Source organism: uncultured Xylophilus sp. (genome assembly GCA_913776965.1).
GTDB lineage: Bacteria > Pseudomonadota > Gammaproteobacteria > Burkholderiales > Burkholderiaceae_C > Xylophilus.
The window spans coordinates 1-50,167 of the sequence record CAJYQL010000079.1 but is presented as its reverse complement, the minus strand read 5'-3'; the positions used below and the strand labels follow the sequence as shown (position 1 = coordinate 50,167).

The 50,167-nt window shown below is 67.9% G+C and carries 40 protein-coding genes and 1 tRNA gene; 20 read left to right on the top strand and 21 right to left on the bottom strand.

The genetic code is table 11. The annotated features are described in order from the left end of the window. Together QZ500_RS12095 and QZ500_RS12090 are read right to left on the bottom strand one after the other, a co-directional pair. On the bottom strand, positions 1-465 hold a 465-nt coding region (locus tag QZ500_RS12095; protein WP_295855634.1), incomplete at its 3' end, for a YhjD/YihY/BrkB family envelope integrity protein. After that, the gene (locus tag QZ500_RS12090) at positions 462-719 is read right to left on the bottom strand and encodes a hypothetical protein (protein ID WP_295855633.1); all 258 of its coding nucleotides are present in this window, start codon (positions 717-719) and stop codon (positions 462-464) included. The genes QZ500_RS12090 and QZ500_RS12095, both read right to left, overlap by 4 nt. Positions 720-821: 102 nt before the next feature. On the opposite strand from QZ500_RS12090, the gene QZ500_RS12085 reads away from it, so the two are divergent. Then, complete coding sequence (locus tag QZ500_RS12085) at positions 822-1,325, top strand: sterol desaturase family protein (protein WP_295855631.1); 504 nt, start codon at positions 822-824, stop codon at positions 1,323-1,325. A 27-nt stretch (positions 1,326-1,352) separates the two neighbouring features. Here the strand turns inward: QZ500_RS12085 and QZ500_RS12080 are convergent, their stop codons facing one another. From QZ500_RS12080 to QZ500_RS12065, 4 genes are read right to left on the bottom strand one after another with little or no spacing between them, the layout of a single operon-like run. Then, positions 1,353-2,300 (bottom strand): phytoene/squalene synthase family protein, encoded by a 948-nt coding sequence (locus tag QZ500_RS12080; protein WP_295855629.1) that lies wholly within the window; start codon positions 2,298-2,300, stop codon positions 1,353-1,355. Then, a complete protein-coding gene (locus tag QZ500_RS12075; protein WP_295855627.1) occupies positions 2,297-3,790 on the bottom strand; it encodes a phytoene desaturase in 1,494 nt (497 codons plus the stop codon). The genes QZ500_RS12080 and QZ500_RS12075 overlap by 4 nt, the downstream gene beginning before the upstream one ends. Beyond that, entirely contained in the window at positions 3,787-5,037 is a 1,251-nt protein-coding gene (gene crtY, locus QZ500_RS12070; RefSeq protein WP_295855625.1) for a lycopene beta-cyclase CrtY, read from the bottom strand. The genes QZ500_RS12075 and crtY overlap by 4 nt, the downstream gene beginning before the upstream one ends. Beyond that, positions 5,030-6,346 carry a glycosyltransferase gene (locus tag QZ500_RS12065; RefSeq protein ID WP_295855623.1) on the bottom strand — a complete coding sequence of 439 codons (1,317 nt, stop codon included), beginning with the start codon at positions 6,344-6,346 and terminating at the stop codon, positions 5,030-5,032. The genes crtY and QZ500_RS12065 overlap by 8 nt, the downstream gene beginning before the upstream one ends. Positions 6,347-6,499: 153 nt before the next feature. Between QZ500_RS12065 and QZ500_RS12060 the strand changes: the two genes are divergently transcribed. The 3 genes from QZ500_RS12060 to QZ500_RS12050 all read left to right on the top strand — a co-directional run bounded on the left by QZ500_RS12060 (position 6,500) and on the right by QZ500_RS12050 (position 10,036). Beyond that, positions 6,500-7,456 carry a polyprenyl synthetase family protein gene (locus QZ500_RS12060; RefSeq protein WP_295855621.1) on the top strand — a complete coding sequence of 319 codons (957 nt, stop codon included), beginning with the start codon at positions 6,500-6,502 and terminating at the stop codon, positions 7,454-7,456. 559 nt (positions 7,457-8,015) lie between these two features. Then, positions 8,016-8,624 carry a histidine kinase dimerization/phospho-acceptor domain-containing protein gene (locus QZ500_RS12055; RefSeq protein ID WP_295855619.1) on the top strand — a complete coding sequence of 203 codons (609 nt, stop codon included), beginning with the start codon at positions 8,016-8,018 and terminating at the stop codon, positions 8,622-8,624. Positions 8,625-8,662: 38 nt separating this feature from the next. Next, a complete protein-coding gene (locus tag QZ500_RS12050; RefSeq protein WP_295855618.1) occupies positions 8,663-10,036 on the top strand; it encodes a sigma-54 dependent transcriptional regulator in 1,374 nt (457 codons plus the stop codon). Between the two features lie 1,062 nt (positions 10,037-11,098). Here QZ500_RS12050 and QZ500_RS12045 read toward each other — a convergent pair. Continuing rightward, positions 11,099-11,935 carry an NAD-dependent protein deacetylase gene (locus QZ500_RS12045; RefSeq protein ID WP_295855616.1) on the bottom strand — a complete coding sequence of 279 codons (837 nt, stop codon included), beginning with the start codon at positions 11,933-11,935 and terminating at the stop codon, positions 11,099-11,101. Between the two features lie 225 nt (positions 11,936-12,160). Here QZ500_RS12045 and QZ500_RS12040 point away from each other — a divergent pair, with 225 nt between their 5' ends. After that, complete coding sequence (locus QZ500_RS12040) at positions 12,161-12,370, top strand: hypothetical protein (protein ID WP_295855614.1); 210 nt, start codon at positions 12,161-12,163, stop codon at positions 12,368-12,370. Between the two features lie 48 nt (positions 12,371-12,418). Here the strand turns inward: QZ500_RS12040 and QZ500_RS12035 are convergent, their stop codons facing one another. From QZ500_RS12035 to cls, 3 genes are all read right to left on the bottom strand, one after another. Continuing rightward, entirely contained in the window at positions 12,419-13,654 is a 1,236-nt protein-coding gene (locus tag QZ500_RS12035) for a cystathionine gamma-synthase family protein (RefSeq protein ID WP_295855612.1), read from the bottom strand. Between the two features lie 48 nt (positions 13,655-13,702). Further along, the gene (sbcB, locus tag QZ500_RS12030) at positions 13,703-15,142 is read right to left on the bottom strand and encodes an exodeoxyribonuclease I (RefSeq protein WP_295855610.1); all 1,440 of its coding nucleotides are present in this window, start codon (positions 15,140-15,142) and stop codon (positions 13,703-13,705) included. 69 nt (positions 15,143-15,211) lie between these two features. Then, positions 15,212-16,660 (bottom strand): cardiolipin synthase, encoded by a 1,449-nt coding sequence (gene cls / locus QZ500_RS12025; RefSeq protein WP_295855608.1) that lies wholly within the window; start codon positions 16,658-16,660, stop codon positions 15,212-15,214. Positions 16,661-16,769: 109 nt separating this feature from the next. Here cls and QZ500_RS12020 point away from each other — a divergent pair, with 109 nt between their 5' ends. After that, the gene (locus QZ500_RS12020) at positions 16,770-18,092 is read left to right on the top strand and encodes a lytic murein transglycosylase (protein ID WP_295855606.1); all 1,323 of its coding nucleotides are present in this window, start codon (positions 16,770-16,772) and stop codon (positions 18,090-18,092) included. Positions 18,093-18,208: 116 nt separating this feature from the next. Here the strand turns inward: QZ500_RS12020 and clpA are convergent, their stop codons facing one another. The 3 genes from clpA to dnaE all read right to left on the bottom strand — a co-directional run bounded on the left by clpA (position 18,209) and on the right by dnaE (position 24,586). Continuing rightward, positions 18,209-20,548 (bottom strand): ATP-dependent Clp protease ATP-binding subunit ClpA, encoded by a 2,340-nt coding sequence (gene clpA, locus QZ500_RS12015; RefSeq protein ID WP_295855605.1) that lies wholly within the window; start codon positions 20,546-20,548, stop codon positions 18,209-18,211. A 60-nt stretch (positions 20,549-20,608) separates the two neighbouring features. After that, positions 20,609-20,983: an ATP-dependent Clp protease adapter ClpS gene (gene clpS / locus QZ500_RS12010; protein ID WP_295855603.1), complete on the bottom strand. Its 375-nt coding sequence runs from the start codon at positions 20,981-20,983 to the stop codon at positions 20,609-20,611. Between the two features lie 87 nt (positions 20,984-21,070). Then, positions 21,071-24,586 carry a DNA polymerase III subunit alpha gene (dnaE, locus tag QZ500_RS12005; RefSeq protein ID WP_295855601.1) on the bottom strand — a complete coding sequence of 1,172 codons (3,516 nt, stop codon included), beginning with the start codon at positions 24,584-24,586 and terminating at the stop codon, positions 21,071-21,073. Positions 24,587-24,671: 85 nt separating this feature from the next. On the opposite strand from dnaE, the gene QZ500_RS12000 reads away from it, so the two are divergent. Next, positions 24,672-25,433: a sulfurtransferase gene (locus tag QZ500_RS12000; RefSeq protein WP_295855600.1), complete on the top strand. Its 762-nt coding sequence runs from the start codon at positions 24,672-24,674 to the stop codon at positions 25,431-25,433. Positions 25,434-25,482: 49 nt separating this feature from the next. Here the strand turns inward: QZ500_RS12000 and QZ500_RS11995 are convergent, their stop codons facing one another. The 3 genes from QZ500_RS11995 to QZ500_RS11985 are packed head-to-tail and all read right to left on the bottom strand — an operon-like array spanning position 25,483 to position 27,427. Continuing rightward, the gene (locus tag QZ500_RS11995; RefSeq protein WP_295855598.1) at positions 25,483-26,361 is read right to left on the bottom strand and encodes a pirin family protein; all 879 of its coding nucleotides are present in this window, start codon (positions 26,359-26,361) and stop codon (positions 25,483-25,485) included. 14 nt (positions 26,362-26,375) lie between these two features. Continuing rightward, positions 26,376-26,930 (bottom strand): flavodoxin family protein, encoded by a 555-nt coding sequence (locus QZ500_RS11990; protein WP_295855595.1) that lies wholly within the window; start codon positions 26,928-26,930, stop codon positions 26,376-26,378. Positions 26,931-26,986: 56 nt separating this feature from the next. Next, entirely contained in the window at positions 26,987-27,427 is a 441-nt protein-coding gene (locus QZ500_RS11985; protein ID WP_295855593.1) for a DoxX family protein, read from the bottom strand. A gap of 200 nt (positions 27,428-27,627) precedes the next feature. Here QZ500_RS11985 and QZ500_RS11980 point away from each other — a divergent pair, with 200 nt between their 5' ends. From QZ500_RS11980 to QZ500_RS11960, 5 genes are all read left to right on the top strand, one after another. Then, positions 27,628-28,596 (top strand): LysR family transcriptional regulator, encoded by a 969-nt coding sequence (locus QZ500_RS11980; protein WP_295855592.1) that lies wholly within the window; start codon positions 27,628-27,630, stop codon positions 28,594-28,596. A 37-nt stretch (positions 28,597-28,633) separates the two neighbouring features. Continuing rightward, positions 28,634-29,710 (top strand): FAD-dependent oxidoreductase, encoded by a 1,077-nt coding sequence (locus QZ500_RS11975; RefSeq protein WP_295855589.1) that lies wholly within the window; start codon positions 28,634-28,636, stop codon positions 29,708-29,710. Between the two features lie 2 nt (positions 29,711-29,712). Continuing rightward, the gene (gene gluQRS / locus QZ500_RS11970) at positions 29,713-30,678 is read left to right on the top strand and encodes a tRNA glutamyl-Q(34) synthetase GluQRS (protein WP_295855587.1); all 966 of its coding nucleotides are present in this window, start codon (positions 29,713-29,715) and stop codon (positions 30,676-30,678) included. Beyond that, positions 30,675-31,391: a tRNA (guanosine(46)-N7)-methyltransferase TrmB gene (gene trmB / locus QZ500_RS11965; RefSeq protein WP_295855585.1), complete on the top strand. Its 717-nt coding sequence runs from the start codon at positions 30,675-30,677 to the stop codon at positions 31,389-31,391. Before gluQRS ends, trmB begins: the two co-directional genes overlap by 4 nt. A gap of 129 nt (positions 31,392-31,520) precedes the next feature. Continuing rightward, complete coding sequence (locus QZ500_RS11960; protein ID WP_295855583.1) at positions 31,521-32,549, top strand: GGDEF domain-containing protein; 1,029 nt, start codon at positions 31,521-31,523, stop codon at positions 32,547-32,549. Here QZ500_RS11960 and QZ500_RS11955 read toward each other — a convergent pair. The 3 genes from QZ500_RS11955 to alaS all read right to left on the bottom strand — a co-directional run bounded on the left by QZ500_RS11955 (position 32,477) and on the right by alaS (position 38,319). Continuing rightward, positions 32,477-34,720: a hypothetical protein gene (locus tag QZ500_RS11955; protein ID WP_295855581.1), complete on the bottom strand. Its 2,244-nt coding sequence runs from the start codon at positions 34,718-34,720 to the stop codon at positions 32,477-32,479. The two genes, QZ500_RS11960 and QZ500_RS11955, sit on opposite strands and share 73 nt — an antisense overlap. A 48-nt stretch (positions 34,721-34,768) precedes the next feature. Further along, positions 34,769-35,617: a dienelactone hydrolase family protein gene (locus tag QZ500_RS11950; protein WP_295855579.1), complete on the bottom strand. Its 849-nt coding sequence runs from the start codon at positions 35,615-35,617 to the stop codon at positions 34,769-34,771. Between the two features lie 68 nt (positions 35,618-35,685). Continuing rightward, entirely contained in the window at positions 35,686-38,319 is a 2,634-nt protein-coding gene (gene alaS / locus QZ500_RS11945) for an alanine--tRNA ligase (protein ID WP_295855576.1), read from the bottom strand. 291 nt (positions 38,320-38,610) lie between these two features. Here alaS and QZ500_RS11940 point away from each other — a divergent pair, with 291 nt between their 5' ends. The 7 genes from QZ500_RS11940 (at position 38,611) to QZ500_RS11910 (ending at position 49,317) form a co-directional block, all read left to right on the top strand. Next, complete coding sequence (locus tag QZ500_RS11940) at positions 38,611-39,765, top strand: iron-containing alcohol dehydrogenase (protein ID WP_295855575.1); 1,155 nt, start codon at positions 38,611-38,613, stop codon at positions 39,763-39,765. Positions 39,766-39,956: 191 nt separating this feature from the next. Next, positions 39,957-40,688 (top strand): response regulator transcription factor, encoded by a 732-nt coding sequence (locus QZ500_RS11935; RefSeq protein ID WP_295855573.1) that lies wholly within the window; start codon positions 39,957-39,959, stop codon positions 40,686-40,688. Next, positions 40,685-42,106 (top strand): ATP-binding protein, encoded by a 1,422-nt coding sequence (locus QZ500_RS11930; RefSeq protein WP_295855571.1) that lies wholly within the window; start codon positions 40,685-40,687, stop codon positions 42,104-42,106. The genes QZ500_RS11935 and QZ500_RS11930 overlap by 4 nt, the downstream gene beginning before the upstream one ends. A gap of 136 nt (positions 42,107-42,242) precedes the next feature. Further along, complete coding sequence (locus QZ500_RS11925) at positions 42,243-43,394, top strand: efflux RND transporter periplasmic adaptor subunit (RefSeq protein WP_295855569.1); 1,152 nt, start codon at positions 42,243-42,245, stop codon at positions 43,392-43,394. 5 nt (positions 43,395-43,399) lie between these two features. Further along, complete coding sequence (locus tag QZ500_RS11920; protein ID WP_295855568.1) at positions 43,400-46,546, top strand: CusA/CzcA family heavy metal efflux RND transporter; 3,147 nt, start codon at positions 43,400-43,402, stop codon at positions 46,544-46,546. Next, positions 46,543-47,841: a TolC family protein gene (locus QZ500_RS11915; RefSeq protein WP_295855566.1), complete on the top strand. Its 1,299-nt coding sequence runs from the start codon at positions 46,543-46,545 to the stop codon at positions 47,839-47,841. The genes QZ500_RS11920 and QZ500_RS11915 overlap by 4 nt, the downstream gene beginning before the upstream one ends. A gap of 105 nt (positions 47,842-47,946) precedes the next feature. Next, positions 47,947-49,317 (top strand): carbohydrate porin, encoded by a 1,371-nt coding sequence (locus QZ500_RS11910; RefSeq protein ID WP_295855564.1) that lies wholly within the window; start codon positions 47,947-47,949, stop codon positions 49,315-49,317. An 11-nt stretch (positions 49,318-49,328) separates the two neighbouring features. On the opposite strand, the gene QZ500_RS11905 is transcribed toward QZ500_RS11910, so the two are convergent. Together QZ500_RS11905 and QZ500_RS11900 are read right to left on the bottom strand one after the other, a co-directional pair. Further along, positions 49,329-49,490, bottom strand: a complete 162-nt coding sequence (locus QZ500_RS11905) for a hypothetical protein (RefSeq protein ID WP_295855560.1) — start codon at positions 49,488-49,490, stop codon at positions 49,329-49,331. Positions 49,491-49,653: 163 nt separating this feature from the next. Further along, the gene (locus tag QZ500_RS11900; RefSeq protein ID WP_295855557.1) at positions 49,654-49,881 is read right to left on the bottom strand and encodes a hypothetical protein; all 228 of its coding nucleotides are present in this window, start codon (positions 49,879-49,881) and stop codon (positions 49,654-49,656) included. A 119-nt stretch (positions 49,882-50,000) separates the two neighbouring features. Here QZ500_RS11900 and QZ500_RS11895 point away from each other — a divergent pair. Next, positions 50,001-50,074 (top strand) — tRNA-Gly (locus QZ500_RS11895). The last annotated feature ends 93 nt before the right edge of the window (positions 50,075-50,167 follow it).

Here is a 50,167-nt window from a genome sequence, read left to right as displayed (position 1 = left end):
TCCTACGATCACGGTGAACAGCGTGACCTTGATCCGGGCTTTCCAGAAGGGCAAGCCGCGCTGGATACCGTAGGCCCGGTTGAGCGCCGACCGGATCGCCTGCATGCCGGAGGATGCCGTCCACAGCGTCACCACCAGGCCGACCGCCAGCAGCGCCTGGCTGCGCTGGGCGAGCACCTGCTCCACGACGGGCGCCATCGCGTCGCGTACCAAGAGGGGCGCATAGCCCAGCACCCGTCCGGCTAGGGCCGCTGCATCGCCGGGCTGGCCGATGAAGCCCGCCGCCGCGGACAGCAGCAGCAGCAGGGGAAACATGGCCAGCACCGAAGAGAAGGCCAGGCTGCCAGCCTGGTTGGCGCTCTGGTGAAAGATGTAGTTCTGCGCGGCCGTGACCAGAACGCCCAGGCCGGGAATCTTCCAGAGGACGCGCTTCACCCAGCGGACGAGAGCGGCCGGACGTGTCATGGGCGCGAGGCGAGCGCCGCCCGAAGCGCACGTTCCATGGCGGCCCAGCTTGGGAATACCGTCGCCCGGTCGGCGCGGTCGTAACGCCCGCCTGCGGCACGCAGCAGGGACGAAAAGCCGGCGGTCGATCCCAGCAGCGCGGGTTGGGCCCAGCCGAACGCGCTGCCGGACCCCGCCACACGGCACCCCAGTGCCTGAGCGAGCTCTTCAGCGGTGCGGTGACCCACGGGCGGTTCGACGATCATGCACAGCATGTGATCGCCTCCTGTCGATTTTTCAAGCGTGCGCCAGCGCTGGGCCCATGGGAAAATCGCCGGCTCCGGGCGTATCGCCCGCTTTTTCGCGAGCCCGCTGCCTTGACGCCTACTTCTCATACGCTCGCCTCGATCGGCGTGGTCCTCGCATCGGTCGCGGGCATGGAAATCGTCGCCTGGGCCACCCACCGTTGGATCATGCACGGCTGGGGCTGGGGCTGGCATCGGTCGCACCACGAGCCGGCGCGCGGCACGTTCGAACGCAACGACCTCTATGCCATCGTGTTCGCGGCCGTGGCCATCGTGCTGATCGCCCTCGGTACGGCAGGCCGGTGGCCGCTGCAGTGGGTGGGGGCCGGCATGACGCTGTACGGCTTGCTGTATGCGATCGTGCACGACGGGATGGTGCATCACCGCTGGCCCTGGCGCTGGGTGCCGAAATCCGGCTATCTCAAGCGGCTCTACCAGTCGCACCGGCTGCACCATGCGGTGCGTGGGCGAGATGGGGCCGTGTCCTTCGGTTTTCTGTGGGCGCCGTCGCCGCATCGGCTCCGGGAGCAGCTGCAGCGTGCCCAGCGCACCGAGGCGCGCCCGCCACGAACCTGATCCCATCAGACGACCCATGGCCGCTGGTCAGACCGGCCGCACGAACAGGGCCGGGTCCCGCGGTGTGGCGGTGCCAACGCGCGAAACCAGCGCCTGTGCGGCTGCAATCGCCGCCCACCCCGCCTTTTCCGCTTTCGTCGTGGCAGCGCGCCGGTCCCACGCGGCCGGCCCCCGCTGCATGACCTTGTGCCCGATCGCGCGGTAGACGCTGCGGGCGAGCGCGATCGACCAGGCGGAACGGAAGGGCAGGGCCGGAAGGCCGTCCATCGCCGAACGGTAATATGGTTCAGCGGTGTTGACGAGGCGCGCCGCGACGCAGGCGAGCGCCACCCGGTGTTCCGGCTGCGCAAGGCGACCGTCGGCCGGAATGCCTTCGGCCGCCAGCCACTCTGCCGGCAGGTAGATCCGGCCGATCTCGGCATCCTCTACAACGTCGCGGGCGATGTTGGTCAACTGGAACGCCATGCCGAGGTCGCAGGCACGGTCCAGTGTCGGCGGATCGATACGGCCCATCACATGCGACATCATCACGCCCACCACGCCTGCGACATGCCAGCAGTAGCGCAGGGTGTCGTTGAGCGTGGCGTACCGGTGCCGCTCGACGTCCATCGCGAATCCGTCGAGGTGCTGCTGCAGATACGCCGGTGGGATACGGAAGGTGCGCACCACCTCCGCGACCCCCGCGAAGACCGGATCGTCCGGCGGTTGACCGGCGCAGGCGCGGGCCGTGGCTTCGCGCAGCGATGCGAGCCGGGCCGCCGCATCGCTGCGGTCGCCTTCTGCTTGTCCGTGACCGAACTCCTGCCCGTCCACCACGTCGTCGCAATGGCGGCACCAGGCGTAGAGCATCACCGCACCTTCGCGGACCGCAGGGGCGAAGAGACGCGCCGCCGCCGCGAAACTGTGCGAGCCCTGCCGGATCGATTGCTCGCCGTGAGCGACCAGACGCGGGTCGGTGCCCGACACCGTATTCACGCCAGCGCTTCCAGCATCAGACCGGCCGTCGCCTTGGCCGAACCGACGACCCCGGGCACACCCGCGCCCGGATGGGTACCTGCTCCCACGATATACATGTTCGGGAGCACGGCGTCGCGGTTGTGGGGCCGGAACCAGGCGCTCTGGGTCAGGATCGGTTCGAGCGAGAAGGCCGATCCCAGATGCGCGTTCAACTCGCTGCGGAAATCCGCCGGTGTGAATATGCGGCAGGTGACCAGCGTGGCCCGCAGGTCCGGAATGTAGTGACGCTCCAGGTAGTCGAAGATGCGGTCGCGCAACTGCGGACCCTGCACCGACCAGTCGACCGGCGCGTTGCCGAGGTGCGGCACCGGCGCCAGCACGTAGTGGCTCGAGCATCCCGGGGGGGCCAGCGACGGATCGGTCGCGCAGGGCGCATGCAGGTAGAGCGAGAAATCTGCGGGCACTTCGGCGCCGTGGAAGATTTCCTGGATCAGCTCGCGATAGCGGTTGCCGAAGCACACGGTGTGGTGGCGCAACTGGGGCTGCGGCCGCGACAGACCGAAGTGCACCACGAACAGCGACATGCTGAAGCGCTTGCGGCGCAGCCGCCGGGATTCTTCGCGGCCCCGCGCCACATGGCCGAGCAGCGCTTCATAGGTGTGCAGCACATCGGCATTCGACGCGACCGCATCGGCCGGGTGGTGGACACCGCGTGCCGTCACGCCGGTCACGCGACCGTCTGCGACGTCGATGCGCTCGACCGGGGTGGACAGCTTCACCGTGCCGCCCATGTCCTCGAAGCAGCGGACCATACCCTGCACCAACGCGCCGGTGCCGCCCCGCGGGAACCATACGCCCCATTCGCGCTCCAGCGCATGGATCAGCGCGTAGATCGAGCTGGTCTCGAACGGATTGCCTCCGACCAGCAGCGAGTGGAAGGAGAACACCTGCCGCAGGCGTTCGTTCTGGATGAAGGACGACACGATGCTGTACACGCTGCGCCAGGCCTGCAGCCGCATCAGCGCCGGCCCGGCGCTCACCATGTTGCGGAACTGCAGGAACGGCACGGTACCGAGCTTGAGGTAGCCTTCCTCGAAGACCGCACGCGAATACGCGAGGAAGCGCTGGTAGCCATCCACGTCCGGAGGAGAGATCGCCCGGATCTGCGCATCCAGCGCCGCCTGGTCGTTCGCATAGTCCACATGCATGCCGTCCTCCCAGCACAGCCGGTAGAACGGCGCCACCGGCAGCAGTTCCACATAGTCGGACAGCCGCCGTCCCGAGAGCGCGAACAGCTCCTCCAGTGCGGACGGGTCGGTGATGACGGTCGGGCCGGCATCGAAGGTAAAGCCCTGGTCGCGGTACACATAGGCCCGGCCGCCGGCCTGGTCGCGGCTTTCGAACACCGTGGTCTGGATACCGGCGGCCTGAAGGCGCATCGCCAGCGCCAGACCGCCGAACCCGGAGCCGATCACCGCGGCCGATCGTGGGGAGGAAGGAGCATTCATTTTTTGGAGTCCGCTCGGGACGTGGGAAAGGGGGAGGGCGATGCGGCCCCGCCGGTCGGAGGTACGCGTTCCAGTATGGCGCGCAGCCCTTGGAGAAGCGGCACCGGCGGCCGACCGGTCACGATGCGCAGCTTGTCCTGCCAGAGCAGCTGGCCCGCATAGAAGCGCGCGATCAGCGCGTCCGGCAGTCGGTAGAAGCGCTCCATCACCGCGCGCCGGGCCGCAGGAGCGGCGGCCAGGAACAGCATGCGGTTGAGCATCCGGAAGTACGCGGTCGATTGCCAATGGGCACAGGCGTGCGACCTAATGGCTTCGCCCAGGGCCGCGGGATCGCAGAGCGTCGCCTGCGGTTGCATGCCCAGATGGTCCGCGAGCCGCACCGCCTGCGGCAGGGAATAGCCCGTGGTGGGATGGAACAGGGCGGCGGAGAGTCCGGCCTGCGGTACTGCGGTCGCATCTGCAGGCGCGCGAAAGGCGTCATGGTCGCCATCGAGCGCCAGCGGGAGCACGCCGTCTTCTTCACGCACCACGCGTCGCACCGTCCACCCACGGTTGCCGACGTATGTCGCTATGTGTTCGCGCAGACGTTCGCGCGGAAGCACGGCGCCGTCGGCATAGACCGTGTCTTCCACCAGCACCGTATCCGGCGTCAGCGGCAAGAGATAGACGAAGCGGTAGCCGTCTTCCTGGGCGACCGTCGCATCCATGAGGACTGGTATGGTCAGCCCGTGCGGTGTGTCGAGCTGCAGTTCCTGGCCCAGGAACTTCTGGAATCGAAGCGCGACGCGGCCGGCGGGCGATGTGCCACGCGCGTCGATCACCGACCGGGCGTGGAGAACGCGGCCATTGGCAAGCTGTACCCGGTCGCGCCCTACCGAGACGACCTGCACGTCCGTACGTACTGCCGTGCCGAGTTCCGCTCGGAGCCGAGCGTCGAAACATTCCGACGTCACGCAGCAGTAGACGCCGTCGACCCGGCGTTTGTAGCCCGGGAACAGCACCTCGTGCGCCGGCCACTTATGCACGACGAATGGAGCCATTTCCGCCTGCTGGGCGGCGGTGAGGTCGGTCGCATGGAAGCACCAGGTATGGTTGCCGCCGAGCGCCCGTCCGGCTTCCAGCACCAGCACGCGCAGCCCGGGGTGCGACTTCCGCAACTTTCGCGCGATCAGGCCGTTCGCCAAACCGCCGCCGACGAGAAGCACGTCGGCGTCCAGGAAACCTTCAGGGGCGAATTCTTCACTCACGAGGCGCGCCATCCTGCACCGGCGCGATAGCCGCCTGGCGCCGTGTGATCGGCCGACGCGTCGCAATTGCGGTCTCCACGATATCGGCTGCCCATGTGGCGCCGCCCGACGCAGCGATCTCTTCGCCCAGTGCGCGGCTGCGGATCGCAAACGGCGGCTCCTCGATCAGGCGGCGCATAGACCGCCGCAAGGTGATCGGCCGCGCGAGCAGCGGCAGAACGCTCAGGCCGCTCCCGGCCTGCACCACGCGGGCAGCGACCCCGGGCTGGTCGAACGCGATCGGCAACGCCAGCTGCGGCGTACCGGCTTCCATTGCATCCAGGACCGTATTCAATCCCGCGTGGGTGACGACAAGGTCCGCGCGGGCGAGGGCTGAGCGTTGCGGCGCGAATCCTGTGACGGCTGTCGCACCGCGCCGCCGCAACGCCGCTTCCTGGCGGCTGTCCAGGCGGTCGCAGTGCGCGATGAGAAGCTGGAAGTTTTCGAGGCGGCACGCATCGGCGATCCGCTCGAACAGGCCGATCCGCCATCCCTGCAGCGTACCCAGGGAGGCGAAGACGAAAGGGCGCTTAGCGTCGAGCGGCAGCTCGAGCGGAGGCTCCTCCGTACGTGCTCCACGCAACGGGCCGACATGGTGGAAGGTCGTCGGCAGGTCCTGCCGTGGAAAATCGAATCCTGCCGTGGTCTGGCTGATCTGTGCCAGCGGCGACAAACACTCGTGCATCGCCTGCCGCTCTTCCAATCCGAAGCGCACTGCGTGGTTGCGGATCACGTCGCCGTGGCGACGCATCAGCCAGTCGTAGACGCTTGTGCTGCCCTCGTTGAGCTGTAGCCCCTTCGGATCACGGGCATAGCCCCAAGGCATGACGGGCAGTGGGACATGGGGGTCCCGATTCACCGGCAGGGCGCAGGCGACCGAGACGAACGGAGCCCCGATGCCTTCGGCCACCAGCCCGCCCGCTGCTTCCATCTGGTCGGCCACCACACCATCGACCCCCAATCGGTTCAATAAGGCGGGCATCTCCCGGCATAGCATGTCGGTAGTCGAGGCGACATCCGCGATCACTCGCTTCAGCCCAAGCGGCCCGCCAGGGTGAGCCGCCCGGGTGACGATCGGGTCCAGAGAACCTGCGGGACGAATGTCGAGCCCTACCGCATGAAAAGCGATGCGTCTGTCCCGGATCAACGGCTTGACGTCGATCTGGTGTATCCAACTGACCTGGTGGCCGCGGTCGAGCAACACGCCGGCGAGCGACTCCATCGCGCGAACATGGCTGGTGAAGGGCGGCGCAATGAACGCGAGGTGCATGGATTAGGAAAGCGCGTTCACATATGGACGCAAGCGAATATTGTGGAGGCTCGTCCTGTAGGACGTAGCCGCGAGTTGCGCCCGTTTGAAAGCCGAAAGAACGTCGAGGGCCTAAGGTACGTTGTCCACGATCTTTCCAACGATAACCGTCCCATGCTCGCACCCTTGGAAGCCCTGTCCCCGTCTTCGTCGCGTGCAGTCCACCTTTCTGCCGACAGTGGCCCGATGGTGGAGGCAATGCGCGACCAGATCGACGCGCGGCTTGCGCAACTGCTGGGCGATGGCGGGCGTCCGTCGAGCCGCGTGGGCGAAGCCTTGCGTTATGGGGCTTTGGCACCCGGGAAGCGGGTTCGCCCTTTGCTGACCCTTTTGGTGGGACGAGCGCTCGGTATCGACAGTGGTCGCCTGATCGACGCAGCATGTGCGCTGGAAATGGTGCACGCGGCCTCGCTTTTTGTAGACGATCTGCCCTGTATGGATGACGCCGATCTTCGACGCGGCCAAGCCACCGTACATATGAAATTTGGCGAGGACGTTGCAGTCCTCGCTGCCATCGCACTGTTGACGTGCGCCTACCGCACGATCGCCACAGCGGCTTCGCTCACACCGTCGATGCGCATGCAGATGACCGAGGTGTTGTCCAACGCGGTCGGGCTGGACGGTTTGGTCGGAGGCCAATACCGCGACCTGCACACTGGCCCCAATCTGCAAGGTACGGCGTATACGGAACAGACCAACGAACAAAAGACGGGCGTCCTGCTGGCTGCATCGTTCGAGATAGCGTGTATTGCCGCGTCGGCCTCTCCGGCCACGCGACACCGGATGAGAGCCGTGGCAACCGAACTGGGACAAGCTTTTCAGTTGGCAGACGACCTCACCGACGCCGAATCTACGGATCTGCTGGCCGGGAAGAGCTGCGGCAAAGATGCGGGGAAGCCGACGCTGATGGCGCTGCTGGGCAGCATGGGGGCACGCGAACGGCTATTGCAGCATCTGGCCGACGCGCAGTCTCTGTGGCAACGAGCGGTGCCAGGCGAGCTCTTGGTAAGCACTTATTTTCAGTCACTATTTCGTCAAATTGGGCCTGCTGATTCCGGACGGCCGGTCTGACTCTTCGTGCTTCTACAGCTAGCAGTTCAAGTAATGCCTCTGGGTTACTTACGTATTCAGTAATGAGAAATTCTTTACGGATAAATAGCGTTGGCAATCAAGATAGCCGATAGCGCTTTGAAACAAGGTGCCAGAGGGACGACAGGTAGTCGATCATAAATCCTACACATCGGTCACAACTAACCTGTACGCTAACGATTTCACTTGAGGAATGCAATGCGCAAGATGATCTTCATGGCCCTAGCCAGCTTTCTTTGGAAAAAATTTCAGCGCACCCGAGGCGCTCGAATGCCTGCCGGACGCCGATATTGACCGAACGACAGTTTGATAGAAATATTCCTACAACGCAGATCCGTGTCATCGCTAAGATCCCACCAACGACCGGAGTTCGTGGGACAGCGTTTTACGCTGCTTATGGGGGCCCTTTCGAGGGCCCCCAATTTTTTGCATAAGTGCGAGCTGCTCGGATCGGCTGGTCATCACTGACTTCAATCCAAAAAATCTGACTCCACGAAAATATTTGTTCAAGATATCGTTTGACAGCCAGGGAAATTTAGCAGTGCCTTCGAAGCTCAAAGCTCTAGCGCATGCATTGCGGACACCTCTAAGCGGACTTGCTTCTGCCTTAGAGGTCGTTAAGTATCGCGAAGATCTTGGGCCCCACCAGTTAGAAGAGGCTCTAGAAGTTGCCAAGCGTCAGATTGATCGGATGAATATGCTTTTGCAGCTGCTCGATGCTTTTGCTGTTGAGCCGATGCCACGGCAGGATGTTCGGCTTGATATAGCGATACACCGGTCACTAATGCAATTTCATCAATCGTTACCGCATGGTATGAGAGTGCCTGCGTCACCAGTGATGGTTTATGCAAGTGAAGAACTATTAACTCATACACTCGTTACCGTCATAAGAGATCGGCAGTTGAAAGCGCGACCTTGCGTCCCATATTTGCGCATCGAAGAATATGAAGTTGCAGTCGTGTGGAGCGTTGACATTGGAAATAATGAAATACCGCAGTCGTTTCCGACTCATCTTAAGTTATTGCAAGATTTGACTTTTTCTTACGGTGGACGACTGGACGTTTTCGGCTCCAACGCAGAAATCGTGCAACTGGTGCTGCCACGTTACAACCCGGTGGTTGACTTGACGGGCAATACTTCAGCACACTGAGTTAGGCCGGAACTTTCCGGCCTTGTGGAGATTGCCGAATGGCTCATGCGCTAGTGGTAGAGGACGACGATGACTCCGCAAGGATGCTGGCAGCGATTGCGTCCATGAACGGTTTTAGCGTTACTACCGCAGGGACCTTGAAGGCAGCAAGGTTGTCCATTGCGCACAGGCAGCCTGATATCGTCCTCCTAGATATGCATCTGCCCGACGGCAATGGCTTGTCTTTGCTCGATCAGAAAAGTATTTCGCCTCAGTCCGAAATTGTATTGATGACGGGCTACGCCAGCTTGGACAGCTCTATCGAGGCGTTGCGAATGGGCGCTAGCGATTATTTTGTCAAACCAGTGGATGGTGATCGTTTGCGGCGGCTTCTGGCGCGTATTGCAAATCTCCAAACACCTTCAACGCGAGCAGGAACGTACGCCCCTGTGCAGTCCGGTCTGATCGGAAACTCCGTGGCTATGCGCGGGGTAGGGGAGCAGATTGAAAGGGTGGCACCCACTTCACTACCTGTGCTGATTTTGGGTGAAAGCGGCACTGGCAAGGAACTTGCTGCCCAAAGGCTGCACCAGCTCAGCGGTCGCACCGGTCCTTTTATTGCGGTGAACTGCAGCGCATTTTCGCCGCAACTGGTCGAGTCCGAACTGTTCGGGCATGAGCGGGGAAGTTTCACAGGTGCAGACCGTACTCATGTGGGTTTTTTCGAGAGGGCCGATCGCGGGACACTTTTCTTGGATGAAATATCCGAGATGCCTCTCGCCATGCAGGCAAAACTCCTTCGCGTGCTCGAAAACGGTGTTATTCGGCGGGTGGGATCTACCGATGAAAAGGTTGTTAACGTTCGAACTGTTGCTGCGAGCAATCGAAGCTCGGCAAGTAACACACTTGAGGGGTCACTTAGAGTCGACCTCTTCTATCGCATTGCATCGTTTGTATTGAAAATCCCCCCTTTAAGGGAGCGTCCGGAAGACGTTTGTCTTTTAGCAATGCATTTTCTGGATGGCATAAGCCGTCGCGAAGGAAAGAAAAAAACACTTTCTTCTGAAGGGATTAACAAGCTCGAATCTCACTTTTGGCCCGGTAACGTGCGCGAGTTGAAGAGCGTAATTCATAAGGCGTACGTCATGAGCATGGGGGAGATGCTGGAGCCCGCTTGGATTGATGTGGAAAAAGATTGGACGGCGTCCGCTCCAAAAAATATCGCCGACGCTGAGGAATTTATTCCTGGGCAGATAAGTCTAGAGGAAATGGAAAGGCGTCTGATCGTTGCCACACTAAACAAATTCAATGGACAACGCGAACGTACAGCGGCGAGCCTTGGAATCAGCCTTAAAACGCTATACAACAAGTTGAAAATTTACGACCGGCGGAATAATGCCGATGACGGACAGCGCTTTCCGCATTTTAACTAGCCGTAAGCCGCTTATTTATTAACGGCTACCCTAACTGTGTTCGGTGTCATTCTTCGCCGTCTCTGATTAAAGTTGACGGACATGGTTACCCAGTACCACGCGCAAGCCATGGCAAACTCTTCAATGGCAGGGCAGGTGATTTCACCGGGATGCCACAAGAACGCGCACCATGGCTTGGGAGGCGCCGTGTCTCCCACTACCGATTCATCCGTTAGAGCGCTCACCACACGCCATAGCGGACGTCCGTGATTGGCCCTTCGTGCCACTGCAAAGGTCAAAATAGGGTTATCCAGCGTTGGCCGATAAACCGTAAAGACCAGACCGCCCTCGAAATTAGCAACAGATGCCTCATAGGAATTCAGAGGTTTCGGCAAAGCCGATTTTTTGGGGCGCCAAAGTAAGTCCTGAATCCAATCCCCGATGTCAGCGGCTTGTTGATAGCTTTTCGAATTTTCAGAGATCACCTTCCGTGAACCTGTCGTCAAGCAAACTCTTATTACTTGCATAATCAATGTAATCTATCAATGCAGTATAATTGCAAACTTCATGCCATCATAAATTTGCGAATTTCACTGGCTACGAAATCAATTTCTCTAGAAATGACATCGTTTTCGAGTAAAAACTGCAGCAAACATTTCAACGACTTAGGGATGAGGTTCAACTACCTGTCGAGCGTCAGATCGAATATGCAGTCTGCCCTTGAAGCTGAACTTGTATTCGTCGTGCTGGTTAAGAAATATGGGGGGCGGGGGGACGCGTAACCGCATCACACACCCGTCATCCGGGAGATCGATTTTGCTATACATAATACAAATCGTATGAAGTTAAATCCAAGCATCGCGAGATATCGTTCGGCCATGGAAACCCGCTACACCCATGCCGAACAGTTCCGCTCCATGTGCTGCAGCGTCGGCCGTCATGCGACCGGCTGTGCACAGCTATCCATGACAGCGAGCACACGTTGCACAAATGGCTAGCCAATCACCATGGTGCCTTGGGCGTTTTGCATGCGTACCGCGAATAGCCGAACCAGTTCGCTCACGCTTTAGCCGCTCGGAGCGTCTACAGCACCGCAGTAAGCTGATCTGCCAACGCCGTCAGCGCCACACCACAGCCTTCTTGCACCTTCATCGCCATCAAATCATCCGCCCGCGTTCTCCCGCGATTCACTGCGACTATCGGGATCCCTTGGGCCACGGCTGCTTGGACAAAGCGGAACCCCGAATAGATCATCAACGACGACCCGGCGACCAAGACGGCATCGGCTTCTGCCAGCGCTTCGCGGGCGGCGGCGACCCGCTCCTTCGGCACGCTCTCACCGAAAAAGACGACGTCCGGTTTGAGCATACCGGTGCCACATGAAGGACAACCAGGTACGTCGAAGCCAGCGAAGTCGTGATGCTCCAAGTCCGCATCCCCATCTGGAGCGACTCCCGCTTCCAGCGTCCCCCAGACAGGGTTGCGGCGCAGCAGTTCGGCTTGCAGGTCGGCTCGGGGGATGCGGGTTTCGCATGCCAGACAGCGCACGGTGTCGATGCGGCCGTGCAGATCAATCACATTGCGGCTTCCCGCCGCCTGATGAAGCCCATCGACGTTCTGCGTCAGCAAGAAACGAACACGATCGACGGCTTCGAGGCGCGCCAGCGCGTAATGCGATGGACCTGGACGCGCCTGGCCCATGGTCCGCCAGCCGACCAAACTGCGCGCCCAGTACCGTCGCCGAACGGTCTCGTCCTCGGTGAACGCCTGGAACGTGACCGGCTGCGCGCGCTTCCACGCGCCGTTGTCGTCGCGATAGTCGGGAATGCCGGACTCTGTGCTGCAACCAGCCCCCGTCAGGACAAACCAGCGGCGGTACGGCGCCAGAAATGCGGCCAAGGCGTGCGGGTCAGAGGACATGGGTCAAGCCTACCGAGCCGGCCGCCCTGCCCTGCATCAACCCGTAAGCTATCGATTTCATAGCTGCGACCGTAAATACCGCCCACGCTCGAGGGTGAGCGGGCCGGCAAAACACAGACGTGGTCAGCAGGCGCCGTCCCACGCCCGAATGCCCTGACCGACTGACAGGCTGGGCATGCGGTCGTTCAAAAATCTGCGTCAAATCCCTAAAGGACGTCATCTACCATGAACTCAATCGCTACCCCCCCGGCCGTCGTGGAAGCACAGAAGGCCATCGGCGCAGTGCTTGCCGAGCTCGAAATCAAGACGGGCGCCGAGGTCCGTGACATCGGCTTGGAAGCCATGGTGGACACCGACGCGTCCGGCCGTCCAGTGCTGCAGAAAGCCGTCGAGATCACGCTCGACCGCAAGCCCGTCAAGCGCTGGGCGACCTGAGAAAAAGACTCTGGGACGTATCGAACGTCCTGCACCGCCATTGGAAGATCAACCGAGGGCCTGTCCGAGATCTGCGATCAGATCATCGAGGTCTTCCAATCCCACCGAATAGCGGACTAGGCCGTCCGCAATCCCCATGTCGGCCCGCACCGACGCTCCGGCTTCCCAGAAAATGGTGTGGGCAACCGGAATGACCAAACTCCGGGTATCCGCCAAACCGGTCGCTTTCACCGGCAACTTCAAGCGGTTAATGAAAGGCAGACAATCCTCCGCATGCTTCAACTCGAAGGACAGCAGCCAGGAACCTGCCTTGAACCACTCCGCAGCCCGTGCATGCTGATGATGCGACGGGAGCATCGGATAGTGCACCTTCGCCACCGCCGAGTGACCTTCCAGAAACTGCGCAATCGCCAATGCATTCCGGCTGGCGTAGTCGGTCCGAAGCGCCAGCGTCTCTGCGCCCACCGCGATGGCATGCGCGTGCTGCGCTGACAAGGTGGCGCCCAGGTCCCTCAGGCCTTTCTTGCGGAGTTGGGTCAGTCCCCACTGCCGTGGATCGCCCTTGCGATACGCCTCCGCGATATTGGGAAATGCCGACCAGTCGTACAAGCCCGTATCGATGATTGCACCGCCGAGTGCCTGGCCGTGACCGGCGATCGTCTTGGTCAACGAATGCATCACCAGACCTGCTTGTACCGCGGCCGGCTTGAACAGCGCCGGCGACATGACCGTGTTGTCCACCACGAACAAAATGCCGCGCTCCGCACAGAGCGCGCCGATCGCGGCTAGGTCGGGCACCTGGGTGCCCGGGTTGGCGACCGTCTCCACGAACACCATGCGTGTCTCCGGCCGCAGGGCTTCCGCCACGCGGTCGACGTCGGTCACATCGACCTTGCTGACCGCGATGCCCAGGCCGCCGATCGTGTCGAGCACGCTATTGGTATTGCCGAACACGAACCGGCTCGACACGAGATGGTCACCTGCGCGCAGCAGCGTGAAGAACAGAGCCGCGATCGCTGCCATGCCTGTGGCGAACGTGACGGTGCCGACGCCTCCCTCCATCCGGGTGAGCTGCGCTTCCAGCGCAGCCGTCGTCGGTGTGCCCTGCCGCGCGTAGTTGTAGGCGCCCTTCAGCGTGCCCTGGAACACGCCGATCAGGTCTTCGACTTTGTCGAAGCCGTACTGCGTGGAGGTATGCACCGGCTGGTGTACCCCGCCTTGTGCGCCGCCGAAGGCCCAGTCGGCGTGGACGATGTCGGTGGTGAATCCGCGGGAGGTCTTCATGGTGGAGACTCGTGAAGGTGAAGTGATGGAGAACGTGGCCGCAGCCGCTCAGCCGGCAGGCACGATCGCCTCGGCATAGTCGTAGAGCGCGCCCAGGATCGCCTCTCCGCGCTCGTCCGCCGTCTCGCCCAGCGTGTCGATCCGCGCGAAATAGCTGTCCACCGACAGGGCACCGCCCTCGCCTTCCAGCAAACGTGCGGCGCGATGCGCCTCCCAGCGCTCGGCTTCTTCTTCCGACAGGGTGCCGGGGAAATTGCGTGCGCGGTAGCGGAAGAGCAGTTCCTGCAGCCGCGGGTCGTCGAACCCGGTGCGGGCGGTGGCCAGGGCCTCGGGCACCATGGCGCGCAATCCTGCCATCCGGCGACGGTCGGCATCGCCGACGAACCCGCCGTAGAGATCCTCGTCCACGTCGCGCGCGCTGTCGGCCTCGGGCCGGCGGTATACCTCGGCCCACAGCGACGACAGGTCCGGTAGGGCGCGCGCCTTCTCGGCATGGCGCGCCGCCTGGTCCAGGTCGATCTTCCAGCGCTCGGCCATCGCCGGTGTCAGGGTGCGCAGGTTACCCACCACCATCGGCGACTTGTTGAGGTGAATGCCCTTGACCGGCAACCGGGCCACGCCTTCTGGCAGATCGGCGCTGCGGCTGAACAGCCGCGTGCGCACCTCGTCGGGCGACAGGTTGGCCAGTTCGGACGGGTCGTGCGCCAGGTCCCAGGCCAGGATCTCGTTGCGGTTGGTCGGATGTTGCGCCAGCGGCCACATGACTCCCAGGCAACCGCGGTCCGACGGGAACATGCCCGAGACATGCAGGAACGGCCGGGCGGTCTGCAGTGTGGCCGGCAGACCGAGTTCGGCCGCGACCCGGTCCTTCTTGCGCAACCCGAGCGCGAAGTCGAACAGGCGCGGCTGCCGATCGCGGATCAGCCGCGCCAGTGCGATGGTCGCCCGCACGTCCGACAGCGCATCGTGCGCCGCGTCGTGCAGCAATCCGTTGGCCCGCGCCAGGTCTTCCAGTTTCAGGCTCGGGCTGCCGTCCGCCTTGCGCGGCCACGCGATGCCGTCGGGCCGCAGTGCATAGGTGAGGCGCACCACGTCGAGCAGATCCCAGCGGCTGCAGTCGTTCTGCCATTCGCGGGCGTAGGGATCGATCAGGTTGCGCCAGAACAGGAAGCGGGTGACTTCGTCGTCGAAGCGGATCGTGTTGTAGCCCACGCCGATGGTGCCCGGTTCGGAGAAGGCCTGTTCGATGCGGGCCGCGAACACATGCTCGGGAACGCCGTGCTCCAGGCACACCTGCGGGGTGATGCCGGTCAGCAGGCAGGCCTCTGGCTCCGGCAGGAAGTCGGAGGCCGGCCGGCAGTACAGCATCATCGGCTCGCCGATCTCGTTCAATGCCTCGTCGGTCCGGATCGCGGCGAACTGCGCCGGCCGGTCGCGGCGCGGAACGGCACCGAAGGTTTCGTAGTCGTGCCAGAGAAAAGTACGCATGCGGCGGATCGCGGAGGAATCGAAAAGACGGTCGGGCCGGCAAGTATGCCGGCTGGCGCGGCGGGGTCTCTACAGCAGGGGCGAAAACAAGCGGCAGGTCGCATCCGCCAGGCGCTGCCAGGCGGGTAGCCGGCGGTTCGCCTCGACACGGACCGATTTGCGCAGGTCGCGCTCGAACTGCGCGCCCAGCGGTACGGTAAGCACCGGGCCGTAGGCAAATGCAGAGATCTCGTAGTTCAGCCGGAAACTGCGGTTGTCGAAGTTCGCGGTGCCGACCATCCCGACCGCGTCGTCCACGAGCATCGTCTTGGAATGCAGCATGCGCGCCCCGTACTCCCAGACCTTGACGCCCGCATCGATCAGGTCGTCGAAGTACGAACGGGCCGCGGCGCTGACGATCAGGGAGTCGCTGCGGCGCGGCACCAGGATGCGGACGTCCACGCCGCGCATCGCCGCATTCGTCAGCGCCATCAGCGTCGGCGGCCCCGGCACGAAATAGGGTGTGGTGATCCACACCCGCTCGGTCGAGAAATGGATGGCCGCGACGATCATCCGGTGGATGGCTTCGCGTTCGCTGTCGGGTCCGGAGGCCACGATCTGCACCGGATGGGTGCCCGGTGCGGGCGGCGGCAGCAGGCACGCGAAATCTTCCGCCGTGCGGTGCTTGCGCTCGCGGGTCGCATACGCCCAGTCCTCCAGAAATACGGTCTGCAGCCAGCGCACCACGTTGCCTTCGAGGCGCAGATGCACGTCGTGGTAGGCGTCCGGCCGGGTCCGCTCGTCCTCGTCGTCGGTGATGTTGAGTCCGCCGGTGAAGCCGACGCTGCCGTCGCACACCACGATCTTGCGGTGGGTACGGAAGTTGATGACCGGCCGCAGCCTGCGGCCGATCCGGGTGTTGTGGAACAGCCCCACCTCGGCGCCGGCCTCCTTCAGCGGCGCAAGAAAGCGGGCACCGAGCTGCTTGGACCCCAGCGCATCCACCAGCAGGCGGACCTCCACACCTTCCCCGCATTTGCGGATCAGCAGGTCGCGCAGCGCGGTGCCGATCTTGTCTGGCTCGAAGATGTAGTACTCCAGATGAACGTGGCGGCGCGCCGCACGGATCGCGTCGAAGATGGCATTGAAGGTCTGCCCGCCGCCGACCAGCAGCGACACATCCGAGGCCGTGGCGACCGGCAGGTCGCAGGCCGCCTGCCCGAGCTCTGCCAGCTGCCGCAGCTGTTCGGGTGCGTGCGAGAACTGGGCTTTCAGCCGGTCGAGGTCAGCCTTCGCGAACAGGCTGGCATGGCTGCGGATGCGCTTGAGCCGCTGACGGCGCATCCGCTGCGGGCCGAAGAAGTAGTAGATGACGAAGCCGAGGATCGGGAGCCAGGCGAGCGAGAGGAGCCAGCTGAGCGTCGACAGCGGCGAGCGCTTCTGCAGCACGATCCAGACGGTCAGCACCGCGATATAGCCGGTCCAGGCGAAGGAGATCGCGGTCTTGACGGCGTCGGGCAGGACGGGAAGGTCGGGCACATCCAGCTCGGTTGCGGGGGGACGGGCATTCTAGGGTCCGGCCCCGTCGTGGCGACCGGCGGTCACCGGACGTTGCCGATCGGCGGGCGGGCGCGCAGACAATGCCGCGATGCCCGCACGCTCCCTGCTCCACCACACATCCCTGCTGCCCGTTGCTGCTGCTGCCGCGCTACTCGTCGGCTGTGCCAACGCTCCGCCGCCGCGACCCTCCGCCACGCCACCGGCCGTCACCACCGTTCCGCAGCCTTCACTGCCCACCAGCAGCACGCCGGTCGCCGCAGAGCCGGAGCTATCGTCCGCCGATCCCACGCGCGGTTTCGCCGCCTGGCGCGACACGTTTCGTGCCGAGGCGCGCGCCCAGGGCATCCGCGAAGCGACGCTGCGCGATGCACTCGACTCTGCGCAGTATCTGCCGGTGGTGATCGAGCGCGACCGCAGCCAGCCGGAATTCACCCGTGCCGTCTGGACCTACCTCGACAGTGCCGTGTCGCCACAGCGCGTGGCAAACGGCCGCGAGAAGCTGCGCCAGGTGCGGCCCGAGGCCGACCGTGCCGCCGCCCGGTACGGGGTTCCGGCCTCAACCATCGCCGGGATCTGGGGCATGGAGAGCAACTACGGCAGCAATTTCGGCGACCTGCGGACGGTCGATGCGCTCGCGACGCTCGCCTACGACGGCCGGCGGCGCGACTGGGCGCGCGGCGAACTGCTGGCCGCCCTGAAGATCATCGACAACGGTGACATCGACCGCGAGCACATGCGCGGTTCGTGGGCCGGCGCGATGGGCCACACGCAGTTCCTGCCGTCGAGTTTCCTGGCCTACGCGGTCGATGCCGACGGCGACGGACGCCGCGACATCTGGGGCAGCATGCCCGACGTGCTCGCGTCCACCGCAAACTACCTGGCGCGCGCCGGCTGGCAGTCGGTGCAGCCCTGGGGCGTCGAAGTGCAGCTGCCTACGTCCTTCGACTACGGGCGGGCCGACATGGCGATCCGGCAGCCCGCCGCGGCCTGGTCGGCAGAGGGCGTGCGGCGCATCGACGGCAGCGCCCTGCCCCCATCGCTGACCGATGCTGCCGTCCTGCTGCCGGCCGGTGCACGCGGGCCGGCGTTCCTCGTCGGGCCGAACTTCCGCGCGATCCTGCGCTACAACAATTCGACCAGCTATGCGCTGGCGGTCGGCGTGCTGTCCGACCGCATCGACGGGGGCGAGGGCGTGCGCGGGGCATGGCCGCGGGACAGTGGCACCCTGTCGCGCAGCCAGGTGCGCGAGATGCAGGCGTTGCTGGCCGAACGCGGCCATCCGGCCGGCACGCCCGACGGCCTCATCGGACCCGCCACGCGCGATGCCGTGCGCCAGTACCAGCGCGCGGCAGGGTTGCCCGCCGATGGCTACCCGAGCAGCGAGCTGCTGGAGCGCTTACGAGCCCAATAGCCCTCTCGCGCCCGTACTGCCTGCATTTCTTGCTATAGAAAAAATAGTGAAACAAAAGAAAAAGCCCGGGATGTCGCCATCCCGGGCTTTTTCTATCAGGCACCGACGCCGGACGATCAGTCCGCCGCCAGCTCTTCAGGCTCGGCCGGCTCCGACTTGGCCGACCGGTCGCGCTTTGGCAGCGGCGTGATGTCAAGCAGCACTTCCGGCTCGGTCGCGCCTTCCTTGGTCTCCAGGTCGACCGTCAGGCGACCGCCGTCGATCAGGCGGCCGAACAGCAACTCGTCGGCCAGCGCACGACGGATCGTGTCCTGGATCAGGCGCTGCATCGGCCGCGCGCCCATCAGCGGATCGAAGCCCTTCTTCGCCAAGTGCTTGCGCAGCGCATCGGTGAAGGTGACTTCCACCTTCTTCTCGCCGAGCTGCGTCTCCAGCTGCAGCAGGAACTTGTCCACCACCCGCAGGATGATCTGCTCGTCGAGCGGTTTGAAGTTGACGATCGCGTCCAGCCGGTTGCGGAACTCGGGCGTGAACAGCCGCTTGATGTCGGCCATCTCGTCGCCCGCGGCACGCGGGTTGGTGAAGCCGATCGTCGCCTTGTTCATCGTCTCGGCGCCAGCGTTGGTCGTCATGATCAGGATGACGTTGCGGAAGTCGGCCTTGCGGCCGTTGTTGTCCGTCAGCGTTCCGTGGTCCATGACCTGCAGCAGCACGTTGAAGATATCCGGATGCGCCTTCTCGATTTCGTCGAGCAGCAGCACCGCATGCGGCTTCTTCGTCACCGCCTCGGTCAGCAGGCCGCCCTGGTCGAAACCGACATAGCCCGGAGGCGCACCGATCAGGCGCGACACCGCATGGCGCTCCATGTACTCCGACATGTCGAACCGGATCAGCTCGATGCCCATGATGTAGGCGAGCTGCTTGGCCGCCTCGGTCTTGCCGACGCCGGTCGGGCCGCTGAACAGGAACGCGCCGATCGGCTTGTCGCCCTTGCCCAGGCCCGAGCGGGCCATCTTGACCGACGACGCCAGCACTTCCAGCGCCTTGTCCTGGCCGAACACCACGCTCTTCAGGTCGCGCTCGATCGTCTGCAGCTTGCTGCGGTCGTCGTTGCTGACGTTGGCCGGCGGGATGCGCGCGATCTTCGCCACGATCTCCTCGACCTCGGTCTTGCCGATGGTCTTCTTGCGCTTCGACGGCGCGAGGATACGCTGGGCGGCACCGGCTTCGTCGATCACGTCGATCGCCTTGTCGGGCAGATGGCGGTCGTTGATGTACTTCGCCGACAGCTCGGCCGCCGCCTGCAGCGCCGCCACGGCGTACTTGACGCTGTGGTGCTCCTCGAAGCGCGACTTCAGGCCCTTCAGGATCTCGATCGTCTCCGGCACGGTCGGCTCGACCACGTCCACCTTCTGGAAGCGGCGGGAGAGGGCCGCGTCCTTCTCGAAGATTCCGCGGTATTCGGTGAATGTCGTCGCGCCGATGCACTTCAGCTGGCCGCTCGAGAGCGCCGGCTTCAGCAGGTTGGACGCGTCCAGCGTGCCGCCCGACGCCGCGCCGGCGCCGATCAGCGTGTGGATCTCGTCGATGAACAGCACCGCGTTCGGCTTGTCCTTGAGCGACTTGAGCACGCCCTTCAGACGCTGCTCGAAATCGCCGCGGTACTTGGTGCCGGCCAGCAGTGCGCCCATGTCGAGCGAATAAACCTGAGACTCGGCCAGGATCTCCGGCACGTCCTTCTGGACGATGCGCCAGGCCAGGCCCTCGGCGATCGCGGTCTTGCCGACGCCAGCCTCGCCGACCAGCAGCGGGTTGTTCTTACGCCGGCGGCAGAGGATCTGAATGACACGTTCGACCTCGTACTCGCGGCCGATCAGCGGATCGATCTTGCCTTCCTTGGCCTGGGCGTTCAGGTTGACGGTGAACTGCTCGAGCGGCGAGGCTTTCTCGTTCTTTTCGCCGCCGCCCTCTTCCTGCTCGGCCTGGGGCTCGCCGGACTTGGTGGGTTCCGGCGGCTCGCCCTTCTTGATGCCGTGGGCGATGAAGTTGACCACGTCCAGCCGGGTCACGCCCTGCTGGTGGAGGTAGTACACCGCGTGCGAATCCTTCTCGCCGAAGATCGCCACCAGCACGTTCGCGCCGGTGACTTCCTTCTTGCCGTTGCCGGTGGACTGCACGTGCATGATCGCGCGCTGGATGACGCGCTGGAAGCCGAGGGTCGGCTGGGTATCGACCTCGTCGGTCCCCGCCACCTGCGGCGTGTTGTCCTTGATGAAGTTGCCGAGCGACTTGCGCAGGTCGTCGATGTTGGCCGAGCAGGCACGCAGCACTTCGGCGGCGCTCGGGTTGTCCAGCAGGGCGAGCAAAAGGTGTTCGACGGTGATGAACTCGTGGCGTTGCTGACGCGCTTCCACGAAGGCCATGTGCAGACTGACTTCCAATTCCTGGGCAATCATGAGATTTCCTTTTGCCTAGCGGTAAAGAGATATGGCCTGTAAGTGGGGTTGGAGCCGTTTTTATTCAACCGGTTCACTCACGCATTGCAGGGGATGCCCTGATTTCTGCGCCGCCTCCATGACCTGGTCGACCTTGGTGGCGGCCACGTCGCGGGAATAGACCCCACAGACCCCTTTGCCGTCGAGATGGATCTTCAGCATGATCTGCGTCGCGGCCTCGCGGTCCTTGCCGAAGAACTCCTGGATCACGACGATCACGAATTCCATCGGCGTGAAGTCGTCGTTCAGCATCACGACCTGGTAGAGCGACGGCGGCTGCACCTTCTGCGTCCGCCGCTCCATCACGACGGAGCCGCCGTCGTCGGAGCCGGGCGCCACCGGCTTGACCGGGGCGACGGGCGGTTTGGAGGGAATCTGGGTGGCCATGGAATTCATTCTATCGACGGGATTTCCGCGCTGCAGCAGTTGTCACAGATGGGCCGGTCGCCGTTGCGTTCAAGGTGGCGGGCCGACCCCTGCGGCTCATTCGTAGACGATCGCCGCCTGCCCGCCATGGGCCTGCGCCATCCAGCCGGCCAGCGCCGCATCGGTCGGATAGAAGCGGGCGCGGTCGTCGAGCTTCAAGTCCACGCCGATCTCCATGTCGCCGGCCTCGCGGCGCACCGACAGCCGCACTTCCAGGCCGCGCACCAGTTCGCCCTCTTCCGACACTTCCCGCACCGGCGGGAAATCGCGCACCAATCGCTGGATGTCGGGCGCCCGGCCGTTGACCGCGACGCGCAGGAACTTGCCGAAGCGGCAGCGTGCCGTCGCCAGATCGGACACCTGCGTCACCACGAAGCGCGCATCGAAGCCGCCGCGGCCAGGCTGCAGCCGGCCGGTGACGATCACCAGTTCGTCGTCCTTCAGGGTGTTGCGGGCGGCGGTCATCACCGCCTCGTCGGCGGTCGCCTCGATCGTGCCGGAGGTGTCGTCGAGCTTGAAGATCGCCAGCTTGCCGCGCTGGCCGTTGATGATCCGCATGTCGCTGACTATGCCGGCCAGCGTCTGCGGTTCGCGGCTGTCGATCAGCTCGTCGATCTGCCGGCGCACGAAGCGGCGCACCTCGCGGGACACCTCGTCGAATAGGTGACCCGACAGGTAGAAGCCGACGGCCGTCTTCTCCAGCGTCAGGCGCTCCTTCACGCCCCAGGGCGTGGTCTCCACCAGTTCGGGCTCCTGCGTGCTGGAGCCGTGAGTGTCGTCACCCATCATGTCGAACAGGCCGCCCTGGTTGGCATTCGCCTCGCAGGTACCGGCGAATTCGAAGGCGCGGTCGATGGACGCGACCAGCGCGGCCCGGTTGAGCTGGATCGCGTCGAAGGCGCCCGCCTTGATCAGCGCCTCGACCGTGCGCTTGTTGACTGCCTTGCGGTCGACCCGGCAGCAGAAGTCGTAGAGGCTGGAGAACGGGCCGCCGTCGCAGCGGGCGGCGACGATCGCCTCGATCGCCTGCTGGCCGGTGCCCTTGACCGCACCGAGGCCGTAGCGGATCACCTTGTCCGTGACCGGCTCGAAGCGGTAGTGGCCGCGGTTGACGTCCGGCGGCTCGAAACTCAGGCCGAAATTCTTCTTAGCGTCTTCGCACAGCACCTTCAGCTTGTCGGTGTCGTCCATTTCCACCGTCATGTTGGCGCAGAAGAACTCGGCGGTGTAGTGGACCTTCAACCAGCCGGTGTGATACGCCAGCAGCGAATAGGCAGCGGCGTGCGACTTGTTGAAGCCGTAGCCCGCGAACTTCTCCATCAGGTCGAACACCTCGTCGGCCTTCTCGGTGGACAGGCCGTTCTTCGCGGCACCCTCCCGGAAGATCTCGCGGTGCTTGGCCATTTCCTCGGCCTTCTTCTTGCCCATCGCGCGGCGCAGCAGGTCGGCGCCGCCGAGGCTGTAGCCGCCCAGGATCTGCGCGGTCTGCATGACCTGTTCCTGGTAGACCATGATCCCGTAGGTCTCCGACAGCATGTCGGCGACCAGCGGATGCGGGTACTCCACCTCCTCCTTGCCGTGCTTGCGGGCGACGAAGCTGGGGATCAGGTCCATCGGACCCGGGCGGTACAGTGCGTTCAGCGCGATCAGGTCTTCCAGCCGGGTCGGCCGCGCGTCCTTCAGCATGCCTTGCATGCCGCGGGATTCGAACTGGAACACTGCCTCGGTCTTGCCGTCGGCGAACAGCTTGTAGGTGCGCGCGTCGTCGAGCGCCACGTTCTCGTAGGCGAAATGTTCCTGGCCCTTGTGCCGCTGGACGATGAATTCCTTGGCGATCTCCAGGATCGTCAGCGTGGCGAGCCCCAGGAAGTCGAACTTCACCAGGCCGATCGCCTCCACGTCGTCCTTGTCGTATTGGCTGACCGCCGACTCGCTGCCCGGCTGCTGGTAGAGCGGGCAGAAATCGGTCAGCTTGCCCGGGGCGATCAGCACGCCGCCGGCGTGCATGCCGATGTTGCGGGTCAGGCCCTCGAGCTTCTGCGCCATCTCGATCAGCGTGCGGACCTCCTCTTCCTTGCGCACCCGCTCGTAAAGGGCCGGCTCCAGCTCCAGCGCGTAGTTGTTCTTGTCGCCCGGCTTCTTGTTCTCCGGCGGATAGGCGAGCGTGTACGACATGCCGGGCTTGGCCGGCACCATCTTCGAGATGCCGTCGCAGAAGGTGTAGCTCATGTCCATCACCCGCCCGACGTCGCGGATCGCCGCCTTGGCGGCCAGCGTGCCGAAGGTGGCGATCTGGCTCACCGCGTTTTTGCCGTACTTGTCCTTGACGTAGTCGATCACCCGGTCGCGGTTGCTTTGGCAGAAATCGATGTCGAAGTCGGGCATCGACACCCGTTCCGGGTTCAGGAACCGTTCGAACAGCAAGTTGAATTCCAGCGGGTCCAGGTCGGTGATCTTGAGCGCGTAGGCGACCAGCGAGCCGGCGCCCGACCCCCGGCCCGGTCCGACCGGGCAACCGTTGGCCTTGGCCCACTGGATGAAGTCGCCCACGATCAGGAAGTAGCCGGGGAAGCCCATCTTCAGGATCACGCCGATCTCGAATTCCAGCCGCTCGGCATAGCGCGTGCGTTCGGCATCGCGCTTCGCCGGGTCCGGGAACAGGTGGGCGAGGCGTTCTTCCAGGCCCTCGAAGGACGTGGCGCGGAAGTGGTCGGCGATGGGGATGCCGCCGGGGGTCGGAAAATCCGGCAGCTGCGGCTTGCCGAGGTCGAACACCAGGTTGCAGCGCTTGGCGATCTCGACCGTGTTGGCGATGGCGCTCGGCACATCGGCGAACAGCCGCTCCATCTCGGCAGCGGGCTTGAAATACTGCTCGCGGGTGAATTTGCGCACCCGGCGCTGGTTGCCCAGGATCTCGCCCTCGGCGATGCAGACGCGGGCTTCGTGCGCCTCGTAGTCGTCGGCGGTGGCGAACTGCACCGGATGCGTCGCGGCGACCGGCAGGTGCAGCCGGACGGCCAGCTCGACCGTGGCGACCACCTGGCGCTCGTCGTCGGCGCGGCCGGCGCGCTGCAGTTCCAGGTAGAAGCGGTGTGGGAAGATGCCGGCGAGCAGCAGCGCCGCGTCGGACGCGCCGGTCGTGTCGTGCCGCCCCAGCGCCTGGCCGACCGGGCCGGCGTGGGCGCCGGACAGCACGATCAGCCCCTCGTTCAGCTCGCGCAGCCAGTCCAGCTTGACCACTGCCTGCGCCTTGACCACGTTGCGGGTCCAGGCACGCGCCAGGATTTCCGACAGGTTCAGGTAGCCGTGGTGGCTTTGCACCAGCAGCACGATGCGCGACAGTGCCAGCGGGTCCTGGCCGAGGCCCTCGAGGAAGATTTCGGCGCCGATCAGCGGCTTGACGCCCTTGCCGCGGGCTTCGCGGTAGAACTTGATCGCGCCGAACAGGTTGCTCAGGTCGGTGATCGCCAGAGCGGGCTGGCCGTCGGCCGCCGCGGCCTGGACGACGTCGTCGATGCGGTTGGTACCGTCGACGACGGAGAATTCGGTATGGAGGCGCAGGTGAACGAACATGCGCCATTGTAGAAACGCCCCCGCCGCCCTTCGGGGCCGCCATCGACCGCCCTCCCCGTCTTTACCGAACGTGCCGACCGTCTCCGTGGAACCCGTCCTCAACATCTCCGCCTACCTGTTCGTCCCGCTGCCGGACGCCGCCGACCTCCGCCCGCTGCTGCACGGCCGCGCCACGGCGCGCGGCCTCAAGGGCACCATCCTGCTGGCCGAGGAAGGCATCAACCTGTTTCTGGCGGGCCCGGCCGACGCGGTCCGCGGCTTCGTCGACGACCTGCGGGCGGACGACCGTTTCGCGCCGCTCGTGCCCAAGGAAAGCTGGTCCGACAGCCAGCCGTTCCGCAAGATGCTGGTGAAGGTGAAGCGGGAAATCATCCGGATGGACCATCCCACGATCCGCCCGTCCGCCGGCCGTGCCCCGGCCGTCGCGCCGGCGACCCTGGCGCGCTGGCTCGGCCAGGGCCACGACGACGACGGCCGTCCGGTGGTGACGCTCGACACCCGCAACGCCTTCGAGGTGGACTGCGGCACCTTCGAGGGCGCAATCGACTGGCGGATCGGCAAGTTCACCGATTTCCCCGCCGCGCTGCGGGCCCACCGCGAGGAACTGGCCGGCAAGACGGTGGTGAGCTTCTGCACCGGCGGCATCCGCTGCGAGAAGGCGGCGATCCTGATGGCCGAGGAAGGGGTGCAGAACGTGTTCCAGCTCGAAGGCGGCATCCTCAAATACTTCGAGGAGACCGGCGGCCCGCACTACCGCGGCAACTGCTTCGTGTTCGACGAGCGCCGCACGCTGGACCCGTCGCTCGCCGCCGCACCGGAAGGCGAAGTGTCTGCTATCGAAAAGTGAGCTGATTGCGCAGGCGGTACGGGCGCTAACGGCACTTTTGCTTCCGAATTCAGCCCGGTAACGGCCGGTCGGGCAGCGGAATGCGCTCCTCGATGTCGCCCGGTACCTGGCCCATCGCATCGGCCGCCCAGTCGCGGGCCGCCTGGGCGATCCGTTCCTTGCGGGTCGAAACGAAATTCCACCAGAGGTAGCGGTGCGCACCGAGCGCCCGGCCGCCGATGACCGCAAGCCGCACCGGTGCGGCTGCGGCGACCGTCGCCGCCCCGTCGATCACCGCCATCGTGGCGGCGTCGACCGCCGTGCCGTCCACCTCCACGCGGCCGTCGACCGGGTAGACGGCCAGCTCCTCGGCGAGCGCCGGCAGGTCCAGGGTGGCGCCTGCGTCGAGCTGGATGTCCAGGAACACCGTTCCCGCGGCCGCCGGCACCGGCGAGCGCACGCCGTAGGCCTCGCCGATCAGCACCCGCACACGCGCGCCGCCGATCTCCAGCGCCGGGATGTCGGCCGCGGCGACGTGGGTGAACGACGGCGCCGATTCCTCGTCGGACTCGGGCAGCGCCGCCCAGAGCTGCAGGCCGTGGTTGCAGTACACCGTCTGCTGCAGATGGTCCGGCCGCCGCTCGGAGTGCACGATGCCGCGGCCGGCGCTCATCCAGTTGACCGCGCCGGGCTCGATCACCTGGTCGGAGCCGATGCTGTCGCGGTGATGGATCGCTCCTTCGTAGAGATAGGTCACGGTCGCCAAGCCGATGTGCGGATGCGGCCGCACGTCGTGCAGTTCGCCCGGCCGTTCCTCGGCGGGGCCGAAGTGGTCGAAAAAGACGAACGGCCCGACGGCGCGCCGGGCAGCAGCCGGCAACGCCCGCCGCACGTGGAAACCGCCGCCGAGATCGTGCTCGCGGGGCGTCAGGGTCAGCAGCGGCGGCATGGCGGTACCGGGCCTCAGCCGCGCAGCTTGGCGGCGACCTCGGCCACCCGGGCGCCGTAGCGGCGGCCGGTCTCCAGGTCGCCCGGCAGCATCTCGGCGACGCTCGCGTCCGACGGGCTCTGCGCCAGCGCGCCGATCGAGCCGCCCAGGTTGTTCGGATCGTTGCGGTCGGCCGCCTTGGCGTTGCTGGGCAACATGCCGAGGCTCACCCAGATGCCGCCGTGCTGCGCCGCCAGGGTGACGAGGGACACCAGCGTGTTCTGCTTGTCGCCGTTCAGGCTGGCGCTGTTGGTGAAGCCGCCGAACACCTTGTCCTGCCAGGCACGCGAGAACCAGGGCTTGGACGACGCATCGGCGAATTTCTTGAACTGCCAGCTCGCGGCGCCCATGTAGGTCGGCGTGCCGAAGATGATCGCGTCGGCTGCGGCCAGGCGCTCCCAGCCGCCTTCGGGCAGGTTGCCCTCGGCATCGATGGCGAGCAGTTCGGCGTTGGCGCCTTCGGCCACGGCCTGGGCGAGACGCTGGGTGTGGCCGTAGCCGGAATGGAAGACGACGATGGTGGTGGTCATGGCGATCGTTCTGGGAGTGGGACAGTGACAGGGATGGGAACAGGGACTGCGGCCGGTCAGGCGGCCGGGCGCTTGGCATCGACGCTGAAGGCGCCGGCGCCCCAGGCGGCCAGCACCAGCAGGCCGCCGACGACCGCGACGTTCTTGAAGAACATCAGCTGCTGGGTCATCTTCTGCGCCTCGGGCACGGCCCAGAAGTTGTGGAAGAAGAAGGTCGCGACAGCGGTGAACACGGCGAGCGCCAGGGCCGCATACCGGGTCTTGAAGCCGGCGATCAGCGCCAGCCCGCCGAGCACCTCGACCAGAATCGCAACGACCGCCGCGACCTCGGGCATCGGCAGGCCCTTGGAGGTGATGTAGCCCACGGTGCCGGCGAACCCGGCGATCTTGCCGACGCCGGCCGGCAGGAACAGCGCGGCGAGCAGCAGGCGGCCCACGAGGACGGACAGGTTCTGGCCGGTGGTGACGGGCGTGGCGATCACGGTGGTGGTGGACATGGAAACTCCGACGATGGATGAATAAGGGGACGACCGGTTGCGGCCGCAGGGCCGACCGTAACGACCGGCGCGCGGAGCTGCGTAACGAAATCGGCGACCGCGGCGCAGTGCTGGCCCGGACTGTAGGCGCGCAAACCGGCGCACGCCGTCGCGCCGATTGATGGCAGCATTCGATCTTTTCGAACGACAGGACCTCCGGCATGCAAAACGCACGCGACGTGCTCACGCCCGACGCCCTGGCGATGCTGCAGCGCATCGCCAGCGAAGGCAGCTTCGCCGCCGCCGCGCGCAAGGCCGGGCAGGTCCCGAGCGCCCTCACCTACCGGGTGCGCCAGATCGAGGACGCGCTCGACGTGCTGCTGTTCGACCGCAGCTCCCGGCAGGCACGGCTGACCGCCGCCGGCGCCGAACTGCTGCGCGAAGGCAACCGGCTGCTGGCCGAGATCGACGCGGTGGCCAACCGGGTCAAGCGGGTCGCCACCGGCTGGGAGCCGCAACTGACCATCGCCGCCGACGGGCTGATCCGGCGCGACGCCCTATTCGACCTGGCCGAAGCGTTCTTCGCGCAGTCGCCGCCGACACGGCTCAAGCTGCGCGACGAGACGCTGAGCGGCACGCTGGAGGCGCTCACGTCCGGCCAAGCCGATCTGGCGATCGGCGTGGGCGCCGTCATCGCGCCGGCTGCCGGACTGCAGATGCTGCCGCTCGGCTCGACGACCTTCGTACAGGTGATGGCCCCGTTCCATCCGCTGGCGCAGGAGGCGGAGCCGCTCGGTGCCGAGGCCCTGCGCCGCCACCGGGCGGTGGCGGTGGCGGACTCGGTACAGCGCGGCGGCGGCGTGACCATCGGCCTGCTCGACGGCCAGGACGTGCTGACGGTGCCGACGCTGCAGGCCAAGCTGGAGGCACTGCTGCGCGGGCTGGGCGTCGGCTCGATGCCGGAGCCGATGGTCCGGGCGCACCTGGCCGCGGGCCGGCTGGTGCTGCGCCGGCTGGAGCAGCCGATCCGGCCGTTCCGGGTGAGCTATGTCTGGCGCGCCGGCGACGGCAGCCGGGGACGCGCGCTGCAGTGGTGGCTCGACCAGCTTGAGCGGCCCGCCACCCGCTGCGCCCTGCTGGAGAACGACCGCGCCGGCCATCCGGGGCTTCCCGCAGCGCCCGCGCGGTAGAGTGGCACCGACCGTCCATCCATTCGAGGAGACTTCCATGCCGCTGCCCCCCGCCCCGCGTCCGAAAGCACCCCGGCCCGCGTCCCGCATCGCCATCGTCGGTGCCGGCATAGCCGGCATCGCCTGCGCACGTACGCTCGTGCAGGCCGGCCACGACGTCACGGTTTTCGAAGCCGACGCGGCGGTCGGCGGCCGGATGGCGACGGAAACCTCGCCCTACGGTGGATTCGACAGCGGCGCCCAGTACTTCACCGTGCGCGACAAGCGCTTCGCACTGGCGCTGGAGGCGACCGGCGCCGGCTGCCGGCCCTGGAGCGCCACCACCGTCCGGGTGCTCGACCCGCAGGGCCGCGTGGCCGCCGCCGGCCTGCCGCCGCGCAAGCCGCACTGGGTCGCCGTGCCCGGCATGGCCGCCTTGCCGCAGCTCTGGGCCGCACCCCTGGCGGCCGCGGGCCGGCTGTACACCGGGACCGCGGTGACCGCCCTGGAGCGCGACACGCTGGACCGCCGCCGTTGGCAGCTGCGCACCGACGGTGCCACGCCGGTCCATGCCGGCTTCGATACCGTGCTGCTGGCACTGCCCGCACCGCAGGCCGCCGCCTTGCTGCAGGCGGCCGACGCCGACCCGGGCGCCGCCGCGCTCGCGCAGCAGGTGGAACCGGCGACGATGGCGCCCTGCTGGACATTGATGCTCGCGTTTCCGCAGGCGTCGCAGCCGGGCGTGGTGACCCTCGGGCCGCAGTGGAACGCCGCGCGCAGCACCCACCACCGCATCGCCTGGCTGGCACGCGAATCCTCCAAGCCCGGCCGCGAGCGGATCGAACGCTGGACCGTCCAGGCGAGCGAGGTCTGGTCGGAGGAGCACCGCCACGACACGCCCGACCGGGTGCGCGACAAGATGCTGCGCGCCTTCGCCGAAGTGACCGGCATACGTGCGACGGCCGGCCATGCCGCGGTGCGGCTGTGGCTGCATGCCAAGACGACGCAGCCGGCGGGCCGTTCCCACCTGTGGGACGCCTCGGCCGGGCTGGGCGCCTGCGGCGACTGGTGCATCGGCCACCGGGTGGAGGACGCCTTCGTGTCGGGCCTGGAGCTCGCTCTGGCGGTGATCTGAGCATGGCAGGCGGCGCCGGCTACGTCGGCCGTTTCGCGCCGTCGCCGACCGGGCCGCTGCATGCGGGCTCGCTGGTCGCCGCACTCGCGAGCTGGCTCGATGCGCGGGCGCACGGCGGCACCTGGTTGGTGCGGATCGAGGACGTGGATACGCCCCGCTGCGTCGCCGGCGCGGCTGAGGTGATCGCCGCCCAGCTCGCCGCCTGCGGTTTGCGGCCGGATGCGGCGCCGGTCCGCCAGTCGGCACGCGGCCACCACTACCGGGAAGCCCTGGACCGGCTGCTGGCGGATGGCCTCGCCTATCCCTGCGGCTGTTCGCGCCGGGACATCGAGGACGCGCAGGCCGCCCGCGGCATAAGTCGCCGGCGCGGTGCTGCCCTGCCCTATCCCGGCACCTGCCGCACCGGCCTGCACGGCAAGCCGCCGCGGGCCTGGCGCCTGCGGACCGATGCAGACGTCTACAGCCACTTTGCGCAGGCGGGGCAAGCGCAGCCAGCTATCGATTCAATAGCACGCGCTGATTTGTCCGAGCTGCGCTGGAGCGACCGCCTGTGCGGCCCGCAGACGCAGGACGTGGAAGCCGAGGTCGGCGACTTCGTCCTGCTCCGCGCCGACGGCCTGTGGGCCTACCAGCTCGCGGTGGTGGTGGACGACGGCCTGCAGGGCGTGACCGACGTGGTGCGGGGAGCCGACCTGCTCGACAACACGCCTCGCCAGATCCTGCTGCAGCGGGCGCTCGGGCTGCCGACGCCGCGCTACCTGCACACGCCGCTGGTGCTCGACGCACACGGCGACAAGCTGTCGAAGCAGACCGGCGCGCCGGCGATCGATACCGGCCGTCCGGCCGCGGCCCTGCGGGCGGCCGCGCAGGTGCTGGGTCTGCCCGACGGAGCACCGGGCGACGGGCCGGACGCCCTGCTGGCCGGTTGGCTTCCCGCCTGGCAGCGGCTCCTACAATCCCGGCCGTGACCGACACCACTCCCTCCGGCGCTACCGGCGCCCCCGCATCCGTCCCCCATCCGAAGGCGATCAAGAGCTACGTGCTGCGCGCCGGCCGCACCACCGCCGGGCAGGCCCGCGCCTTCGAGGAATTCGGCCCGCGCTTCCTGCTGCCGTACCGCCCGGAACCGCTCGACCTGACCGCGGCCTTCGGCCGCACTGCGCCGACGGTGCTGGAGATCGGCTTCGGCATGGGCGACGCGACGGCGCACATCGCCTCGCTGATGCCCGAGACCAACTTTCTCTGCTGCGAAGTCCACGAGGCGGGCGTCGGCGCGCTGCTCAAGCGGATCGGCGAGCAGGGCCTGACCAACATCCGCATCCTGCGGCACGATGCGGTCGAGGTAATCGACCACATGCTGACGCCCGGCACGCTCGCGGGCGTGCACCTGTTCTTCCCCGACCCGTGGCACAAGACGCGCCACCACAAGCGGCGCCTGGTGCAGCCGCCGCTGATCGCGCGTCTGGCTTCCCGCCTGCAGACCGGCGGCTACCTGCACTGCGCCACCGACTGGGAGCCCTATGCCCAGCAGATGCTCGAAGTCATCAGCGCGGAGCCGACCCTGCGCAACACCGCGGCGGACTTCGCGCCCCGCCCGGCCTACCGGCCGCTGACGAAATTCGAGAACCGCGGGATTCGGCTCGGCCACGGAGTCTGGGATCTGGTTTTCCGCCGGATCTGAATCTGTGGCAGAGCTATTACCACGTTAGCACCTGCCTACTTGCGGCCCCCGGGAACGCATGACATCATCCGCCGATTCTGAGGACCGCACCGGCGTGTCGCTCCCCGACTCCGGACCGCCTCTTCGCCGATGACACAGACGAATCCGACACCGATCCTGCAGCACATGGTGGAAATCACCGGCCATCGCGACCAGTCGCGGTTGGAAATGTCGGTGATCTCGGCGCTTCGCCACCTGGTCAGCATTCAGCATGTCCGCAAGCTCGAATTCCAGACGGTGAAGGACGTGACCTGCGTACGCCCCCGGGTGCTGATGCAGGACGGCGAGTTGCTCTCCCCCGACGCCGTCGCCGGTGTTCCCGACGGCGAACTCGAGCCCCTGAGCCACTACCCCGCGCTGCTGCGGTGCATCGAGGAACGCGGCGCCAACTCGCAGGACGAGCACGAGGGCCAACACCGGCTCTGGCTGCCCGTGCGGCTCGACGACAAGGTCGTGTCCTGCTTCGAGATGTCGAACGGCACGCCGTTCTCGCCCCACACGCTGGAAGTGATCAACGGTATCGTCGAGGTCTACCGCAACTACCAGAGCCTGCTCGACTACAGCGAGCGCGACGCGCTGACCGGTCTGTTCAACCGCAAGACCTTCGACGAGCAGTTCTCCCGCTCGGCCGGCGACCGCGGCATGCCGCCGCAGGACGACGGCGGCGCCGCCACCCAGTGGCTGGCGGTGGTCGACATCGACCACTTCAAGCAGGTCAACGACCGCTTCGGCCATGTCTACGGCGACGAGGTGCTGATCCTCGTGGCCAACCTGCTGCGCTCCTCCTTCCGCAACCACGACCGCATCTTCCGCTTCGGCGGCGAGGAATTCGTGGTGCTACTGCGTTCGGCCACGCTGGAGAACGCGCGGATGATCTTCAACCGCTTCCGGACGAACATTGAGCAGTACCCGTTCCCGCAGGTGGGCCGGGTGACAGTGAGCGTCGGCTTCACCGGCACCGGCCACGGTGCGCCGGTCGAGATCCTCGGGCATGCCGACCAGGCGCTCTACCACGCCAAGGAAAACGGCCGCAACCAGGTCTGCTACTACGAGGAACTGGTCGGCAGCGGCGAATTGCAGGCCGCCGACGTGGCGCACGACGACGTCGAGCTGTTTTGAACCACCGGCGCCGGCACCGACCGGCGCAGCGGCTCCGGCAGCGCCCGGTCCAGCCAGCCCATCCGCCAGGCCCCGGCGGCCAGCAGCACCACCACCACAACCAGCCCCAGCAGCCAGGCCGGCCCCTTGCGTTCGGCAAAGGGGTCGCGGGCGAGCGCCGTCGCCCCCGGCGGCACCTGGGCGATCTTCGACAGCGACGCGCCGAGCCGCGTATTGACCTTCATCCGCCCGTTCACCGCCCAGCCGCTGGCGTCCAGGATCGGGCCGAGGCTGCGCTGCCGCAGTTTGAGCCAGGCGATCAACATGCTCGGACCCGAGATCGCCGCAACGATGCCGACGATGGCGATCGGGATCCACGGCCCGAGCTCGACGAACTTGCCGAAGATGCCGACCAGCACCGCGCTGATGCTGCCCAGGGCCACACCCAGCGCAGCCACGGTGCCGCCAGCGACCCGCCCCGGCAGCTTCGCCACCGCCGCGTGGGTCGCCGCCGGACTGCCGGACTTGCCGGCGGTGGCGACGCTGCCGGCCAGTGCGCTCAGCGAACCCTGGGCCGCGGTCTCGCTGGCGGCCGCGCGCTTGGCGACCTGTTCCTCCAGCACGCGCAAGAATTTCTTGTACGGCGAGAAGAACGCCTGGCCGATGCTGGTCGGGTTCTCGATCAATTTGACGATCGTGGCGTCCCAGTCGCGGCCCTGCCGGTCGTAGAACACGCCGTTGCGGCCGACGAACAGGAAATCCACGTCGCCGGCGGTGAAGGCCGCCGCAATGTGCATCTTCTCGCCCTCGCGGGTGCATTCGCAGTAGGCGAGGCAGGTCTTGGCGAGGCCCGCCAGCACCGCATGTTTGGCCGGATCGGCGACCCGCACCGTCAGGTCGCAGCTGCGGGCATCCAGGTAGAGCGTGCCGGCTTGGAAGATCGCGCCTTCGCGACGGTAGAAATCCTGGAACGAGACGAAGTTGTGCAGCAGGCGCAGCAGGTCGCGCTGCAGCCGCAGCAGCTTCTCCAGATCGGCCAGCCGCGCGTTGTGGGGCTCCTGCGCCTCGTCGTCGGCGATCAGGGCGAGCACCGCCGCCTCCGCGCCCGCGGCGAGCCGGCGGCGCAGGTCGTCCACGTCGAGCGCGTCCAGTCCGGACGCCGGCCGGGCCGACAGCCATGCGCGGCCGGTGGCGAGCCGCTCCTGCAGCTGCAGCCAGCCGGCTTCGTCGAGCGCCTCGTGCGCGGCACCGAGCAGCGGATCGACCGCGCGCTCCTTCAGCGTCCGCAGCGCTGCGGCCCACGCCGGGTTGACCGCACCGACGAGCGGCAGCGGCCGGCCGGGCGCCGGCACCGCCAGCGGCAGCGCGCGCAGCACGGCGTCGCTGGCCGACAGGGTCTGCCGGCCGAGCGCGTGGTATTCCTCCGGCGATGCCTGCAGCGCGCTGCCGGCGCGGTCGTCGTAGGCAGCGAGCCGTGCCCGGGCGAAATAGTCGTCCACCTTGGCGCGGACCGCCTCGATCGCTTCGGCCGCGGCCAGCGTGCGGTCGCCGAGCGGCAGGGCGGGCTGCTCGGTGCCAGCGCGGGCGTACCAGGTGTCAAGCGCGCGGGCGTCGGCGAAGAAGGCTTCAGCGCGGATGCGGTCGATGCCCGGCTGGCCATTGCGGTCGTGCACCGTGCCCTGCGTGGCGGCGATTTCCTGCAGGGTGCGCCGCAGGTCGGCGTCGTCGGTGGTGGCGGGCGTGATCACGCCGTCGCCATTGAAGCGCATCGCAGCCAGCAGCGCGCTGCGGTCGAGCACGTCGGCCAGCGCGACCATCGTGGCCTCGGGGCGGCCGCGCAGGCCGAGCAACCGGCGCGCCTCCTGCGCCAGGGCGGCGCCCTCCTCCGTCTCGGCCAGCGCATCGAGCGGCAGGCTGTCGCCGCCGGCTACCAGCGTCTGCGGGTCGCGCAGCCGTGCGCAGGCCCAGCGGCAGGCCGCCAGCAGCTCCGGCGGGCGGATGCGCCCATCCTTGTCGCTGTCGATCAGGTCGAGCGTGCGTGGATCGAACTCGATGCCGCGGGTCGGGCAGGCCAGTGCGACCCACAGCTTCTGGTCGAGGGTGTCGAGCCGGGCGATGTCCGCGCCGGTCCGGATATGCACCTGCGGGACACCGCCCGCGCGGAAGAACTGCCAGTGGATTGCCTGGGACATGGGAATGGGGTGCGGGTTCGAAAAAAAGGAAGCGCCGCGGCGCGCGGGTCAGCGCGGCGGGGCGCCGAAGGCGTCCCGCAGGACCATGCGCACATGCGCATAGGCGGCCGTGCGGGCTGCGGGGTTCGGGCCGACGTGCACGCCCCGGCCCGGCTGGGTGCCGTTCGGCACGTCGGTCCGCACGCGCAGGCGGCCCGAAGGGTTGTCGAAGTCGTGGTAGCTGTCGGGGTAGACCTGCACGTCGGCACCGACCGCCTCGCCCAGCGCGATACAGGGTACGGGCGGCGTCCAGTCGTCCAGGGCGCCGAGCAGAAGCGTGAGCGGCGCGGCCGGCCGGTAGCCGCTGCGCAGCGGGGCGCTGCAGCCGGGATAAAAGGCGATGGCGGCAGCGAAGCGGTGGGGCGACGCCTTCACACTCTCGCGCGTGGCATCGGTCGCGGCCAGCACCGCGCTGCCGCCGTGCGACCAGCCGAGCACCGCGATCCGCCGGGCATCGGCCCACGGCTGGCGCGCCACCCAGGCCAGCGCCGCCAGAGCGTCCGCCCGGCGGTGCGACTGGTCGATCGACCGCTGACCGATCTTCTGGGTGCAAAGCTGCGTCTCGCCGCGCGGCCGCAGGCTGTCCGGGAACAGCACCGCGTAGCCGTCGGCCGCCAGCATCTCGCCCATCGCCGCATGCCGGGCGTTCAGCAGCCCCCCGCGCGGACCGGAAGTCGCATACAGCCCGCCGCAGCCGTGCAGGGCGACCACCGTGCCGCGCGGGGCGCCGTCGGGCATCAGCAGCCAGGCCCGCAGCGGCGTGCCGTCGAGGCTGTCGAACGCGACGGGCTGGAGCGGTTCCGCAGCCTGCGCGGTAGCGGCCAGCAGCAGGCCCGCCACCGCGCCGCGCCACTTCATGCAGAAAAAGGTCTTTTGCGCTTGCTGCACCAGCGCTACCAGCTATCGAAATAGGAGCAAGCGGCCGATCAGGCCCGCTCGGCTACCCAGCCCTGGACCGACTGCAGCGCTGCCGGCAGCGCTGCTGCGTCGGTGCCGCCCGCCATCGCCATGTCGGCCTTGCCGCCGCCCTTGCCGCCGACCTGCTGGGCGACGAAGTTGACCAGTTCGCCGGCCTTGATCCGGCCGGTGCTATCGGCCGTCACGCCGGCGGCGATCTGCACCTTTCCGCCGTCGGCTGCGGCCAACACGATCACCGCGGTCTTCAGCTTGTCCTTCAGCTTGTCCATCGTGTCGCGCAGCGTCTTGGCATCGGCGCCCGGCAGCGTGGCGGCCAGCAGCTTCAGGCCGCCGACGTCGACCGCCTGGCCGACCAGCTCGTCGCCTTGCGAAGACGCCAGCTTGCCCTTGAGCGCCGCGACTTCCTTCTCCAGCGTGCGGACCTGCTCCAGCACCTGCGCGATCCGGCCCTGCAGTTCGGCCGACGGCGCCTTCAGCGTGCCGGCGGCGGTGTGCACCGTCGATTCCAGCTCCTGCAGGTAGGCCAGCGCCTGGGCACCGGTCACGGCCTCGACCCGGCGCACGCCGGCGGCGACGCCGCTTTCCGACACGATCTTGAACAGGCCGATGTCGCCGGTGCGCTGCACGTGGGTGCCGCCGCACAGCTCGCGGCTGGTGCCGATGTCGATCACCCGCACCGTCTCGCCGTACTTCTCGCCGAACAGCATCATCGCGCCGGTCTTCTGCGCTTCCTCGATCGGCAGCACCCGGATCACGTTGGCGGTGTTGGCGAGGATTTCCTCGTTCACCCGGCGCTCGATCTCCAGCACCTGCGCATCGGTCACCGGCGCGTTGTGCGCGAAGTCGAAACGGGTGCGCTCCGCGTTCACCAGCGAGCCCTTCTGCTGCACATGTGTACCCAGCACCTCGCGCAGGGCCTTGTGCATCAGGTGGGTGACGCTGTGGTTGCGCTGGGTGGCGAAGCGCAGCTGCGTGTCCACCCGGGCGGTGACGGTGTCGCCGACCGTCAGCGTGCCCTGGGTCTGGGTGCCGTGGTGGCCGAACACGTCGGCCTTGATCTTCTGCGTGTCCTCCACGCCGAACTGCGCGCCTTCGGCCGACAGCGTGCCCTGGTCGCCGACCTGGCCGCCCGACTCGGAATAGAAGGGCGTGGTGCTCAGCACCACCACGCCGCTCTGGCCTTCGGCGAGTTGCTGCACCGGCGTGCCTTCGTGGTAGAGCGCGATGACCTGGGCGGTCTCCTCGACCAGCGCGTCGTAGCCGGTGAAGGTGTTGCCGCCGCCCGTGTATTCCAGCGCCCGGTCCATCTTGAACTTGCCCGCGGCGCGGCCGGCGGCCTTCTGCTTGTCCATCGCGGCCTGGAAGCCGGCGGCGTCCACCTCGACTTCGCGTTCGCGGGCCACGTCCTGCGTCAGGTCGAGCGGGAAGCCGAAGGTATCGTGCAGCTTGAAGGCGACTTCGCCCGGCAACGTCTTCACCCCGCCGGCGAGCGCGGTGTCCAGGATCTCCATGCCGTTGGCGAGCGTCTCGAAGAAGCGCTCTTCCTCCGTCTTCAGCACGGCGGTGATGCGCTCTTCGTCGGCCTTCAGCTTCGGATAGGCGTCGCCCATCTGAGCGACCAAGTCGGCCACCAGCTTGTGAAAGAACGGCTTCTTCTGGCCAAGCTTGTAGCCGTGGCGGATCGCGCGGCGCACGATGCGGCGCTGCACATAGCCGCGGCCCTCGTTGCTCGGCACCACGCCGTCGGCGACCAGGAAGGCGGTCGCGCGGATGTGGTCGGCGATGACGCGCAGGCTCTTGTTCGACAGGTCCTGCTCGCCGGTCTCGCGCGAAGCGGCCCGGATCAGCGCGTCGAACAGGTCGATCTCGTAGTTGCTGTGCACATGCTGCAGGATCGCGGCCAGCCGCTCCAGGCCCATGCCGGTGTCGACGCAGGGCGCGGGCAGGCGCTTGACGCTGCCGTCCTCGGCCATGTCGAACTGCATGAACACGTTGTTCCAGATCTCGATGAAGCGGTCGCCGTCCTCGTCCGGGCTGCCCGGGGGGCCGCCGGGGATGTGCGGGCCGTGGTCGTAAAAGATCTCGGAGCACGGGCCGCAGGGGCCGGTGTCGGCCATCATCCAGAAGTTGTCGGACTTGTAGCGGCCGCCCTTGTTGTCGCCGATGCGGATCACCCGCTCGGGCGGCAGGCCGATCTCCTTCGTCCAGATGTCGTAGGCCTCATCGTCCTCTTCGTAGACGGTGGCCAGCAGACGCTCGGGCGGCAGTTGGTAGACCTGGGTCAACAGCTCCCAGGCCCACTGCAGCGACTCGCGCTTGAAATAGTCGCCGAAGGACCAGTTGCCCAGCATCTCGAAAAACGTGTGGTGGCGCGCGGTGTAGCCGACGTTCTCCAAGTCGTTGTGCTTGCCGCCGGCCCGCAGGCAGGCCTGGACGGAGGCGGCCCGCACGTAGGGGCGCTTGTCTTCGCCGAGGAACACGTCCTTGAACTGCACCATGCCGGAGTTGGTGAACATCAGGGTCGGGTCGTTGCCCGGCACCAGCGAGGACGACGGCACCACCGTGTGGCCCTTGCTGGCGAAGAAATCGAGAAAGCTCTTGCGGATGTCGGCGACGGTGAAGGTGGTCTGCGGTGCGTTCATGGTGCGGGTCTCGATTCGGATACGGTCGGCGCCGGCGGAGGTCTTCCGCCTGGCGCGTTCGCCATCAGCGGACCGGTGCCGGTGCGGAAAATCGTGGGGTCTGCGGATGCGGCCGGGGGGGTATGCGCTGCCCGTCGCACGCGGCAGGAACGGCGCCCTCCCGGGGGAAGCCGCGGCGGCGGACATGGGCGCACAATTTTAGCCACGCAGGTAGTTGTCCTCTGGGCGACCGCCCGGGCTGCCGCAAGAATCGAGGATCGCTCTTCCCTCCTCCCGACCAGTCCACCCGCCATGCAGCCCTTCCGATTCCAGACCGTCCCCCACATCGTCGTCGAGCGCGGCGCCGCCGCCCGGCTGGGCGAGGTGTTGGCGACCCGGTTCACGCCCGGCCGCATCTGCGTCGTGACCGATCCGTTTCTGGAGCGCAGCGGCCTGCTCGCGCCGGCGCTCGCGAGCCTCGCCGCACACGGCTGGCAGGCACAGGTGCTGAGCGACGTGCAGGCCGATCCGCCCGACCATGTCGTCGCGGCGGTGGCGGCCCGGGCACGCGAGGCCGGCACCGAGGTGGTGCTCGGCCTCGGCGGCGGCTCGTCGATGGACGTGGCCAAGCTGGTGGCGGTGCTGCTGGCGTCCGACCAGCCGTTGGCGGCGATGTACGGTATCGATAACGTGCGTGGCGAGCGGCTGCCGCTGGTGCAGATGCCGACCACCGCCGGCACCGGCTCCGAGGTCACGCCGATCTCGATCGTCACCACCGGCGAGACCACCAAGAGCGGCATCGTCGCCCGCCAGCTGTACGCCGACATGGCGATCCTGGACGCCACCCTCACCACCGGCCTTCCGCCGGCGGCGACGGCCGCCACCGGGCTCGATGCGATGGTGCACGCGATCGAGGCCTTCACCGGCCGGCGGCTGAAGAATCCGCTGTCGGACCATCTGGCGCTACTCGCGCTGCGGCTGCTTGCGGACAACATGGTGCGCGCCTGCGAGCAGGGAGACGACCTCGACGCCCGCGAAGCCCTGCTGCTCGGGGCGATGCTGGCCGGCCAGGCCTTCGCCAATTCGCCGGTCGCGGCGGTGCACGCGCTGGCCTATCCGCTGGGCGGGCGCTACCACCTGCCGCACGGCCTGACCAATGCGCTGGTGCTGCCGCACGTGCTGCGCTTCAACATCGCCGCCGCGCCGGACCACTATGCGGCGCTCGCCGACGCGCTGCAGCCGGGCGGCTCGGGCGAAGTGCCGGCCCGGGCCGAGGCTTTCGTCGCCGGCGTGGAGGCGCTGATCGCCGCCACCCGGCTGCCGATGCGGCTGCGCGACCACGGCGTGGCCGAGGACATGCTGCCGACGCTCGCCGCCGACGCGATGCAGCAGACCCGGCTGCTGGTCAACAACCCGCGCGAGATGACCGAGGCGGACGCGCTGGCGATCTACCGGCAGGCGTTCTAGCGCGGGGCTGCGCACATCGGCCCGCCCTAGAATCGTTGCGCGCGGCCCACATGCCTTGACGGGCCTGCAACCCGCTAAGGTAGACAGGTCCCGCGGCGCCCCGTCCCTCCCTCGATGACCCCGACTTTCCCTGCACCTGCCCTGCGACGCACGTTCGCGCTCCAGCGCGAGGACAGGCGCACCCGCCCGCCATGACCGCTCCCGCCGGCGCCTCCGCCGCCCTGCCCTGGCGCGTCCTCGTCATCGAGGACGACGCCGACAACGCCCGCTACATCGCCGACGGCCTGCGCGAGCACGGGCACACCGTGGTCGTGTGCGCCGACGGCATGGAAGGCCTGCAGCGCGCGGTCGCCGAAGCCTGGGACCTGCTGGTATTGGACCGGATGCTGCCGCACAAGGTGGACGGCCTGTCGATCCTCTCCACCCTGCGCAGCCTCGGCAAGAAGACGCCGGTGCTGGTGCTGTCGGCCCTGTCGGCGCTCGACGACCGGGTGCGCGGCCTGAACGCCGGCGGCGACGACTACCTGCCCAAGCCGTTCGCCTTTTCCGAACTGCTGGCGCGCCTGCAGGCGCTGGTGCGCCGGGCCCGCACCGGACCGGAGGTGCGCGAACTGCAGATCGCCGACCTGCGCATCGACCTGGTCGCGCGCAGCGTGGAGCGGGCCGGCCAGACGATCGCGCTGCAGCCGCGCGAATTCCGGCTGCTCGCCTACCTGATGACCCATGCGCGCCAGGCGGTCACCCGCACCATGCTGCTCGAATCGGTGTGGGACTACCGCTTCGACCCGCAGACCAACGTGATCGACGTGCAGATCAGCCGGCTGCGCCAGAAGGTGGACGTCGGTTTCTCCCCGCCGCTGATCCACACGGTCCGCGGCGTCGGCTACCTGCTGTCGGACGCGCCCGAGGCGGCGCTGCGGTGATCGCGGCGGTGCGCCGGCTCTGGCGCTCGGTCGCGTTCCGGATCGCCCTGCACTACGGGCTGCTGACGCTCTTCTTCATGGCCGTGCTGCTCGCGATCGTCTACTGGCAGACGGTCGTGGTGCAGCAGCACCGTACCGACCGGCAGATCGTCGCCGCCGCGCAGCGGCTCGCCGCCCGCTTCGCGCTGGGTGGACAGGAGGATGTGGCCGAGCAGATCGCGCTGCAGCTGGTGGACGGTGTGGACAGCGATTCCGAGGTCTATCTGCTGCAGGACGCTGCCGGCCGCGCCGTCGCCGGCAACCTGGCGCCCTCGCCCGACTGGACCCGGCTGGGCGACGCGGTCGTGCCCCGCACCGCCCGGCGCAGCGGCCAGCCGGCATCGCTGCGGGTGCAGCAGCGCCGCTTTCCCGACGGCAGCATCCTCGTCGTCGGCCGCGACCTGCGGGAGCAGCACCGCATGGAACGGGTGGTCGGCCATGCGACCCTGGCCGCCGGGCTGGTGGCGCTGCTGCTGGTCGGCATCGGCGCGTACCTGTTCCGGCGCGACGTGGAAGGGAGCATCGCCGGCATCCGGCGGACCGCCGCGCGGATCGAGGCCGGCGAGCTGGACCAGCGCATCCCCGCCACGGGCGAAGGCGACGAGTTCGCGCACCTGGGGCACGACATCAACCGCATGCTCGACCGCATCGAGGAACTGATGCACGGCGTGCGGCACGTCTCCGACACCATCGCCCACAACCTGCGCACACCGCTGTCGCGCATCCTGCTGCAGCTGCGTGCCGCCCAGCGGCCGGACGCAAGCGTGCCGGAACTGCGCGCGGCCGTGGACGGCGCGGTGACGGAGGTGGAGGCGCTGGCCGTGGTGTTCGACAAGCTGCTGCGGATCGCCGAGGCGGAGACCGGCGCCCGCCGGCACGGTTTCAGCCCCCTGGCGCTCGGCGACGTGCTGGCCGACCTGGCCGAGCTGTACGACGCGGTAGTCGAGGCACAGGGCGCGACGCTGCACTTGGCGGCGGCGCCCGATGCGGTGGTGCGCGGCGACCGCGACCTGCTCGCGAACGCGGTTGCCAACCTGCTCGACAACGCCCTGAAATACGGCGGGCCCACCGGCGACGGGCGCGGCGCGACGATCCGGCTGCGCTGCGAGCGCCGGGGCGACCGTTGCCGGCTGGTGGTCGAGGACGACGGCCCCGGCATCCCGGCCGAAGAACGGTCGCGGCTGGGCACCCGCTTCCACCGTCTGCGGGCGGCGGTCGAGGCCGACGCGCCGGGCGTCGGCCTGGGCCTGGCGAGCGTACGCGCCGTCGCGCACCTGCACGGCGGCACGATGGCGGTAGAGGACGGCGCCGGCGATACCGGTGCCGCAGGCGGACGGGGCACCGCGGTCGTCCTGGACCTGCCGGCGCACGACCGCTGAGCGGCCGGCAGCGCGGCATTGCGGCACCGACGCGACCGCCACCTTTCCGAATGGTAATGCTCCGTTCATGCAGCGCCGGCCGGGGACTGCCTAGCATCGGTCGAACGCCGCAGCCGCGGCCGTCCGGAGCCTGTCCTTGTCCCTGTCCCGTCCCTTCCGGCGCACCGCCGGGTCGACCTGCGCCGCGCTGCTGTCCCTCCTGATCCTGTTGGGCTGTGCGCCCGACGCGGTGCCCCGCATCGCGGACGACGCCCCGCCCCCCGCCCCGTTGCAGCGGGGCCAGGTGCGGCTGCAGCCGCCGTCGCTCAAGGTGCTCGAGATCCAGCCGGTGTCGGCCGAGCGCGGCACACGGCCGGTGTGGGCGCCGGCACGGGTGGTGTTCCAGGACGACCGGGTGACCGCGGTGGCCGCGCCGGCCGCCGGCCGGGTGGTGGAGATCCACGCACGGGTCGGCGACGCAGTGCAGGTTGGCGCGCCGCTCGCCACCCTGGCGAGCCCCGACGCGGCCCGGCTGCGCAGCGAGCGGGCCGCGGCTGGCATCGAGGCCCGGCTGGCCGCAGCCGAGCTGCAGCGCCAGACGACGATGCTCGACCGTGGCGTCGGCACCGCCGCCGAAAAGACCGCCGCGGCCGCGCGCCACGACGCCGCCCGGCTGGAAGTGGCGCGCGCCGACCGCGCCGCCGCCTTCGTCGGCGCCGGCGACCAGGACCGGGTCGTGCTGCGCTCGCCGCGCGACGGCGTGGTCGTCAACCTGAGCGCCACCGCCGGCGGCATGGCCGACGCGGGCGGCGCGACGCTCTTCACCATCGGCGATCCGGCCGCCCTGTGGGTGGTGGCGGACGTGTTCGAAAGCGACCTCGAAGGCATCCTGCCCGGCGCAGCGGTGCAGATGCAGTTCTCCTCGATGGCGCATCCGGTGCGCGGCCGGGTCGAGCGCGTCGGCGCGGCGCTGGAAGCCGAGACGCGCCGCGCGCCGGTCTACATCGCCCTGCGCGAGACCGTCGCCGGTCTGCGGCCGGGCGCCCTGGCGCGGGTCGGTATCGAAGTCGCTCCCGGCAGCGGCCTGACGATCCCGCTGTCGGCGGTCCTGATCAAAGACGAGCGCCGGTCGATCGTCTACGTGCAGCGCGGCGACCGACCCGACGGCACGGTGTTCGAGGCGCGCGACGTGAAGCTCGGCCTGCCCCTGCGCGGCGCGATCACCGTATTGGAAGGGCTGGCACCCGGCGAACGCATCGTGGTGCGGGGCGGGCTGCTGCTCGACGGCGCGGCGAGCCAGCTGCTCTGACCGGCATGCTGCGCGGACTGATCACGCTGGCGGTGCGCCGCCGGCTCGCCGCCCTGGTCGCCACGCTCGCCGTGGCGGCCTGCGGCGTCTATGCCTACCTGGGCACGGCGATCGAGGCCTATCCGGACGTCACCAACGTCCAGGTCGGCATCATCGCGCAGGCCCCCGGCCTCGCGCCCGAGGAGGTCGAGCGCCAGATCACGCTGCCGCTGGAGCGCGTGCTCAACGGCACGCCCGGCCTGCTGGCGCTTCGGTCGGAGAGCTATTTCGGCCTCGCGATGGTAAACATGGTGTTCAACGACGGCGCCCGCAGTGCCGCCGCGCGCGCCGAGATCATCCAGCGGCTGCCGCAGGCCGCGCTGCCCGACGGCGCGCAGCCCGAGATGGCGCCCGACTACACCCCCCTCGGCAAGATCCTCTATTACCGCCTGAGCAGCGACCGCCACAGCTTGCCCCAGCTGCGCACCGAGCAGGAGTGGACGATCACCCGGATGCTCAAGCAGGTGCAGGGCGTGGCCGACGTGATCAGCATCGGCGGCTTTGTGAAGGAGTTCCACGTCGAGGTCAGTCCGCTGCGCCTGCACGGCCTGGGACTGACGCTCGGCGACGTGGTCGAAGCGGTGTCGAAGTCGAACATGAACGTCGGCGGCGGCCTGTTGCGGCGCGGCGAACAGTCATTGATCGTGCGCGGCATCGGCCTGTTGAAGACGCCGGCCGACATCGAGGCCATCGTGCTGAAGGCGGCCGGCAGCACGCCGGTGACGGTGGGCGACGTGGCGCGCATCACCCAATCGCACACCCCGCGCCAGGGCTCGGTCGGCATGGACGACGAGGACGACGTGGTCCAGGGCATCGTGCTGCTCAAGCGCGACGAGAACCCGTCGGTGGTGCTGGCGCAGGTCCACCGCGCGGTCACCCAGCTCAACGAGGGGCTGCTGCCGCGCGGCATGCGGATCGACACCACCTACGACCGGGCGGACCTGGTATCCCACACGCTCGACACGGTGCACCACAACCTGCTGTTCGGTGCTGCGCTGATCGTCGGCGTGCTGTGGCTCTTCCTGCGCAGCCTGCGCGGCTCGCTGATCGTGGCGACGGTGATTCCGCTGTCGCTGCTGGTCGCCTTCGTCGGCCTGTACCTGCTCGGCATGCCGGCCAACCTGATCTCGATGGGAGCGATCGACTTCGGGATCATCGTCGACGGCGCCGTGGTGCTGACCGAGAACATCCTGCGCAACGCCCGGCTGCGCCAGCCGCAGTCCCGCGCGGAGCTGCGGGCGGTGATCGTCGACTCGGCCATCGCGGTCGCCCGGCCGACGCTGTTCGCGATGGCCATCGTCATCGCGGCGCTCATCCCGGTGTTCTCGCTGCAGAGCATCGAGGGTCGCATCTTCCGACCGCTGGCGCTGACCTATACCTTCGCGCTCGTCGGCGCGCTGGTGTTCGCGCTGACGCTCGTGCCGGCGCTGTGTGCGCTGCTGCTGCACCCGCGCACCGTGGCCCAGCCCGAGCCGCCGATGTTCGAGCGCATGCACCACGGCTTCCAGCGCTGGCTGGCCGGCCTGCTGGCGAGCGGCCGCCGCCGGCTGACCGCGGTGGCGGCGGCGGCGGTCGCGCTGGTCGCCGCGGGGGCATCGGTGCTGGCGCTCGGCACCGAGTTCCTCCCGGAACTCGACGAGGGCGACGTCTACGTGCTGGTGCAGATGGAACCGTCGATATCGCTGGAAACCGGCCGCGACGTGCTGCGCGACATCCGCGGCCGGCTGCGGGCCTTCCCCGAGGTGCTCAGCGTGACCAGCGAGCAGGGCCGGCCCGAGTCCGGCACCGACAACGAGACGCTCAACATGGCGAAGATCCTGGTGCGGCTGCGCCCGACGGCCGACTGGCGCGACGGCATCGACAAGCCGGGCCTGGTGGACGCGATGCGCGAGCGGCTGCAGGAGATTCCCGGCGTGGACTTCAACTTCGCCCAGCCGATCCGCGACAGCGTGGAGGAATCGACCTCCGGTGCACGCGGGCACGTGGTGCTCAAGCTGTTCGGCCCCGACATCGCCACCCTGCGCCGCACCCTGCAGCAGGCGCAGGCCGCGATCGCCCCGATCGACGGCGTGGTCGACCTGGGCCTGTACCGCGACGCACCGGCGCCGCAGCTCCACATCGCCTTCGACCGCCGGGAGCTGGCCCGCCGCGGCATCCTGGTGGAGGCCGCCGAATCGGCGGTGGAGATCGCCCTGGCCGGCAAGGTGGTGACCACCCTGTGGGAAGGCGAGCACGGCGTGCCGGTGCGGGTGCGGCTCCCCTATGCCGACCGGATGGACGAAGCCGCGATTCGCGAGATCGCGGTGGCGGCGCCCGGCGGCGGCACCGTGCCGCTGCATGCGGTCGCGACCATCGGCATCGAGGTCGGCAACTCGTCGATCTTCCGCGAGGGCAACGCCCGCTTCATGGCGCTGAAGTTCAACGTGCGCGACCGCGACATCGGCTCGGTGGTCAAGGAAGCGCTCGCCGCCGTCGATGCGCAGGTGCCGATCCCCGAAGGCTACCAGGCGGTCTGGGGCGGCGAATGGGAGAACCAGCAGCGCGCCGCCGCCCGGCTGAAGGTGGTGATCCCGCTGTCGCTGCTGATCGTGTTCGCGCTGCTGTACGGCGCGCTCGGGCAGGCCCGGTCGGCACTGCTGATCCTGGCGACCGCGCCGTTCGCGATGGTCGGCGGCGTGGCCGCCCTGCACCTGACCGGCATCGACCTGTCGATCAGCGCGGCGATCGGCTTCATCGCGCTGCTCGGCCAGGTCGCGCTGGTGGGCCTGCTGGTGGTGAGCGCCGTCGAGTCTCTGCGCCGCGACCAGGGCATGCCGCTGCTGGCGGCGCTGGTCGAAGGGACCGCCGAGCGGATGCGGTCGGTGCTGCTGGTCGCGCTGCTGGCGCTGCTCGGTCTGCTGCCGATGGCGGTCTCCACCGGCGTCGGCAGCGAGACGCAGCGGCCCTTCGCCTCGGTCATCGTGGGCGGGATGGCGGTGCTGCCGCTGGTCGCGCTCGTGCTGCTGCCGGTGCTGTACGCCGCCTTCGGCCCGCGCCGCCTGCGGGCGGCCGATGCCGACGACGCCGACGACGAACGTCCTGCCGCCGAACCCTCTCCGGCTTCTGCCCCATGAATCTCCGACGACCTCTTTGGCCGCTCGCATGCGGCGCCCTGCTCCTCCTGGCCACACCCTCGGCGCCGGCCGAGGAACGCCCCCCTGCCCTCCCGGTCGAGCCGGGCGCCGCGGCCCTGCCCGACGTGCTCACCCTCGACACCTGGCTGGAGCTGGTGCGCTGGCGCAGCCCGGCACTGGCGGTCGAGCGGGTCGGGATCGACGCCGCCCGGGCCGACGTGGTCACGGCCGGGACGCTGCCCAATCCTGTGGTGTCCAGCAGCCGTCAGGCCGGCCGGCGGGGTGCCGCGAGCGAGCACGAAGCGGCAATCGAGCAGCCACTGCCGATCTTCGGTCAGCGCGGACTGCGGCAGGCCAACGCGCGCCTCGGTGTGCGGGCGGTCCGCGCGCGGGTAGACGCGCAGGTCGCCAGCGTGCAGCGGGAGGCTGGCCTCGCCTTCCTGGCGCTGCAGGCGGCCGACGCCCGTGTGCGGCTGGAGGAGGCACTGCTGGCCGATTTCGACGACGCCGCGCGCATCGTCGCCGGCCAGGTCGAGGCCGGCAGCCGCAGCCGCTACGAACGCACGCGGATCGAGGTCGAACGCGCCGCGCTGTCGGCTGCGGCCGAACGCCAGCGGGCCGAGGCGGCCGAGGCCGCGGCCCGGCTGGCGCTGCAGGTCGGGGCACCCGGCTGGCGGCCCCGGACCGCGGCGCCGCCGACCCTGCCCGCACCGGCCGCGGCCGCGTCCCAGCTGTGGAGCACCGCGCGCGAACGGCTGCCGGCGGTCCGCGCCGCCCGTGCCGATGCCGCCCAGGCGCGTCAGCGGATCGACTTGGAGCGCCGCGAGGCGTGGCCGGTCCCGTCGTTCGGCGTGGGCCGGGTCCGCGACGGGGAAGGCCGGCATACCGTGCTCGGCGTGGCCGTGGCGATCCCGCTGTTCGACCGCAACCAGGGCCCGATCGCCCGCGCGCGGGCCGAGGCCGACGCCCTGGTCCTGCGGCAGGACGCGGTCGAGCGCCAGGCCGAAGCCGACCTGCAGCGCGCCGCCGACCAGTTCGCCCGCCGGCGCGCGCTGGCCGAGCGCTACCAGCAGGAGGCGCTGGCGCCGCTGCCGGAACTGCGCCGCATGGCACGCGACGCCTACACGCTCGGCCGCGGCGGCATCCTGGAGTTCATCGACGCGCTGACCTCGGCCGCCGAACGCGAGGCGACGCAGCTCGACCTGCTGGAGGCCGCACTCGCAGCCGAGCTGGACCTGCGCTTCGCCACCGGCCAGGCGGGCGGCGTGGGGCCGCTCGACCACGTCCAGGACTGACGGCAAAACGCTCCTGAATTTGTAGCAGGTAGCGTACGTCCCACCTGCGCCGGCGGCCAGAAACGTCACGATTTCGACACGCCGAGCTTCCTATACTCGGCGGCTATGCGTCCGTCTTCGTCATTTCTCGCAGCGGGTGCCGGTCGTGCCGGCTGGCTGCTGCTGTTCCTCGCCGCGCCCGTCGTCGCCCAGCAGGCCCCCGATCCCTTACCGCCGCCCGAGCCCGAACGCTTCGGCATCCATGCCCAGGCCACCTACATCCGCCAGCAGAAACATGCCTTCCAGGCACCGTACAGCGGCGTCAACAGCCTGTCGCCGGAGCGCGAGCGCAGTTATTCCTTCACGTCGACCGCCTTCCTCGGACTCCGCCTGGCACCCGAGACCGAGCTGTATTTCAACCCCGAGGTGGTCCAGGGCGTGCCGATGTCCCGGCTGACCGGCCTGGGCGGCCTGACCAACGGCGAACTGCAGAAGACCGCCGGCGCCAAGCCCGTCGCCTACCGCGCCCGCCTGTTCCTGCGCCAGACCTGGGGCCTGGGCGGCGAGCGCGAGGCGGTCGAGGCCGACGCCAACCAGCTCGCCGGGGTGCGCGACAAGCGGCGGGTGACGGTCACCGTCGGCAACTTCGCGGCGTCCGACATCTTCGACGACAACGCCTACGCGCACGATGCGCGAACCCAGTTCCTCAACTGGTCGTTCCTGACCCACGGCGCCTACGACTTCGCCGCCGACTCGCGCGGCTATTCCTGGGGCGTCGCGCTGGAATACCGGCACGACGACGACTGGACGGTGCGGGCCGGCCGCTTCCTGCAGCCGCGGGAATCCAACGGGTTGAAACTCGACCGGCGGTTCTTCCGCCGTTACGGCGACCAGATCGAGCTGGAGCGCAGCCACACGGTCGCCGGTAGGCCGGGCGCAGTCCGGCTGCTGGCCTTCCGCAACGTCGCCACGATGGGCGGTTTCCGCGACGCCCTGGCCTACGCCGCCCAGACGGGCGACACGCCCGACGTCGCGCCGGTCCGGCAGCGGCGGACCAAGCTGGGGGCGGGCGTGAACCTCGAGCAGCAGGTGGCCGACGACGTCGGCGTCTTCGCGCGCTGGGCGCGCAACGACGGTCGCTCCGAAACCTACGCCTTCGCGGAGATCGACCGGTCCTGGTCGGTCGGCACCACCATCGGCGGCCGCACCTGGGGCCGGCCGGCCGACGCGCTCGGCATCGCGCATGCCCAGAACGGCCTGTCGCCCGCCCACCGGGACTTCCTGGCCGCGGGCGGAGCGGGCTTCTTCGTCGGCGACGGCCGCCTGCGCTATCGAACCGAGCAGATCACGGAAACCTACTACCGGATCGGATTCGCCGGGCCGGCCAATCTGCAGAACGCGCTCAGCGTTGGCTTTCAATACATCCGCAACCCGGCGTACAACGCCGACCGGGGACCGGTGCGGGTGGTGTCCGCCCGCCTGCACACCGAGTTCTGACGACCGCTCGGTCAGAACACCATCTGGAGCGAATGCAGCACCAGCCGCGCCAGCGACGGGCGGCGCATCGACTGATCCAGCATCGCTGCCATGCCGAGCGCGACCGGCGGCAAGGCACAGGCTGCGACGGCGGCGAGAGGCGCGTTGACAAGGGATCGGGCTGCGGTTTTCATGGGATCCATGATCGCCACCGGTCGTCATGCTGTGGTGCAGCATCGGCCGCATCGTCGGGCCGGATGCGCGGCCACTCGCCCTGTCTTGTGCTGCCTACAGCGATGTCGGCGAAATCTTCGCCGCGTAGGCACTGCCGGCGATGCTTGTCCTACAAGGCGGGGCTCAGGCGTCGTAACGAACCTTGTCCTCGTCCGGCTCGTCGTCCATCGCTTCGCCGTCGGCCTGGGCCAGCGCCAGTGTGCCGGCGGCCAGCGCTTCGGCGTAGGTGCCGAAGCTGCAGCCCGACGCGTTGTGCTGGACGAAGGTGAACTCGGTCTCGGTACTGCTGAGCAGCCCCCAGCAGTAGCCGCCGGCGGCATCTCTCAGAATCTGCAATGCGTGCGTGACCATGGTGCTCCTCGTGTGGCGCGGATTCTGGGCGTCGTGGCGTCCAAGGGTGTTTCAGGGCGTCAGCCCCCGGGCAAACCGCAGGCCGCCCACTGAAACGCTCCGCTAGAATCCGCCGCGCCGCGGGTGTAGTTCAATGGCAGAACGGCAGCTTCCCAAGCTTCATACGAGGGTTCGATTCCCTTCACCCGCTCCAGTCTTCCTAAGTCCTTGATTTATAAGGATTTTTTCAGGAAGCTGAAGAATGCAACTCACACCTAGAACTCACACAGGTGCTGAAAATTTAGGC

Bases quoted from the DNA above. Each gene is read 5' to 3' on its own strand.
- QZ500_RS12090 (WP_295855633.1), bottom strand. From the start codon at position 719: ATGCTGTGCATGATCGTCGAACCGCCCGTGGGTCACCGCACCGCTGAA.
- QZ500_RS12075 (WP_295855627.1), bottom strand. From the start codon at position 3,790: ATGAATGCTCCTTCCTCCCCACGATCGGCCGCGGTGATCGGCTCCGGG.
- QZ500_RS12065 (WP_295855623.1), bottom strand. From the start codon at position 6,346: ATGCACCTCGCGTTCATTGCGCCGCCCTTCACCAGCCATGTTCGCGCG.
- QZ500_RS12060 (WP_295855621.1), top strand. From the start codon at position 6,500: ATGCTCGCACCCTTGGAAGCCCTGTCCCCGTCTTCGTCGCGTGCAGTC.
- QZ500_RS12050 (WP_295855618.1), top strand. From the start codon at position 8,663: ATGGCTCATGCGCTAGTGGTAGAGGACGACGATGACTCCGCAAGGATG.
- QZ500_RS12045 (WP_295855616.1), bottom strand. From the start codon at position 11,935: ATGTCCTCTGACCCGCACGCCTTGGCCGCATTTCTGGCGCCGTACCGC.
- QZ500_RS12040 (WP_295855614.1), top strand. From the start codon at position 12,161: ATGAACTCAATCGCTACCCCCCCGGCCGTCGTGGAAGCACAGAAGGCC.
- QZ500_RS12035 (WP_295855612.1), bottom strand. From the start codon at position 13,654: ATGAAGACCTCCCGCGGATTCACCACCGACATCGTCCACGCCGACTGG.
- sbcB (WP_295855610.1), bottom strand. From the start codon at position 15,142: ATGCGTACTTTTCTCTGGCACGACTACGAAACCTTCGGTGCCGTTCCG.
- QZ500_RS12020 (WP_295855606.1), top strand. From the start codon at position 16,770: ATGCCCGCACGCTCCCTGCTCCACCACACATCCCTGCTGCCCGTTGCT.
- clpA (WP_295855605.1), bottom strand. From the start codon at position 20,548: ATGATTGCCCAGGAATTGGAAGTCAGTCTGCACATGGCCTTCGTGGAA.
- clpS (WP_295855603.1), bottom strand. From the start codon at position 20,983: ATGAATTCCATGGCCACCCAGATTCCCTCCAAACCGCCCGTCGCCCCG.
- dnaE (WP_295855601.1), bottom strand. From the start codon at position 24,586: ATGTTCGTTCACCTGCGCCTCCATACCGAATTCTCCGTCGTCGACGGT.
- QZ500_RS11995 (WP_295855598.1), bottom strand. From the start codon at position 26,361: ATGCCGCCGCTGCTGACCCTGACGCCCCGCGAGCACGATCTCGGCGGC.
- QZ500_RS11990 (WP_295855595.1), bottom strand. From the start codon at position 26,930: ATGACCACCACCATCGTCGTCTTCCATTCCGGCTACGGCCACACCCAG.
- QZ500_RS11985 (WP_295855593.1), bottom strand. From the start codon at position 27,427: ATGTCCACCACCACCGTGATCGCCACGCCCGTCACCACCGGCCAGAAC.
- QZ500_RS11980 (WP_295855592.1), top strand. From the start codon at position 27,628: ATGCAAAACGCACGCGACGTGCTCACGCCCGACGCCCTGGCGATGCTG.
- QZ500_RS11975 (WP_295855589.1), top strand. From the start codon at position 28,634: ATGCCGCTGCCCCCCGCCCCGCGTCCGAAAGCACCCCGGCCCGCGTCC.
- gluQRS (WP_295855587.1), top strand. From the start codon at position 29,713: ATGGCAGGCGGCGCCGGCTACGTCGGCCGTTTCGCGCCGTCGCCGACC.
- QZ500_RS11960 (WP_295855583.1), top strand. From the start codon at position 31,521: ATGACACAGACGAATCCGACACCGATCCTGCAGCACATGGTGGAAATC.
- QZ500_RS11955 (WP_295855581.1), bottom strand. From the start codon at position 34,720: ATGTCCCAGGCAATCCACTGGCAGTTCTTCCGCGCGGGCGGTGTCCCG.
- QZ500_RS11950 (WP_295855579.1), bottom strand. From the start codon at position 35,617: ATGAAGTGGCGCGGCGCGGTGGCGGGCCTGCTGCTGGCCGCTACCGCG.
- alaS (WP_295855576.1), bottom strand. From the start codon at position 38,319: ATGAACGCACCGCAGACCACCTTCACCGTCGCCGACATCCGCAAGAGC.
- QZ500_RS11940 (WP_295855575.1), top strand. From the start codon at position 38,611: ATGCAGCCCTTCCGATTCCAGACCGTCCCCCACATCGTCGTCGAGCGC.
- QZ500_RS11935 (WP_295855573.1), top strand. From the start codon at position 39,957: ATGACCGCTCCCGCCGGCGCCTCCGCCGCCCTGCCCTGGCGCGTCCTC.
- QZ500_RS11920 (WP_295855568.1), top strand. From the start codon at position 43,400: ATGCTGCGCGGACTGATCACGCTGGCGGTGCGCCGCCGGCTCGCCGCC.
- QZ500_RS11915 (WP_295855566.1), top strand. From the start codon at position 46,543: ATGAATCTCCGACGACCTCTTTGGCCGCTCGCATGCGGCGCCCTGCTC.
- QZ500_RS11910 (WP_295855564.1), top strand. From the start codon at position 47,947: ATGCGTCCGTCTTCGTCATTTCTCGCAGCGGGTGCCGGTCGTGCCGGC.
- QZ500_RS11905 (WP_295855560.1), bottom strand. From the start codon at position 49,490: ATGAAAACCGCAGCCCGATCCCTTGTCAACGCGCCTCTCGCCGCCGTC.
- QZ500_RS11900 (WP_295855557.1), bottom strand. From the start codon at position 49,881: ATGGTCACGCACGCATTGCAGATTCTGAGAGATGCCGCCGGCGGCTAC.